The 57671-nt window shown below is 62.6% G+C and carries 47 protein-coding genes (1 of these 47 cut by a window edge); 16 read left to right on the top strand and 31 right to left on the bottom strand.

Features of this window, described 5'->3' with window-relative positions:
• The 3 genes from NKH95_RS06630 to NKH95_RS06620 all read right to left on the bottom strand — a co-directional run.
• Positions 1 to 176: the 5' portion of a hypothetical protein gene (locus NKH95_RS06630; protein ID WP_027036746.1), read on the bottom strand. The gene continues 91 nt to the left of window position 1, outside the view; only the first 176 of its 267 coding nucleotides appear in the window; it begins with the start codon at positions 174 to 176; the stop codon falls past the left edge of the window.
• Positions 177 to 358: 182 nt separating this feature from the next.
• A complete protein-coding gene (locus tag NKH95_RS06625; RefSeq protein ID WP_352891220.1) occupies positions 359 to 1567 on the bottom strand; it encodes an MFS transporter in 1209 nt (402 codons plus the stop codon).
• A 60-nt stretch (positions 1568 to 1627) separates the two neighbouring features.
• Positions 1628 to 2617 (bottom strand): AraC family transcriptional regulator, encoded by a 990-nt coding sequence (locus NKH95_RS06620; protein ID WP_023813030.1) that lies wholly within the window; start codon positions 2615 to 2617, stop codon positions 1628 to 1630.
• Between the two features lie 160 nt (positions 2618 to 2777).
• On the opposite strand from NKH95_RS06620, the gene NKH95_RS06615 reads away from it, so the two are divergent.
• On the top strand, positions 2778 to 4613 hold the full coding sequence (locus tag NKH95_RS06615; RefSeq protein WP_023813031.1) for a monovalent cation:proton antiporter-2 (CPA2) family protein: 1836 nt from the start codon (positions 2778 to 2780) through the stop codon (positions 4611 to 4613).
• 14 nt (positions 4614 to 4627) lie between these two features.
• The gene (locus NKH95_RS06610) at positions 4628 to 5173 is read left to right on the top strand and encodes a DUF924 family protein (RefSeq protein ID WP_023813032.1); all 546 of its coding nucleotides are present in this window, start codon (positions 4628 to 4630) and stop codon (positions 5171 to 5173) included.
• Positions 5174 to 5200: 27 nt separating this feature from the next.
• On the opposite strand, the gene folK is transcribed toward NKH95_RS06610, so the two are convergent.
• Genes folK through folP form a run of 3 tightly spaced genes read right to left on the bottom strand, consistent with a single transcriptional unit; the run spans position 5201 to position 6911 of the window.
• On the bottom strand, positions 5201 to 5713 hold the full coding sequence (folK, locus tag NKH95_RS06605) for a 2-amino-4-hydroxy-6-hydroxymethyldihydropteridine diphosphokinase (protein ID WP_023813033.1): 513 nt from the start codon (positions 5711 to 5713) through the stop codon (positions 5201 to 5203).
• Complete coding sequence (folB, locus tag NKH95_RS06600; RefSeq protein WP_023813034.1) at positions 5697 to 6056, bottom strand: dihydroneopterin aldolase; 360 nt, start codon at positions 6054 to 6056, stop codon at positions 5697 to 5699. The genes folK and folB overlap by 17 nt, the downstream gene beginning before the upstream one ends.
• A 3-nt stretch (positions 6057 to 6059) precedes the next feature.
• Positions 6060 to 6911, bottom strand: a complete 852-nt coding sequence (folP, locus tag NKH95_RS06595; protein ID WP_352552995.1) for a dihydropteroate synthase — start codon at positions 6909 to 6911, stop codon at positions 6060 to 6062.
• A gap of 103 nt (positions 6912 to 7014) precedes the next feature.
• On the opposite strand from folP, the gene NKH95_RS06590 reads away from it, so the two are divergent.
• Together NKH95_RS06590 and NKH95_RS06585 are read left to right on the top strand one after the other, a co-directional pair.
• A complete protein-coding gene (locus NKH95_RS06590; protein ID WP_352440309.1) occupies positions 7015 to 7674 on the top strand; it encodes a DUF922 domain-containing Zn-dependent protease in 660 nt (219 codons plus the stop codon).
• Between the two features lie 204 nt (positions 7675 to 7878).
• Positions 7879 to 9360 carry an MDR family MFS transporter gene (locus tag NKH95_RS06585; RefSeq protein WP_352612808.1) on the top strand — a complete coding sequence of 494 codons (1482 nt, stop codon included), beginning with the start codon at positions 7879 to 7881 and terminating at the stop codon, positions 9358 to 9360.
• A gap of 3 nt (positions 9361 to 9363) precedes the next feature.
• Here NKH95_RS06585 and NKH95_RS06580 read toward each other — a convergent pair whose 3' ends face one another.
• From NKH95_RS06580 to NKH95_RS06570, 3 genes are all read right to left on the bottom strand, one after another.
• Positions 9364 to 10392: an NAD(P)/FAD-dependent oxidoreductase gene (locus NKH95_RS06580; RefSeq protein ID WP_352440292.1), complete on the bottom strand. Its 1029-nt coding sequence runs from the start codon at positions 10390 to 10392 to the stop codon at positions 9364 to 9366.
• A 96-nt stretch (positions 10393 to 10488) separates the two neighbouring features.
• Positions 10489 to 10809 carry a 2Fe-2S iron-sulfur cluster-binding protein gene (locus tag NKH95_RS06575; protein ID WP_013531878.1) on the bottom strand — a complete coding sequence of 107 codons (321 nt, stop codon included), beginning with the start codon at positions 10807 to 10809 and terminating at the stop codon, positions 10489 to 10491.
• 111 nt (positions 10810 to 10920) lie between these two features.
• Positions 10921 to 11289, bottom strand: a complete 369-nt coding sequence (locus NKH95_RS06570; RefSeq protein WP_352440291.1) for an Hpt domain-containing protein — start codon at positions 11287 to 11289, stop codon at positions 10921 to 10923.
• 272 nt (positions 11290 to 11561) lie between these two features.
• Here NKH95_RS06570 and NKH95_RS06565 point away from each other — a divergent pair, with 272 nt between their 5' ends.
• Positions 11562 to 17873, top strand: a complete 6312-nt coding sequence (locus NKH95_RS06565) for a kinesin (protein WP_352891214.1) — start codon at positions 11562 to 11564, stop codon at positions 17871 to 17873.
• A gap of 186 nt (positions 17874 to 18059) precedes the next feature.
• Positions 18060 to 18674 carry a 3'-5' exonuclease gene (locus NKH95_RS06560; protein ID WP_352612805.1) on the top strand — a complete coding sequence of 205 codons (615 nt, stop codon included), beginning with the start codon at positions 18060 to 18062 and terminating at the stop codon, positions 18672 to 18674.
• A 51-nt stretch (positions 18675 to 18725) separates the two neighbouring features.
• Here the strand turns inward: NKH95_RS06560 and NKH95_RS06555 are convergent, their stop codons facing one another.
• From NKH95_RS06555 to NKH95_RS06540, 4 genes are all read right to left on the bottom strand, one after another.
• Positions 18726 to 19334 (bottom strand): ABC-type transport auxiliary lipoprotein family protein, encoded by a 609-nt coding sequence (locus tag NKH95_RS06555; protein WP_502895168.1) that lies wholly within the window; start codon positions 19332 to 19334, stop codon positions 18726 to 18728.
• Between the two features lie 79 nt (positions 19335 to 19413).
• Complete coding sequence (locus NKH95_RS06550) at positions 19414 to 20787, bottom strand: MlaD family protein (RefSeq protein WP_352612804.1); 1374 nt, start codon at positions 20785 to 20787, stop codon at positions 19414 to 19416.
• Positions 20788 to 20801: 14 nt separating this feature from the next.
• The gene (locus tag NKH95_RS06545; protein WP_128303560.1) at positions 20802 to 21623 is read right to left on the bottom strand and encodes an ABC transporter ATP-binding protein; all 822 of its coding nucleotides are present in this window, start codon (positions 21621 to 21623) and stop codon (positions 20802 to 20804) included.
• Between the two features lies 1 nt (position 21624).
• Complete coding sequence (locus NKH95_RS06540; protein WP_023810578.1) at positions 21625 to 22812, bottom strand: MlaE family ABC transporter permease; 1188 nt, start codon at positions 22810 to 22812, stop codon at positions 21625 to 21627.
• Between the two features lie 76 nt (positions 22813 to 22888).
• Here NKH95_RS06540 and dgcA point away from each other — a divergent pair, with 76 nt between their 5' ends.
• Positions 22889 to 23872: an N-acetyl-D-Glu racemase DgcA gene (gene dgcA / locus NKH95_RS06535; RefSeq protein WP_023810577.1), complete on the top strand. Its 984-nt coding sequence runs from the start codon at positions 22889 to 22891 to the stop codon at positions 23870 to 23872.
• Here dgcA and NKH95_RS06530 read toward each other — a convergent pair.
• Together NKH95_RS06530 and NKH95_RS06525 are read right to left on the bottom strand one after the other, a co-directional pair.
• Positions 23843 to 25057 (bottom strand): MFS transporter, encoded by a 1215-nt coding sequence (locus tag NKH95_RS06530; protein ID WP_023810576.1) that lies wholly within the window; start codon positions 25055 to 25057, stop codon positions 23843 to 23845. The two genes, dgcA and NKH95_RS06530, sit on opposite strands and share 30 nt — an antisense overlap.
• 124 nt (positions 25058 to 25181) lie before the next feature.
• Positions 25182 to 25997, bottom strand: coding sequence for a UDP-2,3-diacylglucosamine diphosphatase (locus NKH95_RS06525; RefSeq protein WP_023810575.1), 816 nt, complete (start codon positions 25995 to 25997; stop codon positions 25182 to 25184).
• A 118-nt stretch (positions 25998 to 26115) separates the two neighbouring features.
• On the opposite strand from NKH95_RS06525, the gene NKH95_RS06520 reads away from it, so the two are divergent.
• The 3 genes from NKH95_RS06520 to NKH95_RS06510 all read left to right on the top strand — a co-directional run bounded on the left by NKH95_RS06520 (position 26116) and on the right by NKH95_RS06510 (position 30696).
• Positions 26116 to 26895, top strand: coding sequence for an SDR family oxidoreductase (locus NKH95_RS06520; RefSeq protein WP_352891213.1), 780 nt, complete (start codon positions 26116 to 26118; stop codon positions 26893 to 26895).
• Positions 26896 to 27072: 177 nt separating this feature from the next.
• Positions 27073 to 29397, top strand: coding sequence for an NADP-dependent malic enzyme (locus NKH95_RS06515; protein ID WP_352552978.1), 2325 nt, complete (start codon positions 27073 to 27075; stop codon positions 29395 to 29397).
• 90 nt (positions 29398 to 29487) lie between these two features.
• Positions 29488 to 30696 carry a DUF2865 domain-containing protein gene (locus NKH95_RS06510; protein WP_352891211.1) on the top strand — a complete coding sequence of 403 codons (1209 nt, stop codon included), beginning with the start codon at positions 29488 to 29490 and terminating at the stop codon, positions 30694 to 30696.
• Here the strand turns inward: NKH95_RS06510 and gltX are convergent.
• From gltX to NKH95_RS06480, 6 genes are all read right to left on the bottom strand, one after another.
• The gene (gene gltX / locus NKH95_RS06505) at positions 30614 to 31987 is read right to left on the bottom strand and encodes a glutamate--tRNA ligase (protein ID WP_352775667.1); all 1374 of its coding nucleotides are present in this window, start codon (positions 31985 to 31987) and stop codon (positions 30614 to 30616) included. The genes NKH95_RS06510 and gltX overlap by 83 nt on opposite strands.
• Before the next feature lie 331 nt (positions 31988 to 32318).
• On the bottom strand, positions 32319 to 33524 hold the full coding sequence (locus tag NKH95_RS06500; RefSeq protein ID WP_352440280.1) for a hypothetical protein: 1206 nt from the start codon (positions 33522 to 33524) through the stop codon (positions 32319 to 32321).
• A 231-nt stretch (positions 33525 to 33755) separates the two neighbouring features.
• A complete protein-coding gene (locus NKH95_RS06495) occupies positions 33756 to 35561 on the bottom strand; it encodes an ABC transporter ATP-binding protein (protein ID WP_023810568.1) in 1806 nt (601 codons plus the stop codon).
• 380 nt (positions 35562 to 35941) lie between these two features.
• Complete coding sequence (locus tag NKH95_RS06490; protein ID WP_352891210.1) at positions 35942 to 36352, bottom strand: GNAT family N-acetyltransferase; 411 nt, start codon at positions 36350 to 36352, stop codon at positions 35942 to 35944.
• 37 nt (positions 36353 to 36389) lie between these two features.
• Positions 36390 to 38066, bottom strand: coding sequence for an NAD+ synthase (locus NKH95_RS06485; RefSeq protein ID WP_023810566.1), 1677 nt, complete (start codon positions 38064 to 38066; stop codon positions 36390 to 36392).
• A 129-nt stretch (positions 38067 to 38195) separates the two neighbouring features.
• A complete protein-coding gene (locus NKH95_RS06480; protein WP_352891209.1) occupies positions 38196 to 38912 on the bottom strand; it encodes a DNA-3-methyladenine glycosylase I in 717 nt (238 codons plus the stop codon).
• A gap of 92 nt (positions 38913 to 39004) precedes the next feature.
• On the opposite strand from NKH95_RS06480, the gene NKH95_RS06475 reads away from it, so the two are divergent.
• Positions 39005 to 39568: a DUF1003 domain-containing protein gene (locus NKH95_RS06475; protein ID WP_023810564.1), complete on the top strand. Its 564-nt coding sequence runs from the start codon at positions 39005 to 39007 to the stop codon at positions 39566 to 39568.
• Positions 39565 to 40152, top strand: a complete 588-nt coding sequence (locus NKH95_RS06470) for a DedA family protein (protein ID WP_352552967.1) — start codon at positions 39565 to 39567, stop codon at positions 40150 to 40152. Before NKH95_RS06475 ends, NKH95_RS06470 begins: the two co-directional genes overlap by 4 nt.
• Positions 40153 to 40155: 3 nt before the next feature.
• Here the strand turns inward: NKH95_RS06470 and NKH95_RS06465 are convergent, their stop codons facing one another.
• The 3 genes from NKH95_RS06465 to NKH95_RS06455 form a co-directional block, all read right to left on the bottom strand.
• Positions 40156 to 40743, bottom strand: a complete 588-nt coding sequence (locus tag NKH95_RS06465) for a hemerythrin domain-containing protein (protein ID WP_352552965.1) — start codon at positions 40741 to 40743, stop codon at positions 40156 to 40158.
• Between the two features lie 40 nt (positions 40744 to 40783).
• Positions 40784 to 41143, bottom strand: coding sequence for a diacylglycerol kinase (locus tag NKH95_RS06460; RefSeq protein WP_023810560.1), 360 nt, complete (start codon positions 41141 to 41143; stop codon positions 40784 to 40786).
• Positions 41144 to 41224: 81 nt separating this feature from the next.
• Positions 41225 to 41641, bottom strand: coding sequence for a GFA family protein (locus tag NKH95_RS06455; protein ID WP_023810559.1), 417 nt, complete (start codon positions 41639 to 41641; stop codon positions 41225 to 41227).
• A 408-nt stretch (positions 41642 to 42049) separates the two neighbouring features.
• On the opposite strand from NKH95_RS06455, the gene NKH95_RS06450 reads away from it, so the two are divergent.
• Positions 42050 to 43123, top strand: coding sequence for a diguanylate cyclase domain-containing protein (locus NKH95_RS06450; RefSeq protein WP_023810558.1), 1074 nt, complete (start codon positions 42050 to 42052; stop codon positions 43121 to 43123).
• A gap of 104 nt (positions 43124 to 43227) precedes the next feature.
• Here the strand turns inward: NKH95_RS06450 and NKH95_RS06445 are convergent, their stop codons facing one another.
• The 3 genes from NKH95_RS06445 to NKH95_RS06435 form a co-directional block, all read right to left on the bottom strand.
• The gene (locus tag NKH95_RS06445; RefSeq protein ID WP_013531905.1) at positions 43228 to 44601 is read right to left on the bottom strand and encodes a class II 3-deoxy-7-phosphoheptulonate synthase; all 1374 of its coding nucleotides are present in this window, start codon (positions 44599 to 44601) and stop codon (positions 43228 to 43230) included.
• A gap of 135 nt (positions 44602 to 44736) precedes the next feature.
• Positions 44737 to 48234 carry a transcription-repair coupling factor gene (gene mfd, locus NKH95_RS06440; protein WP_352891208.1) on the bottom strand — a complete coding sequence of 1166 codons (3498 nt, stop codon included), beginning with the start codon at positions 48232 to 48234 and terminating at the stop codon, positions 44737 to 44739.
• Positions 48235 to 48262: 28 nt separating this feature from the next.
• Complete coding sequence (locus NKH95_RS06435; RefSeq protein ID WP_352891207.1) at positions 48263 to 48550, bottom strand: succinate dehydrogenase assembly factor 2; 288 nt, start codon at positions 48548 to 48550, stop codon at positions 48263 to 48265.
• A gap of 311 nt (positions 48551 to 48861) precedes the next feature.
• Here NKH95_RS06435 and recG point away from each other — a divergent pair, with 311 nt between their 5' ends.
• Complete coding sequence (gene recG / locus NKH95_RS06430; protein WP_352794163.1) at positions 48862 to 50970, top strand: ATP-dependent DNA helicase RecG; 2109 nt, start codon at positions 48862 to 48864, stop codon at positions 50968 to 50970.
• On the opposite strand, the gene NKH95_RS06425 is transcribed toward recG, so the two are convergent.
• The 3 genes from NKH95_RS06425 to glmU all read right to left on the bottom strand — a co-directional run bounded on the left by NKH95_RS06425 (position 50922) and on the right by glmU (position 55603).
• Positions 50922 to 51677 (bottom strand): DUF502 domain-containing protein, encoded by a 756-nt coding sequence (locus tag NKH95_RS06425; protein WP_027036784.1) that lies wholly within the window; start codon positions 51675 to 51677, stop codon positions 50922 to 50924. The two genes, recG and NKH95_RS06425, sit on opposite strands and share 49 nt — an antisense overlap.
• Before the next feature lie 568 nt (positions 51678 to 52245).
• Positions 52246 to 54069: a glutamine--fructose-6-phosphate transaminase (isomerizing) gene (gene glmS, locus NKH95_RS06415; RefSeq protein ID WP_352673672.1), complete on the bottom strand. Its 1824-nt coding sequence runs from the start codon at positions 54067 to 54069 to the stop codon at positions 52246 to 52248.
• A 175-nt stretch (positions 54070 to 54244) separates the two neighbouring features.
• Positions 54245 to 55603, bottom strand: a complete 1359-nt coding sequence (gene glmU / locus NKH95_RS06410) for a bifunctional UDP-N-acetylglucosamine diphosphorylase/glucosamine-1-phosphate N-acetyltransferase GlmU (RefSeq protein WP_352891206.1) — start codon at positions 55601 to 55603, stop codon at positions 54245 to 54247.
• A 217-nt stretch (positions 55604 to 55820) separates the two neighbouring features.
• On the opposite strand from glmU, the gene NKH95_RS06405 reads away from it, so the two are divergent.
• Positions 55821 to 56285: a hypothetical protein gene (locus NKH95_RS06405; protein WP_023810550.1), complete on the top strand. Its 465-nt coding sequence runs from the start codon at positions 55821 to 55823 to the stop codon at positions 56283 to 56285.
• A 7-nt stretch (positions 56286 to 56292) separates the two neighbouring features.
• On the opposite strand, the gene NKH95_RS06400 is transcribed toward NKH95_RS06405, so the two are convergent.
• The gene (locus NKH95_RS06400) at positions 56293 to 57039 is read right to left on the bottom strand and encodes a cytochrome c biogenesis CcdA family protein (protein ID WP_023810549.1); all 747 of its coding nucleotides are present in this window, start codon (positions 57037 to 57039) and stop codon (positions 56293 to 56295) included.
• A gap of 186 nt (positions 57040 to 57225) precedes the next feature.
• Here NKH95_RS06400 and NKH95_RS06395 point away from each other — a divergent pair, with 186 nt between their 5' ends.
• The gene (locus tag NKH95_RS06395) at positions 57226 to 57603 is read left to right on the top strand and encodes a COG4315 family predicted lipoprotein (protein ID WP_128303545.1); all 378 of its coding nucleotides are present in this window, start codon (positions 57226 to 57228) and stop codon (positions 57601 to 57603) included.
• Positions 57604 to 57671: the final 68 nt, after the last annotated feature.

Below are 57671 nucleotides of genomic sequence, written 5' to 3'. Positions count from 1 at the left end.
ACCTTGGCCGTCAGATCAGCCGCTTTGGACGGGTCCTTGGTAATCGCTTCCTGAAGTGCTGCAGCCATGTCCTGCGCCTTCTTGGTCGCGATTTCCGCCGTGCACTCGGGCGCCTTCGAGCAAGCCGAACCGGCAAGCACCGCCAGGCCGACGGCAACAAACAAAAACTTCTTCATGTCAGTCATCTCCTCAAAAAGGGCGCGACTTGATCGTCGATCACCCTCCAATGGCCGAAGCCGAGCGTCCTTAGCCTTCGATTGCGGCAAGGTGCAACGTGTTCCCGGCCTCAACTTGTGTATCGCGCCTGCAACATCGGCGGCGGCCCGGATTCAGGCTATTTTATCAGCGGCAGCAAAGTTCAGCAGCGCGGCTGCAGCAGCGCCAAGACGGCGGTCGATGCGGCAAGGATAGCAGTCAGAGTCAAAGGCCCAGTCGCGCCATAGGTGTCCACGACATAGCCGCCGACAACCGCGCCGATGGTGATGGCAATTTGGAAAGAGGTGACCATCAGGCTGCCCGCTGCCTCCAGCGCATCAGGCGCCGCGCGCGACATATTGGTCGGCAGCACCACCGGCGCCATGCCAAAGGCGAAACCCCACAGCGTAACGAAGCCGAAGGCAACGCCGATATGCGAGCCCCAAAGCACCAAAGTAAGTGCCGCAACCGCCATCAACGCTGCGGTGACTGCGAGGGCCATGTGGATGTTGGTGTCGGCCATGCGGCCGCCGGCAACATTACCGATCACGGCAGCGATGCCAAACCCGAGCAGAGCCAGGGCAATCGGTCCGGTTGTAAGGAGTGTCACCTGTTCGAGGAAGGGACGCACATAGACCGAGCCGGCAAAATGCCCCGTCATCAGCAAAACAATAGCCAGCATGCCGAGTTGGATGCCGCGCCGCCGGGTCAGCCGAAATACATCTGCAAGGCTGTTGCTTGCCGTTGCAGGCAAGGTCGGCAGGCTGAGAAACTGCAGCAACATGGCAAGCGCGGCCAGCCCGGCCGTCATGGCCATGGCACTGCGCCACCCTATCCAGTCACTGATCAGCGCGCCCATCGACGGTGCGGCAATGGTGGCAAGCGAGACGCCGAGGGTGACGATCGCCATGCCCCGACCTGTCGCATTGGCGCCAACCAGCCTCGCCACGACGGCGACCGAAAGTGCCCAGAAAGCGCTGAGAGCGATGCCCAGCCCGGCCCGGCCCAACAGCAACAGCCAGAAATCGGTCGCCAGCGCCGCCAGGATATTGGAACCGACCGCAAGGGCGCTGAGACCAACCAGCACCGCCTTGCGGTTCAAGCGGCCGATGAGAACATTGCTCAACATGGCCGTCACGGCGCCGACGGAAGCGGTGGCGGTGACGACCTGTCCGGCCGTCCCCTCGCTGATGCCGAGATCGCGTGCCATTGGCGTCAGCAGACCTGCGGGCAGGAATTCGGCAGACACCAGGGCAAAGCTGGTGGCCGCCAATGAAATGACCGCGAACCAAGTGGCTGCGCTCCACGCGGCTGGTGCATCGGCATCACGGCCAATCGCGGCGTCTTCAAGCTGTAATGTTGTGTCAGTCACGGAAAGATCTCCAAAGTTTGGAGGTCTTAAATAGGCGAGTCCGCTCGGATGATATGTATCTTAGAATCCGAAATTCATATCCATTCGTCCGGGAATTGTGCGACGCACAACGCCAGGCGAGACATTGGTGATGCGCTTGAACGCGCGCGCGAAGGATGCCTCGGAATCATAGCCCAAACGGGTAGCGACTTCGGCAACCGACAAGCCGTTTTGGCCCAGCAATTCGCGGGCAAGCTGCATACGCAGGCGGGCGAGATAGTGTGCGGCACCCTCTCCCAATACCGCACTGAAACGCTCGGCGAAAATCGAACGCGATTGGCCTGCCACGCCGGCCAGGCTTCCCAGCGTCCAGTTGTGGCCGGGGTCGCGGTGCATGGCCGCCAAAGCCCGGCCTATATGGGGGTCGCGGATGGCTGCGAGCCAACCGGTGGTCGAGGCTCCGTTGCAATTGACCCAGCAGCGTATGAGCCGGGCCGTTAGCAAGTCGGCCATACGCGACAGAATCGTGGCGCTGCCCATCTGCGGTTGCGAGGCCTCCACCGTCATGGCCGCCAGCAAAGGACCGACGACCGGGTCATTGCCGGCCACGTCGCAACCCTTGATGACAGGCGGCATCAACGTGATCAATGGGTTGAGCGCATAGGAGTCCAAGGCCATGGAGCCGCAGAAAAGGGTGCTCGTCGCTCCCGTTCCTTGCCGTACCACTTCGCAGACGTTGCCCCCCAACTTGATCACCTGGCAACCTTCGAGCGAGTCCCCTGCAACGTCCGGCGCGCTGGCCAGCCGATGGGCGATGCCTTGCGGCAGCAGCACCAGATCGCCATCGCGCAACTCCTGCCAGCCTTGCGATTCAGTATGAATCCAGCACGGGCCCTGGCCGACAAAGTGAAACCGAAGCAGCTGTTGTTGCGGAAAGTCTATGCTCCATGGGTGCCGGAGCTCGCAGCGACCATAGTTGACACCACTCAAGCGAAAGTCTTGTAAAACTTCGCTGAGCGCATCCATCGGGATATGTGGCGTCGAAGACGGCCGGGACGAATAGTCAGGCATATACGAGATATAGATGCCGAACGTCCGACAGGCAAGCGGGGACCGTTGTTCCACCAGGGGAATCGCTGCAACGGCACCCTACCTTTCCCGGCAGATTTCTCGCCTTGCCTCCCGCTCCAACTGCATGCAAGGAGTGCTGTGAGACACAGGGACAAGAGGCATGGCGGCGGAAGCATCGGGCAGTGATCTGGTTCAGGTGGTGGCGCTGCTTGCTGCCGGTGTCGTCGCCGTTCCCATTTTCAAGCGCATGGGCCTCGGCTCGATTCTCGGCTATCTGGCCGCCGGCGTGGTGATTGGCCCGTTCGGCCTCGGCGTCTTTTCCGAATCGGAAGCCATTCTTCATGTCGCCGAACTCGGCGTTGTGATGTTCCTGTTCATCATCGGGCTGGAAATGCAGCCATCGCGGCTCTGGGGCCTGCGCCGTGAGATATTCGGCCTCGGCGCCCTGCAGGTCGGCGTCTGCGCGCTGCTGCTGACCGGTGTCGGCATGGCTGGAGGGTTTCCGATCGCACAATCCTTCGTCGCCGGCGCCGGCTTCGTGCTGACTTCGACAGCGATCGTCATGCAACTTCTCGAGGAACGCGGTGAAATCGCCGCCCCGAAAGGCCAGCGCATCGTATCGGTCCTGCTGTTTGAAGACCTAGCCATCGTACCGCTGCTGGCCCTGATCGCGTTCCTGGCGCCCGGTGGGGCCGACACCAGCCTGTCGGAGCGGCTGACCGAGGTCGGCATCGGGCTCGCCGCGATCGTCGGCCTGGTGGTGGCAGGCCGCTATCTGCTCAATCCGTTCTTCCGCATCCTGGCGGATGCCCGTGCCCGCGAGGTGATGACGGCGGCAGCGCTCCTGGTCGTTCTCGGATCCGCCCTCGCCATGCAGCTCAGCGGCCTGTCGATGGCGATGGGTGCCTTCCTGGCCGGCGTGCTTTTGTCCGAATCGACCTTCCGCCATCAGCTCGAAGCTGACATCGAACCCTTCCGCGGCATCCTGCTCGGTCTGTTCTTTCTCGCGGTGGGCATGTCGCTCGACCTGCATGTGGTCGCGGCGAACTGGCGGCTGATCGCCCTTTATGTCGTCGCCTACATGGTGATGAAGGCGTTCGGTATCTACATCGTCGCCCGCATCCTGAAATCAGGCCACCGCGAAGCCCTGGAGCGCGCGGTCTTCATGGCACAAGGCGGCGAATTCGCCTTTGTCCTCTACTCGGCGGCCGCGGCGGTCGGCATCATCGACGGCAACGCCAACGCGACGCTGACGGCGATCGTCATCATCTCCATGGTGCTGACGCCGCTGGCGATCATCGCCTTGCGCTATCTGACGCCGCGCGACGAGCAGTCGCTCGACGGCGTCGATGTCGCCGATGGCCTGACCGGCAGCGTGCTGGTCATCGGCTTCGGCCGCTTCGGCCAGATCGCGAGCCAGCCGCTGCTGCTGCGCGGCATCGACGTCTCGATCATCGACAATGATGTCGAAATGATCCAGGCGGCGGCCGATTTCGGCTTCAAGGTCTACTATGGCGACGGCACGCGACTGGACATCCTGCATGCCGCCGGTGCCGGCCGGGCGCGCGCCGTGCTGATCTGCGTCGACAAGGCCGATGTGGGTGTTCGCATCGCCCAGCTGATCAAGGCCGAATTCCCACTGCTCACAGTGCTGGCCCGCGCATTCGACCGTGGAACGGCGCTGCAGCTCATTCGTGCCGGCGTCGACTACCAACTGCGCGAAACCTTCGAATCCGCACTTGTTTTCGGTGGCTCGGCACTGGAATCGCTGGGCGTCGACCCCGAAGACGTGGCTGAAACGATCGAAGACGTCAGGCGCCGCGACACCGATCGCTTCGAAACCCAGCTTGCCGAAGGCATTCGCGCCGGACAGCGCTTCCTGAGAGGCAATATCGGCACGCCGATTCCGACACCGCTCTCCACGCCGCGCCGGCCTGGTCAGGCACTCAATGAAGAAACCGCGGGTGTGCTGCACAAGTCCGAACCCGCCGATTGAGCAAGGAACTATGCATGGAATTGGACAGCCGGGCCCTATCGGTCACCAAATTCTGGCGCGATGCCGGCGAGGATGCCTGGTTCGAGAAGAACGAAGCATTCGATGCCGAGTTCCGCGACCGCTTTCTCGGCCTGCACTATGCCGCCGCTCGGCGTGAATGCGACGACTGGCTGGAACATGCCGAAGGCGCGCTGGCGCTGATGATCCTGCTCGATCAGTTTCCGCGGAACTGTTTTCGCGGCACCGGCCATATGTACGCGACCGATCCGCTCGCTAGATATTTCGCAGAGAGGGCGGTCGCGGCCGGCCATGACCTGGCACTCGAGGAAGAACTCCGCGTTTTCCTCTACCTGCCGTACGAGCATTCGGAACTGCTGGCCGACCAGGACATTTCGGTCGAGCTGACGCAGGCCAGGGCCGAGCCCTACCTGAAATACGCTGTCGAACACCGCGATATCATTCAGCATTTCGGCCGTTTTCCGCATCGAAACAAGATGCTTGGCCGCGAAACCACGGTGCAGGAGCAGGCGTTCCTGGATGGTGGCGGCTTCTCTGGCTGAAGATCCGGCTACTGCCTCGTCCGGACCTCAGGCCAGCCACCAATCCCGGCCGGACGACAATCGCTCGATGCCTGAGGTATCGACGGCGACCAGGCGGTCGGTGATGCTGCGGCCGCTGACAACCAGGCTGGGCGCGATCTCGGCCAGCGGCGCCAGCACGAAGGCGCGCTCCAGCATGCGCGGATGCGGCACCTCCAGCCCGGTCTCGTGGATGACGCGGTCGCCGAACACCAGAATGTCGATGTCGATCAGCCGCGGCCCCCAGCGCTCCTCGCGCACCCGCTTCAGCTTGCGCTCCGCATCGAGGCAGAGGTCGAGCAAGGCACGCGGTGCAAGCACGGTGGAAATCTCGGCGGCCGCATTGAGAAAATCCGGCTGATCGAGCTTGCCCCAGGGCGGCGTGCGATAAAGCGACGAGACGCCGGTGACGCGCGTATCCGCGTCGGCATCCAGCATTCGCAGCGCCGCGCCCATGGATTTCGCCGGATCGCCAAGATTGCCGCCAAGGCTGAGATAAACGGTACTATTCGGGCCAGACAACGGTCACCTCGACATAATCGAGCACGCCGGGCACCGGTGCGTTCGGCTTGCGCACCGTGATCTCGGCTTTCTTTATCTGCGGAAAACGCGCCGTCAGCGCACGGGCCACTTCGAGCGCCAGCGACTCGATCAGAAAACGGCGCTGCCCGGTGATGATCTTTTCAATGACGGTGAATGCAATGCCGTAATGGACCGTATCCTCGATGGAATCCTCGGCAAGCGCCCGGCCCGGATCGACGGTGAGAACGGCATCGACATAGAAGCGCTGGCCGAGCCTTTCCTCCTCGTCCAGCACGCCGTGCCGGGCAAAGAAAGCGCAGTTCTTCATGCGGATGACATACATCGCTCAGTTTCTCGCCCGGTCCGTCTGACGCGCCAGCATAGCATCCGCAAGCGCCAAAGCGTCCACGTTGAATGCGACATCGTGGACGCGAAACAGATCGGCGCCCTGGAGCCTCAATATAACGCTGGTCGCCGCTGTTCCGACCCCTCTGTCGGCGGCATCACGGCCGGTGACCGTGCCGATGAAGCGTTTTCGCGACGTACCGACCATCAGCGGCAAGCCGAGTGCATGCAATTCCGAAAAGCGTGCCATTAGGTCGAGATTTTCCTTCGCCGTCTCCTTGGCGAATCCGAAACCGGGATCGAGCACGATATGATCGTCGGCGATGCCGTTCTGGCGGACGATTTCCAGCGACTTTCGCAGGAACGTCAATTGATCGGCAATCACATCCGGCAGTTTCTGGCGATCCCGCCCGGTATGCATGATGACAAGCCCGGCGCCGGTGTCGGCGGCGACACGCGCAATATCGGGCTCGCGCTGCAAACCCCATACATCGTTGACGATATGAGCGCCGGCGGCAACCGCCAGCCGCGCCGTGTCGGCGCGATAGGTGTCGACCGAAATCAGCACCTCACTCACGCCCGCCAGCGCTTCGATCACAGGCAGGATGCGGTCCTGTTCCTGACTGGCCGATACCGCGGCAGCACCTGGGCGCGTCGATTCTCCGCCGACATCGACGACCAGTGCCCCTTCCCCGATCATGCGGCGCGCCTGGGCCAGCGCCTTTTCAGGGGCGTCGAACTGGCCGCCATCGGAAAAGCTGTCGGGCGTGACATTGAGGATGCCGACGACCACGGCCTTGCCGCCAAGGTCGAGATGGCGTCCATGCGCCAACTGCCATCGCCTGGCCGTCATTGCTCATCGACCATGGAGTTCATCAATCATGTGTGATCCCTGGCGGATCAATTTCATTGCGCCGGCAACGGCCGTAAAGCAAGGTGGTCGAAGAGGCAACATGATGAAACGATCCATGCTTGGCATGAAAAAACCGTCCCTGTGCGTGAAACAATCCTTGGCTTGCGCGCTGCTGCTCGCCATGACCCCGCTTCCGGCGGCTGCCGCCAATCTCGTCAAGACGTACAGCTATTTCGCCATCGGCGGCAGCACGCTCGACGACATCGAGGCACAACTCTCCAAACGCGGGCCGGAGGTGAAAAGCACCGGCACCCGGCACCCGGGCGCCACGCAAATGGCCTTCACCACCCGTATCAGCTATGCGCAGACACCGAGTTCCTGCCGAATCGCCGACGCGGTGGTGACCGTCAAGGTGAAGGTGATCCTTCCCGAGTGGCGCCGCCCGCGCAAGGCCGATGCCGATGTCAGGCTGTTCTGGGATACGCTGTCCGCCGACATCAAGCGCCATGAGGAGCGCCATGTCGAAATCGCCAAGAACCATGGCGGCGAACTCGAAGAGGCCTTGAAGGCCACCTACCCGCAAAAGAACTGCGACGCCGCCAAGGCCAAGGCGGCCGCGATCACCGCGGCTGTCCTGGCCAGGCACGACCGCGCCCAGCTTCAGTTCGACCGCGTCGAAAGCGTCAATTTCGAAAGCCGCATCCTGCGGCTGCTGCGCTACCGCATGGAGCGCATCGGCAACGGCCGACTGCCGCCGGCCTGAACGCACCCGAACTGAAGCCAAATTCGCCGAAGCGTAGTGCCAGATTCGAAAAACTTTCGAGCCGCTGTCGAAACCGGCCTATATGGGACGACATATATCAGGCTCGCCAGACGCGAGCATAAAACACCAATGCGATCCGAACGGTCGAGAAACCGGAACGGCTGAACAGCGCCGGTCAAATCGCAAGCTTATGGATGAACGATCATGGACCAGGCTGTCGATAACAAAACGATGGCGGAAACCGGCACGCCGATAACAGAGAGCGAAAAGAACGCCATTATCGGCGGCGTGCTGTTGTCGATGCTGTTGGCGGCACTCGATCAGACCATTGTCGCGCCGGCCATGCCGACCATCGGGCATGCGCTCGGAAACGCACACTATCTGCCATGGATCGTCACCGGTTATCTCCTGACCGCTACCGCCGTGGCCCCGCTCTACGGCAAGATTTCCGATGTCTACGGACGCCGGCCAACCGTCTATGCCGCGATCCTGATCTTTTTGGCGGGATCGCTGGTCAGTGCGATGGCTCCCAACATGTTTGTGCTGGTTGTCGGGCGGGCGATCCAGGGCGCCGGCGGCGGCGGCTTGTTCGCTTTGACGCAGACCGTCGTCGGCGATCTCGTTCCGCCGCGCGAGCGGGCACGCTATGCCGCCTGGTTCTCCGGCACATGGGCCGTCGCCAGCGTTGCCGGTCCGTTGCTCGGCGGCACTTTCGCCGAGCACCTGCACTGGTCACTGATCTTCTGGATCAACATTCCGCTTGGTGTTCTTGCGATGGCGATCATCAACAAGCCGCTCAAGAAACTGCCCGTTGCCGCAAAGCGCCATCGTATCGACGCCCTGGGCGCGTTGCTTCTGATCATTGCCACGGCGCTGCTGCTGCTCGCATTGAACTGGGGCGGCAGCGCCTATCCCTGGATTTCGCTTGAAGTCATCGGCGTTCTCTGCGGTTCGGCGATTTTCTGGGGCGCTTTTGCCTTGCGGCTTATGCGAGCCGCCGAGCCGCTCATCTCGCTTGAAGTGCTTGGCAATCCAATCGTTCTGGCAGGCACGCTTTCGATGTTCCTGCTTCAGGCCGCAAGCGTCGGCATGGCTGTGTACCTGCCCGTCTATCTTCAGGCGGTGCTCGGCCTGTCGGCAGCAGAGTCGGGCATCGCGATGCTTGGGCTTCTGCTGGGGACCGTCGGCGGCGCGGCATTCAGCGGGCGCATGATACCGCATTTCACCCACTACAAGCGCATTGCAATGGTGGGCGTCGTCTTCAGCATGCTGTGCCTCTGCCTGCTGGCCGTCGTCGCAGGATATGCAACGCTGCTGGAGGTAGAGGTCTTGACGATCTGCATCGGGTTTGGAACCGGAACGACGTTTCCGGTCACCACCGTGTCGGTCCAGAACGCCGTCGATCGCGTGCATCTCGGCGTCGCGACGGGCGTGCTGACATTCCTGCGTTCGCTTGGCAGTGCGCTTGGTGTCGCGATGCTCGGCGCGGTCGCTCTGGGCTACGGCCTGCCGCTTGCCGGTGAAGGCGTGCGGATCGTGGGCCATAGCGCGACGGTCGAGCCGTTCGTGATGATCTTTGCCGTCGCCGCCGCTACATTGCTGCTGGGGCTGATCACGCTGACGCTGATGCCCGAAAAGGAGCTTCGCGGTTACGCCGACAATGCGACGCCCATCCTCGCCGAGTAAGCTTCAGCCGGAGACGCCGAGCTTCTTCTGCAGGCTGGTCGAGGAGGTCGTGTACTGGAAAACGATGCGCTCGCCGGGGCTGATGATGCGCTTGGCGGCCTGCGCCATCAGCGCCACTTCGTGGAAGCCCGACAGGATCAGCTTCAGCTTGCCCGGATACCAGTTGATGTCGCCGACCGCGAAGATACCAGGCACCGATGTCTGGAACTTCTCGGTATCGACCGGAATAAGGTTCTCGTGAAGGTTGAGACCCCATTCCGCGATCGGTCCGAGCTTCATGGTCAGGCCGAAGAACGGCAGCATGCGCGTGCAAGGCACCTCGACATCGCCGTCCGGTCCCTTGATGGTGGCCGATGACAGTTGGCCGTCGGCACCGGTCAATCCGGTCACCTGCCCGACCTGGAATTCCAGCTGCCTCATTTCCTGCATGGCATACATCTTGTTGACGCTGTCGGGGGCGGCACGGAACTCGGGCCGCCGGTGCACCAGCGTCACGCTCTTTGCCACCGGCTGCAGGTTCAGCGTCCAGTCGAGTGCCGAGTCACCGCCGCCGACAATGACGAGGTCATGGCCGCGAAAATCCTCCATCCGGCGCACCGAATAGAAGACACTCTTGCCTTCATAGGGCTCTATGCCGGGGATCGGCGGACGCTTGGGCTGGAAGGAGCCGCCGCCGGCGGCAATCACCACCACCTTGGCCTCGAACACCTCATTTTCGTCGGTGGTGACGCGAAAACTGCCGTCCTCCAGTTTTTCCAGGCTGGAAACCATTCGGTTGTAGCTGAAATCAGGCTTGAACGGCGCGATCTGCTCGAGCAATTTGTCGACCAGCCCCTGCGCCGAGATCGAAGGCCAGCCTGGAATGTCGTAGATCGGCTTTTCCGGATAGAGCTCCGCGCACTGGCCGCCCGGCCGATCCAGAATGTCGATCAGGTGGCACTTCATGTCGAACAGGCCGAGCTCGAACACGGCAAACAGGCCGACCGGCCCTGCCCCGACAATAAGCACGTCTGTCTTGGTGGTCTCGGTCATGCGATGTGCCTCGCTGCGAAGAGAGCAGGACACTGCATGACCAATGCTCCGCTGCCAAGCCGCAGCGGGAAAAATCAGTTGGCAAAGATCCTGCGCTTATCCCTGGCGGGCGGGCACGCGGACAACCAGGCCGTCAAGCGCATCGCGGACCTTGATCTGGCATGACAGGCGCGAGTTGGGCTGGACGTCGTAGGCGAAGTCCAGCATGTCCTCTTCCATCGCTTCCGGCTCGCCGACTTCAGCCGTCCAGGCTTCGTCGACATAGACGTGACAGGTGGCACAGGCGCAGGCACCGCCGCATTCGGCTTCGATCCCGGGCACGGCGTTGCGGATCGCGTTCTCCATGACCGTAGAGCCGTTCTCGGCGTCCATGTCGAAATGCGTGCCGTCATGGGCAATGAAAGTCAGCTTGGTCATTTGTCACCTGAAGGGAGTTCCAGCCGAGATAATCACTCCGGCTGACAAGTCAACTGCCGCATGAAAGCGCCGCCCGATGACGTTTTTCCGCAAATCGGGTTCGGCGCGGATTCAGCGGTTGATGGCGGCGATGAAATCGCGCACTTCGTCGATCAGCGTGCCAAGCCGCTTGAGCGTCTGGCCGTCTTCCGGCCGGTGCTCGATCTCGGTGGCGCAATCGGCAATGGCAAAGGCGCCGACGCCCCGTGCCGAACCCTTTAATCCATGGGCGAGCAGAAGCCGGTCCTTGATGTCGGCGTCGACTATTCTGTCGCGCACGGACACCGCCTGCTGTACAAACAGCGCCAGCACCTCTTGCTCAAGGCTGCGGTCGCCCATCGTCTGGCGGGCAAGGTGTGCCAAATCGACCGGCCGTGACCGCCTTGGTCCGGATACGTCGCCCCCGGGCATTGAGAAGGCAATGCCGCTTTCGCCACGCATGAACTCGAACTCCGTTTCTTCGATTCGCCCAAAAACCTAGGCGAATCCAATGGACAACGGGTTAATGAATGGCCGGGAAAAATGTTGCCAAAGCGGCGCCCAAATCACAGTTCCGTTAACCTTATATTTAAAGTTTTACGTATCCCGCGGAATGCATGTTTTCTTTACCCCCCTGTGTCATTACGATACGAGGGGTCCATTTTCAGCCTCCTGCGCGGGGCAAGACAAACAGAATTATAAGCCCGCGGCAGCTAGTACAGGGTAGCGAAGGCATGGCAAAGAAACCAACGACGACGAGAACTCTCGACAGCGACGTGGCCAGGGAACTGGAAAAGGCGCTCGATCTCGACCTCAGCAACGAGATCGGCAGCGGCGACCTCGACATCGCGGCTTCGATGGAGGATCTGGAAGCTCAGATATCCCAGGCGGCCGACGAGCTGGCGCGCGAGGGACGCAATCATAAGCCGGAACAAAACCCGGAGCCTGTGGTCAATCAGAACCACGCCGCGAAACCCGCGCCCAAGGCCAAGCCTGCCGAATTGCGCCCCGTGGAACCGCGCAATGGCGCCCAGCCCGCGGGTTTCGCGCCGGCCAATGACGATCGCCAGAAGGACTACAAGACGCTTCTGCACAGCCTCAACAGGCGTGCCTCGAACACCATTTACTGGGTCGTCGCCTTCGTTTCGCTCGCCTGGTTCGCCGGCGCCGGCGGTTTGGCCAATCTGCTTTTCGGACCGAGCATCTGGAGAATCCGTACGCTCGACCAGTTCCTTGCCCGTCCGGAACTGATCGGCCTCGCTGTCGCGGCCATCGTGCCCGTCATCCTGTTCTGGGCCTTCGCCGCCATGATTCGCCGCGCCCAGGAAATGCGCATCGCCGCACAGTCCATGACCGAAGTGGCCTTCCGCCTGACCGAGCCGGAAAACCTTGCCCAGGATCGCGTCATGATGATCGGCCAGGCCGTTCGTCGCGAAGTCGCGGCCATGGGCGAAGGCATCGAACGCACACTTGCCCGCGCCGTCGAACTGGAAACGCTTGTCCACAGCGAAGTCAACCAGATCGAACGCTCCTATTCCGAGAATGAATCCCGCATCCGTTCGCTGGTCGACGGGCTCGGCAGCGAGCGCGAAGCCGTCGTCACCCATGCCGAGCGCGTCCGCGCCTCGATCACCGGCGCGCATGAGACGCTGAAGGACGAGATCGGCGCCGCCTCCGATATCATCCGCGACTCGATCCTGAATGCATCGACCAAATTGTCGATGACGATCACCAATTCCGGCGACACGCTGATCGATCGCATCAACGAAAGCTCGATGTCGATCTTCGATTCGGTCGAAGGCCGGCTCGATTCGATCACCGATCGGCTGTCGACCTCGGGCGAGGCCTTCGCCAGCCTTCTCGACACCCGCATTGCCAAGCTGACGGACACCACGGACGGCCTGACGCGGTCGTTGACCGATCTGCTCGACGATCGCACCACCGGCATGGTGTCGCTGCTCGGCGGCGCCGCGCGCACCCTCAATTCCGAATTCGAGGCCAGCCTCAACGGCATCGAGCGGACGCTCGCCGAACGCGGCCAGGCACTGATCAGCGAGTTCCACACCCGCGCCGAGGCGCTCGACACCGGAACGCAGAAGCTCAATGCGGCACTCGAGGCCCGCGCCCGCCAGATCAACGAAACGCTGGTCGAGCGCGCCCGCGAAATCGCCCACACCTTTGCCGAGAGCAAGGATACGTTGTCGGCGATGATCGATCAGGGCAAGACCCAGATCGGCGCCGACATGGCCGACATCGTCACTTCGACCTCCTCTATGCTCGAAGCCCGCGCCAGCGACTTCGCCGGGCGCATGGAAGCCGCCCGCCACGTCGTGTCGCGTTCGTTCGACAGTGACATCCAGCGGCTCGCCGACGCCCGCGTCGGCATCGAGGAAGCCGTCGAGAACCACAGCAGGAAACTGTCAGAAAGCCGCGAACGCATGGCCACGGCCATGGAGGCCGACCTGGCGAAGTTCGCCGAGGGCCGCGCCGGCATCGATGCGGCGGTGACCAACCAGGTACAGAAGCTGGCCGAAGGCCGCAGCCTGATCTCGCGCGCTCTTGAAGAGGATCTGCGCAAGGTCAATGAATCGCGGGCGGCCATCGATGCATCGCTCGGCAGCCATCTCGAAAGGCTGGAAGAAGGCCGCAACAGGCTCTCCACTGCCTTGAACGAAGACTCCGGAAAACTGGTGCAAGCTCGTACGATCATTGATGAAATGGTCGCAGGTCATGTCGGAAAACTCGCCGAGGGCCGCAACATCCTGTCGCGCGCTTTGGAAGCCGATCTCGGCAAACTGTCCGACAGCCGCGCCGACATCGACGGTCTGGTCGCCGGTCAGGTGGAAAAGATCGCCGAAGGCCGCGCCGTGCTCGCCAAGGCGTTGGAAAACGACATCGTCGGCATCAAGAGCCTCATCGAAACCCATTCCGCCAAACTGGCAGAGGACCGCACACAGCTTTCCCATTCGCTCGACAATGATCTGTCCGGCATACGCGGCCTGATCGAAGGGCATTCAGGACGCCTCGCCGAAGACCGCAGCCTGCTGTCGCAGACCCTTGAAGCCGACCTTGCCAAGCTGGCCGAAAGCCGTTCGAGCATCGACGGTCTGGTCGCCGGTCAGGTCGAGAAGCTGGCCGAAGGCCGCGACATTCTCAAGCGCGCGCTGGAATCCGACCTGAACACGATCAAGGGCGTCATCTCAAGCCAGTCGGAAAAGCTGGCCGAGGATCGCGGGCAGCTTTCGCGGGTGCTGGAAACCGACCTGCAGAATGTGAACAGCGTCATCGCCGATCACATGAACAAGCTTGTCCAAGACCGCTCCGCCCTGTCCAGGGCACTTGAGGACGACCTCACCAAGCTGGCCGACAGCCGCTCCAGCATCGACGGGCTCGTCGCCGGTCAGGTCGAGAAGCTTTCCGAGGGTCGCGACATCCTGCGGCGCGCTCTGGAATCCGACCTCAATGCGATCAAGGGAACCATTGCCGATCAGTCGCAGAAGCTGGTCGATGACCGGGCACAGTTCGCCCGGGCGCTCGAGGCTGATCTCGAAAGCGTCAACGGCTTGGTCAACAGCCATTCCGAAAGGCTCGTCCAGGATCGTTCAACGCTGTCGAAAGCGCTTGAAGCCGACCTCGAAAATGTCGGCGGCCTCGTCAACAGCCACGCGGAAAGGCTCGTCCAGGAACGCTCGACCCTGTCGAAGGCGCTCGAGGACGATCTCGCCAAGCTGGCCGAGAGCCGCTCCAGCATCGATGGCCTGGTCGCCGGCCAGGTCGAGAAGCTCGCCGAAGGCCGCGATGTTCTCAAGCGCGCGCTGGAAGCCGATCTCGCCAAGCTGGCCGAAAGCCGCTCCAGCATCGACGGTCTGGTCGCCGGCCAGGTCGAGAAACTGGCCGAGGGCCGCGACATTCTCAAACGCGCCCTCGAAGCTGACCTGCAGAAGCTTACCGAAAGCCGTGGCGATATCGACGACGTCATCGCCGGACATGTCGGCAAGCTGTCCGAGGGCCGTAATATGCTGGCCCGCGCACTGGAAGACGATCTGGGCAAGTTGGCCGAGGCCCGCAAGGACGTCGACCGGTCGCTGTCGGGTCACATCGACCAGATCGCCGCCAGAAGCACCGGCATTTCCGACGCGATCGCGGCGGATGTCGAAAAGATCGAGCAGGCGTTCAGCCGCCAGACGGGCATCATCGAGGAGCGCGCCGGCACCATGGAGCGTGCGCTCTCGACAGGCGTCGACAACGTCCGCGCCGTGCTCGAGAAGAGCGCCGTATTTGTCGCCGGCGCCCTGCGCGAGAAGGTGCTGGAAGTCACCAGCACCCTGCACGAGCAGGCCGGCGCCGCGTTCAGCGACGCCGACCGCAAGATCGCCGAGCGCGCCGAGCAGACCTCCGCCGCCCTGCTGGCGCGGGCCGAAGACATCGCCCGCACCTTCGAGGATGCAGACCGTCGCCTGCACGCCCGTGCGGAAGATACGTCGAGCGCCTTGCTTGCCCGTGCGGACGACACGTCCAGCTCGCTGCTGGCCCGCGCCCATGAAACCGCCGATCAACTGGCTGCTCGCGCAAGCGAGATCGCCGGCACCTTCGAAGCGGCGGACCAGAAGCTCGCCGCCCGCGCCCAGGAAACCGCCGATCAGCTGACCGCCCGGGCTCAGGACACCGCCGATCATCTGGCAGCTCGTGCAAGCGAGATTGCAGGCACGTTCGATGCCGCCGACCAGAAGCTGGTCGCCCGCGCCATCGAAACGGCCCAGTCGCTGGCCGCGCGCGCCGGCGACATCCTGCGCAACTTCGAAGGCGCCGACCAGCGGCTCGGCATGCGCATCGGCGAATCGGCCGAAGCGCTTGCCGCACGCGCATCGGACCTTGGCCGCATCTTCGATGCCGCCGACCAGCAGCTCGTCTCGCGCATCGCCGAAGGTTCGGAAGCGCTGTCGAGCCGTGCTTCGGAAATCGGCCGTATCTTCGACGACGCGGATCAGCGCCTGGTGTCGCGCATCGCCAGCAGCACCACCACGATCGGCGAGCATGCCGAGACCATCGTCGGTGCCTTTGCCGATACCGAGCAAAGGGTCGCCGAACGCGCCAGGCGGACCGGCCAGGACATGGCCGTGCACGCCCGCGAAATCGAGCAGGCGCTTGCCGGCGCCGACGAGCGGCTCGCCTCGAGCGCCGCGGCCGCGGCCGCCCGTGTCGAAGAGCAGGTCTCAGGCGTCGAGAACCGCCTCGCCTTCACAGCCGAGACGATGGGCCAGAAGCTCAACGAGCAGGTGTCGAATGCCGAGGCGCAACTCGTCTCGCGCGCCAATGTGATCGCCGAGACCTTCACCGCGGTCGGCCAGCATATCGGCCAGAGCACCAACGATGCCGCCAAGACGATCGGCGCCAACACCCGCGAACTCAACACCATGCTCGCCGCACGTTCGGCCGAAATGTCGAAGATCCTCGACGAAACCGCACGGCCCTTGGTCGAGCGTTTCGCCCAGGGCGGCTCGGACCTGCAAAAGAGCATGGAAGAGGTCACCGAACGCGCCACCGAGAAGCTGCGCAGCGAGAATGCCGCGCTTGTCGACGCACTCGCGAACCGCACCGCCGAAACCTTGTCGGCGGTCGAGGGCGCCCGCTCGTCGCTGTCCGACAGCGTCGCCGATCTCATCGGCCGGATGACCAAGTCTAGTTCGCAGCTCGGCCAGCTGATCGAGCAGGCCGCGGTCAATCTCGGCCAGGTCGATGAACGCCTGAGCGGCAGCACGCAAAGCTTCGCCGCCACCACCGAGAAAGCCGCGCAGACCTTCGCCAGCTCGGCGCGACTGGTCGATTCGAACACGACAAGGCTGACGGAACTGTCGTCGTCCACCTTGCGCGAGGTGGCGTCGATCGCCACCAAGTTCGACGAACACAGCCGCCTGCTGTCCAGCGCTTCGGACCTGCTGAGCTCGGCCCAGAGCAATCTCGAACACACGCTCGAGAGGCAATCGTCGCTCGAAGACCTCGCCGTCGGCCTAGTCAAGAAGTCGGAAGATCTCGAAAGGGTCATGCGCTCGTTCGAAAATCTCGTCGGCCAGACGCTGCAGAATGCCGAAGGCAAGACGATGGAATCGGCCGACAAGATCCGCAATGCCATCACCGACGTCGTCGATTCGGCAACCAAGCGCTTTGCCGATGCGACCGAGGAGATGCGGCGCACCGCGGGCTCGATCAAGAGCGAACTCGACCTGACCCGGGCCGAGCTCAAGAAGGGCGTCATCGAAATGCCGGAAGAGGCAAAGGAATCGACCTCGGCCATCCGCCGCGCCGTTTCCGAGCAGATCAACGCCCTCAAGGAGCTTTCGGACATCGTGGCCAAGTCCGGCCGCGGCGGCGGTGACGGATCAGAACCACGCAACCTGCGCCCAGCGCCGCAAGCGCCGGCCGCACACGCCGCCGAGCCGCCGCGCCGTGCACCGGCACCGCAGCCGGACCTGCGCACGCCTCAGGCGCCCTTGGGCGGCCCTGCATTGCGAGGCACGCTCGACCTTGAGCGTCCTGCCGAGGCGGCACCGCGTCCGCGCGGCGATGCCAGCGCCCGCACGCCTCAGGGCGGATGGGTGCGCGATCTGCTTACCGCGGCATCGAACGATGAGGACCTCAGGTCGGCAGCCCCTACGGCCCCCGTGGAAGCGCAGCGCGCTACCCCTGCCCAGCGCTCGCCCCTGCATGTCGTGGAATCGCTGAACTCGCTCTCCGTCGACATCGCGCGTGCCATCGACCACGATGCTTCGATCGAGCTGTGGAACCGCTACCGGCGTGGCGAGCGTGACGTCTTCACGCGGCGGCTCTACACGCTGAAGGGACAGCAGACGTTCGACGAGATTCGTCGCAAGTATCAGGCCGAGGCCGAGTTCCGCGCCGCCGTCGACCGCTACTGCGACGATTTCGAGAAGCTGCTCAAGGATGTCTCGCGCAACGACCGCGACAACATCATGGCGCAGACCTATCTGACGTCGGACACAGGCAAGGTCTACACCATGCTGGCCCATGCGAGCGGCCGCCTGCACTAAGACAGGAATTGAACAGGCGGGGCCATGGTCCCGCCTGTGACTGTGCTGAACCTCCGGCACGCGCCGAACCTGCCCGCAGCACGTTTGCAAGCCGATCGACGCGTTCGGGACTTGCCCAAGTCGGATTTCCGACGCACTGAAGTCCACCGACAATACCCGCTGCCCTGACGCTCGAAGGGTGTGATCGTGAAGACGGCAATCATATTCGACTGCGAGTTTCTTTGCCTGGAGGGCTCGCAACGCCGATTCTGGTGCGCGGCACACGACCCCGACCCGGTGATCGCGCAGATCGGCGCGGTCAGGCTTGGACTTGAAGGCGACTTCCCCCTGCTCGGCACACACAAGGCCTATATCAGACCGGTCGACCGGTTTGGTCAGAGATACGCCCTCGACCCGTTCGTCACCAAACTGACCGGCATCACCGAGGAAGATCTGGAGACCGAAGGCGTGGCGCTAGGAGATGCGCTCGCCGACGTCGATCGTTTTTCCGACGGGTCGCGATTCTGGTCCTGGGGCAAGGACGAATTGAACATGATCGCCATCAGTTGCTATGTCGCGGGCATTCAGCCTCCGGTCCCGGCCACCCGGTTTGACAATGCCGTCAAGCTGCTGATCGCGGCCGGAATGCCGATCGAGGATCTGGCGAGAACGCCGAGCAACAAGCTCGCCGATTACTACGGCGTCGAACACCCGCCATTGCAGGGGCACGACGCGCTCGGTGACGCGCTGTCCGTCACCTATACCCTGCAGTACCTGATGAAGACCGGAAAGCTCCGCCCGGAAATCTTCGACCGCTTGTAGGTAGAGAAGCCTGGGGGGATGAAGCTTTGTGGGATTCCGGCGCCCCCGCGCTCAGATCACCGAATCCGTCCAGCTCACGATCTGCCCGGCGGCGTCGCCGAACGCCTTGTCGAGCGCGCTGACATAGGCAGGATTGCCGCTGCCCGAGACGGGTGCGGCTGCGGTGAAGCTCTTGGAGGCACGGACCTCGCCGTTGCGATCGTTCAGGATGCGCACGAACAGGTCGACCTCGGCATGCTCGCCGCCTTCGACGCGCACCTCGAAGGACCGGATTTCGACGATCACCTGATAGTCGATCGCCAGGCCCTCGCCCGGCTTGCCGACGCCGGCAAAGCTGCCCGAGCGCTGGAACGTCTCGGCCAGCCGCGCCTGCACGATCAGCGGCAGCCGGTCGGCCCATTGCGCGCCCTTGAGATACTGGATCGAGCGATCCGACGGCTTGATGACGATGTTCTGGCTGTCCAGCGCCTTGAGCGCCGACGGCTGCGCGATCAGGATCTGCCGGCGGCTGTGGCCATGCGCGTCGACCGAAGGCGCCGACAACTCGAACGTATCGAGCGGCGCGGGCTTGCCGCCCAACGCCGCGCAGCCGGCCAACGTCAAGGCAAGCAGTGCCGCAGCCGAAGTCAACCCGCCCGTTTTCACCCACACAGACTTCACGCGCGATCCCCGTTGTCCCCGGATCGTAAGATCGACCCGCTTTCGCGGCTCATGTTTCTGGGGCGCGCCGTCGCCGAAGTCAACGCCGCGCCCTGCCATCGAATTGCCGAACCTCGCCGTCGCCACCCGAAAGGATGCGCTGCGGATTGCGGCTGAGATCGGTCACCGCCTCTTCGATGCGGCTGATCGAACGGCGGCTGTCCTGCACCAAAGCCTCGACATTCGAAAGCCCCTGTCCCGAGAAGCGCGCCAGATTGTCGGTGATGACGCCAAGGCGGGCATTCAGCGTGTCGGCAACCTGCTTGAACGACTTCAGCGTCGCCCTGGCATCCGCCATCACGCCGTCGGCCTGGCCCGACCCGAGCAAGGTATCGACCTTGGCAAGAATGCCATCGACGCGCACCGAGGCATCGTTGAGCCGTTGCGCGAGCTGCTTTGCATCCTTGATCGTCTGGTCGATGTCGTCGGCCCGGTTGGCGAACTTGTGGGTAACCTCAGCGATGTCGGCGGCGGCCTTGTCGGCGCTCTCGCTGGCCTTTTGGATGTTGGCGAGCGCCGAGCGCACTTGTGCGGGATCGATACCGTCGAGCACGTTGTCGACCTTGGCCAGCGTGCCTTGCGTCCGTTTGGTAAAATCGTTGACCGACCCCAGGGCCGTATCGACGTTCTTGATCACGCCGTCGAGCTGTTTCGACGTCTCCTTGAGGTTACCGGTTACCGCGTCGACATTGGCGACGATGCTCTTGATCTTGTCCTTGTCGACGGCGTTGAGAAGGCCTTCGGCTGCTTTCAGCGTGCCGTCGAGTTTGCCGGAAACGCCTTTCAGCTCATCCGCCAGCGTGCTGGCGGCGGACAGGAACTTGTCGATGCCGTCCGAATTCTTGGCCAGCGCATCGGAGAAGGTCTGGACATTCTGGACGGTCTGCGTCAGCGGCCCGCGAACGTCCCTGGTGAAGCCTTCGAGCTCGGTCAGCACCTTGTCGGCGCGGGTGAAGATATTCTGCGCCGTCTGCAAGAGGTTGGTCACCGCCGACGGGTTGGCGACGATCTCGGCGACCTTGCCTTCCTTTTCCGCCTGGTCGAGGAGTTTCACTTCCTTGGGGTCGGCGCCCTTGAGCTCGATGTTGGCCTGCCCGGTCAGGCCGGCAAGCCCGATATCGGCTTGCGTCGATTTGGTGATCGGCGTCATGCGGTCGATCTCGGTATCGGCGATGGCAACCGTCGGATTGTCGACGTCGATATAGACGCGCTTGACGTCGCCGACCTTGACCCCGTTGAACAGCACGAAACTGCCGCGGCCAAGCCCGGACGCAGAGCCCGGAATGCGCACGCGCAGCAACGTCGTCTCGCCCTTGTCGCCGATGGCCGCCGTCCAGTAGACGAAGGCAAACGCCGCCAGGATCGCGGCCAGCGTGAAGATGCCGACAATGACGTAGTTGGCTCTGGTTTCCATTGTCCCACTTATGGCTATGCGCGCGCCGCAAGATCAAGTTGCCGGGCGCGTTTTCCGCGGAAATAGGACTTTACCCACGGTTCCTCGCTCTTCAGCATGTCGCCGATGGTGCCTTCGACCAGCACTTTTTTCTTGCCGAGCACGGCCACCCGGTCGCAAGCGGTGAACAGCGTGTCGAGATCGTGCGTCACCATGTAGACGGTCAGATCCATCGTATCGCGCAGCTTGACCACCAGCTCGTCGAACTCCGCCGCGCTGATCGGATCGAGGCCCGATGTCGGCTCGTCGAGGAAGACGATGTCGGGATCGAGCGCGAGCGCCCGGGCCAGCGCGGCGCGCTTGATCATGCCGCCGGACAGTTCGGACGGGAATTTCTGCGCTGCATCGGGCGGCAGCCCGACCAGCTCGATCTTGAGCATCGCCAGTTCGTCCATCAGCTTTCGCGGCAGGTCGAGATATTCGCGCATCGGCACCTGGACGTTTTCCAGCACTGTCAGCGCCGAGAACAGCGCGCCGTGCTGGAACAGCACGCCAAGCCGCATGTCGATGCGCAGACGCTCCGCATCATCAGCTTTCTCGATATCGACGCCGAACAGCTTGATCGTACCCGACTGCTTGCGCGTCAGGCCGAGAATGGTGCGCAGCAGAACGGATTTACCAGCACCCGAGGCGCCGACAAATCCAAGGATTTCGCCGCGCCTTATGTCGAGCGACAGTCTGTCGAGGATAAGCTTGTCGGCGAAGGACACGCTGATGTCATGCGCGGATAGCACGATGTCGCCCTCACCCGCGTCCTCAGCCAATGCGCCTGCCCTTTTCCTGTTTCGCAGCTTCATCTCAGAACTCGATCGCTGCGTAGAACATGGCGAAAAGTCCGTCGAGGATGATGACGACGAAGATCGACTTCACAACCGAAGCGGTAACATGCTGGCCGAGCGATTCGGCGCTGCCGCCGACCTTCATGCCTTCGACCGAGGCAATCGTGCCGATGATCATGGCCATGAACGGCGCCTTGATCAGGCCGGCAAAGATGGTGCTGAGATCGATGGCGACGCGCAGCCGGTCGATGAAGGCGGCGGGCGGGATGTCGGAATAGAGCCAGGCAGCCAGTATGCCGCCGCCGAGTGCGGCGAAATTGGCGATGATGGTCAGGCACGGCAAGGCGATGACCAGCGCCACGAGCCGCGGAAAGACCAGGACGCCGATCGGGTTGAGCCCGATGACCTTCAGCGCGTCGACCTCCTCGCGCATCTTCATCGAGCCGATCTCGGCGGTGATCGCACTGCCGGAGCGGCCGGCGATCATGATCGCCGTCATCAGCACGCCAAGCTCGCGCAGGATCAGCACGCCGACCAGATCGACGACGAAGATATCGGCGCCGAAATAGCTGAGCTGATAGGCGCCTTGCTGGGCAACGATGGCGCCGACGATCGCCGACATCAGCACCACCACCGGAATGGCGCCGACGCCCATGCGGTCGATCTGGTTGAAAATCGCCGCCGGGTTGACGGCATGGCCACGGCCGAGCTTCATCTGCGCGCCACGGATGGTGGCGCCGAGGATGTTCATCGAGGCGAGAAAATCGTCGCGCATCTCGTAGACCCGGCGGCCAACCGCCTCCAGCGCGCGAATGACGATGTTGGGCGGTCGCGCCGGGCCGGATTCGGGTTCGCGCCGCACGGCCTCGCCGACAGCTTCGAGCAGGATCGAAGCGATCTCGCTCTGGCCTTGCATCTGGATCTCGACGCCCTTCTTCTCGAAGGCGCTGACCAGCCGGTCGATCAGCCAGGCGCCGGCGGTGTCCATCTTCTCGATCTTGGAAACATCGAGCGCCAAGGTTTTGAAGCCGCTTCGCTTTTCGATCTTGCGCATGTCGGCGTCGATGAGCGCGACGGTCCTTGTGGTCCAGATTCCGGAGAAAGCGCAGCCAAGAACGCCATCCTCCTCGCCGATCGCCACGCGCGGTTCGTGGTCAGCCTCCCCTGCGGTCGTGCCGCTTGCGTCGCGCTTGCCGATGGTCAACATGGCGTCCTGTTTAGCCTGACGGGTCTGACCTGTCGATTTGCCGACAACGGTTGTCGCATAGCAGGAGCAGAAAAATATGGCGCGTGTCATTTCGGTCGAGGCCGAGCGTTTTCCCATCGCCGGAACCTTCACCATTTCGCGCGGTTCCAAGACCGAAGCCGAGGTGATCTCCTGCACGATCGGCGACGGCGGCCACTTCGGCCGCGGCGAATGTGTCCCCTACAAGCGCTATGGCGAGACCATGGAGGGCGTGCGCGACGCGATCGAGGCCATGCGCGGCCGAATCGCCGCTGGCATCAGCCGGACAGCCTTGCTCGATGCTATGCCGGCCGGAGCCGCCCGCAACGCCATAGACTGCGCCCTGTGGGATCTGGAGGCAAAGCTCAGCGGAACCTCGGTAGCAGTCGCGATAGGTGCTCTTCCCTTGCAGGCGCTCGAAACCGCCTACACGCTGTCGCTGGGCGAGCCGGAGGCGATGGCGGCGCAGGCCCGCGCCAATGCCGCGCGGCCGCTGCTCAAGGTCAAGATCGGTGGCGACAACGACATTGCCCGCATCCGCGCGGTCAGGCAGGCAGCGCCAGACAGCCGCATCATCCTCGACGCCAATGAGGGCTGGAGCGACGACAACATCGTTGCGAACCTCGCCTTTGCCGCCGAACAAGGCATCGCGCTGATCGAACAGCCGCTGCCGGCCGGTCGTGACGAGATCCTGCGCCATATCGCCCATCCCGTGCCGATCTGCGCCGATGAAAGCGTGCATGAGGCTGAGAATCTCGAAGCGCTTGTCGGTCTCTACGATGCCGTCAACATCAAGCTCGACAAGTCGGGAGGCCTGACTGCGGCACTGGTGCTGCGCGATCGCGCCCGCGAACTCGGTTTCGGCGTGATGGTCGGCTGCATGGTCGGCACGTCACTGGCGATGGCGCCAGCGGTGCTGCTTGCCCAGCATGCCGATTTCGTCGACCTCGACGGTCCGCTGCTGCTTGCCCGCGACCGGGTACCGGGCCTTATCTACCAGGGATCGCTGGTGTCACCGCCCGATGTGGCGCTGTGGGGCTGAGCGCGCAGCAAGCCCGATGAGCACCAGCCCGATCAAGGCGATCGGGATCATGGCAAAGAAGCCGTCCACGCCGAGACGGTCGTAGAGCGGGCCGGACGCCAGCGTCACCACCGCCATGAAGAAGCCGTTGGAGAAATAGGCAATGCCTTGCGCGGCACCTGTCCGCTCCTCGGAGACGGTTTCGCCGATCATCTTCTGCAGGCCGATCAGCCCAAGCGCCACCGAGACCGAGTGCAGCGACTGGACACCGAAGAAACCGGGAATGCCGAGGCCGAGCGGCCAGACCAGCGGAAAGGCGATCCAGCGCACGATGGAGCCGATCCCCGCCATCACCATGATCGACACGACGGAGAACCGGTCAAAAAAGCGGGTGAACATCATGAACATGCAGACTTCCGACACCACACCCCAAGCCCATAAGAGACCGACAACCGAATCACTGATGCCGATCGATTTCCAATAGATGGAGACGAAACCGTAGAGGAATGCGTGGCTGGCGGTGATGACGCCGACGCCGACGGAAAAATACAGGAAATACGGGTTGAGAAGCTTCGGCGCCGAATGCTGGATGTCGGCGGCCGACAGCGGTGAGGCGCGCCGCGGACGGCCTAGACGCGGCGCCAGCAGGCCGGCGGCAAGGGCCGCGGCAAACGCCGCCAGAATGACAACCGGAACGGCCTGCGAACCGGTTGCCGACAGAATGAAGCCGCCGGCGACATTGGCGCAGAGATAGGAGATCGAGCCCCATTTGCGCATGCTTGTGTAGTTCGAACCGAAGCGGCGGACACCCGAAAGCGCCAGCGAATCGGCGATCGGCGAATGCGGCGTCCAGACAATGGTCAGCGCCAATGAGACCGCCAGCACCATCGCATAGGTCGGCGGCAGGAAATAGCCTGCCGACAAGAGCAGTGATGCAGCCATCAGCGCGACATAGACATCGGCGCGGTCCCTGGCACGGTCGGCCAGCGCGGTCAGTAACGGCGTCGTCACCACGCGCAGGAACATCGGCGCCGCCAGAATGACGGCGATCTGCTCGGCGTGAAAACCCTTGGCCTGCAGCCACAGTGGAAAATAAGGCAAATGCGTTCCGAGCGGCACGTACAGCGTCGCGAAGATCAGGCTCATGCGCAGTTCGAAATGGCGCGGCTTGACGAGTTGTTCGGACGAGAGCTGCGGCAGGGCCATGAATCGATCCAATCGCGCTGTATTCGACCGGACGGCAACGCGTGTCGATCCCTTAACATGGACGAAAACCGGACGAAACCGGTTGGACTAATTGATTGATTCCGAAGCCCGAAAAGACTTCGGACTATGCCGCCTGCCCTACCCGATCTTCGATGAGCAACGGGATAAAGGGCTCGTCCGGCGCTTCGGGCAGCACCTGCGCCCAGGTCAGAATTTCCATGCGGCCGTCAAAATGCTCGACCACGGCCGTACAACTTTCCACCCAGTCGCCGGTGTTGATGTACTGGACATCGCCAAAATTCTCGATGACGGCATGATGGATGTGGCCGCAGATGACGCCGTCGACATGCGAGCGGCGCGCCTCGTCCGCAAGCATGGTCTGGAACGAGCCGATGAAGTTCACCGCCTTCTTGACGTTGTGCTTGGCCCAGGACGAAAACGACCAATACGGCAGGCCGAGCAGTTGCCGCAGCCGCGTCACCACGCGATTGACCAGCATGGCCGCGTCATAGGCATGGTCGCCGAGATAGGCGAGCCAGCGCGCATTGTGGACGACGGTGTCGAACTGGTCGCCATGGATGACGAGCAGGCGCTTGCCGTCGGCGGTCTCGTGGATGGCGCTGTCGGCGACGACGATGCCGCCGAAATGCACGCCCTGGAACTGGCGGGCGAACTCGTCATGGTTGCCAGCGATGTAGGTGATGTTGGCGCCCTTGCGCGCCTTGCGCAGCAGTTTCTGCACGACGTCATTGTGGCTTTGCGGCCAATGCCAGCTCCGTCGCAGCCGCCAGCCGTCGACGATGTCGCCCACCAGATAGATGATATCGGCATCGTGATATCGAAGGAAATCGATCAGGAACTCGGCCTTGGCCGCCTTCGAGCCCAGATGGACGTCGGAAATGAACATGCTGCGGAAAGTGCGGGGCTCTTGGCCGGACATCGCGATTTCACCGTTGCTTTCGCGAGCCTATGCCCCGATTCATGCAACAACCGTATGACGGTTGCGATTGGTCCAGCCGAAGGACTAGCCTGCCGGCCAAATCACAGGAGAAATCGTCATGGATCTTGGTATCCGCGGAAAGAAGGCCATCGTCTGCGCTTCGAGCAAGGGGCTCGGAAAAGGCTGCGCCATGGCGCTGGCCGAGGCCGGTTGCGACATCGTCGTCAATGGCCGCAACGCCGAACTGGTGGCCAAGACCGCCGCGGAGCTGCGCGAGCGTTACGGCGTGTCGGTGACGGAAGTCGTCGGCGACGTCTCCAAGCCCGAGGTGCAGAAGGCGCTGCTCGCGGCCTGTCCCGAGCCAGATATCCTCGTAAACAACAATGGCGGGCCGCCGCTTCGCGACTTCCGCACGCTTGATCGCGAAAAGATCCTCGAAGGCGTCACCCAGAATATGGTGACGCCGATCGAGCTGGTGCAGGCTGTCCTCGACGGCATGGCCAAGCGCGACTTCGGCCGCATCGTCAACATCACCTCGTTGTCGGTCTATGTGCCCATTCCCGGCCTTGATCTCTCGTCCGGCGCGCGCGCCGGCCTGACCTCGTTTCTTGCCGGCGTGGCCAGAACGGTGATCGACCGCAACGTGACCATCAACAGTCTTTTGCCGGGTAAGCTCGACACCGACCGGCTGCGCGGGCCGCACGAGGCCGGCAGTGTCGAAAGCCCTGAGGCCGCAGCCGCGCGCAAGACCCGCATCAGCGCCGACGTTCCGGCCAAGCGGCTCGGCACGCCGGAGGAATTCGGCCAGATCTGCGCCTTCCTGTGCTCGGTCCATGCCGGCTATCTGACCGGGCAGAACATACCGGTCGATGGTGGTCTCTACGTCAGCGCCTTCTGATCAACTTGTCCGTGAAACTGCAGGAATGGTCTGTCAGAAAATCAAGATAAGCATCTGATTAATTGTGGCTTTCGACGCGCCACCGGGTAAAGCTCTCGGCGCGTCAATTAGCGTCGCGAAAAACCACGGCTGCATGCTAAAAGGGAATCTCCAGCCAGATTTCGAGGGAGCGGCCGCATGGAAGGCGAGAGCAAAAAGACGGCACGTTCGGACCTCGACGAAGCCGCCCTCTACTTCCACAAGCACCCAAGGCCGGGAAAACTCGAGATCCAGGCGACCAAGCCGCTCGGCAATCAGCGCGACCTGGCGCTCGCCTATTCGCCTGGCGTCGCCGCCCCGTGCCTGGAAATCCGCGACGATCCGGCGACCGCCGCCGACTATACCGCGCGCGCCAATCTTGTCGGCGTCGTCACCAACGGATCGGCCGTTCTCGGCCTCGGCAATATCGGCCCGCTGGCCTCCAAACCGGTCATGGAAGGCAAGGCCGTCCTGTTCAAGAAATTCGCCGGCATCGACGTCTTCGACATCGAGATCGACGCGCCCGGCATCGAGCGCATGGTCGAGACGATCTCGGCCCTGGAGCCGACCTTCGGCGGCATCAACCTCGAGGACATCAAGGCGCCGGAATGTTTCGAGGTCGAGGAGCAGTTGAAGGCCCGCATGGCCATACCGGTCTTTCACGACGACCAGCACGGCACCGCCATCATTGTCGCCGCCGCCGTGCTCAACGGGCTGGAATTCGCCGGAAAAACCATATCGGACATCAAGATCGTCACCTCCGGCGCCGGGGCTGCCGCCCTTGCCTGTCTCAACCTGCTGGTCTCGCTCGGCGCCAAAGTCGAAAACATCTGGGTCACCGACCGTTTCGGCGTTGCCTACAAGGGCCGCACTGATGAGATGGATCGCTGGAAAGACCCTTATGTAAAGGACACCGAGGCGCGCACGCTGGCCGACGTCATATCGGGCGCCGATGTCTTCCTCGGCTTGTCGGCGGCAGGCGTGCTGAAGCCGGAACTGCTTGAGCACATGGCGCCAAAACCGCTGATCCTGGCGCTGGCCAACCCCAATCCCGAGATCATGCCGGAAACGGCGCGTGCGGCGCGTCCCGATGCGATGATCTGCACAGGCAGGTCTGATTTTCCTAATCAGGTCAACAACGTACTTTGTTTTCCTTACATATTTCGCGGCGCGCTCGACTGTGGTGCCAGCGCTATCAACGAGGAGATGAAGATGGCGGCGGTGCGGGCGATCGCAGCGCTAGCACGCGAAGAGCCATCCGATGTCGCGGCACGCGCCTATTCCGGCGAGACGCCGATCTTCGGCCCTGAATTCCTGATCCCTTCGCCCTTCGATCCGCGCCTGATCCTGCGCATAGCGCCCGCGGTCGCCAAGGCAGCCTGCGACACCGGTGTCGCGACGCGGCCGATCACCGACTTCGCCGCCTATATCGACAAGCTGAACCGCTTCGTCTTCCGCTCCGGCCTGGTGATGAAGCCGGTGTTCTCCTCCGCCAAGGCATCGAGCGCCAAGCGCGTCATCTATGCCGACGGCGAGGATGAGCGCGTGTTGCGCGCCGCCCAGGTGGTGCTCGAGGAAGGCATCGCCGAGCCGATCCTGATCGGCCGCCCGCACGTCATCGAGGTGCGCCTGAAGCGCTACGGCTTGCGCATCAAGCCCGGTGTCGATTTCGGCCTGATCAACCCGGAAGACGATCCGCGCTACCGCCATTATGTCGACCTTTTGATCGAACTCGCCGGCCGGCGTGGCGTGACGACGGAGGCCGCGCGCACCATGGTGCGCACCGACAACACGGTAATCGCAGCGCTTGCGCTGAAGCGCGGCGATGCCGATGCCATGGTCTGCGGCCTCGAAGGCCGCTTCGAGCGGCATCTGCGCAACGTCACCTTGATCATCGGCCCCCGCGCCGGCATCAAGGACCACGACCTGTCGACGCTTTCCATGCTGATCTCGCAGCGCGGCATCATCTTCCTGACCGACACCCACGTCTCCGTCGACCCGACGGCGGAAGAAATCGCCGAAATGACCGTGCTGGCGGCGGAAGAAATCCAGCGCTTCGGCATCGAGCCTAAGGCAGCGCTCTTGTCGCATTCCGATTTCGGCTCGCGCGATTCGCCCAGTGCCCTGAAGATGCGGCAAGCAGCGGCGATCCTGGCGCGCATCGCGCCTGACCTTGAATGCGATGGCGAGATGCATGCGGACACTGCTCTGTCGGAGCACCTGCGCCAGCGCGTGTATCCCCATTCGAGGCTGAAGGGCGAAGCCAATTTGCTGGTGTTCCCCAACCTCGATTCGGCCAACATCACGCTGACGGCGCTCAGAACCATGACGGATGCGCTACACGTCGGGCCGATCCTGCTCGGCACCGACATGCCGGCGCATATATTGACGCCGTCCGTCACCTCGCGCGGCGTCGTCAACATGACGGCGCTTGCCGTGGTCGAAGCCGCCCACAAGGCACAGGCGGTCGTCAATCTGGGCTGAACACGGATTTCGCGGTAAACTGCAGTTAACCGCGAACACGCTAGCCTTGCGGGGCTAACAGTCGGGATTTGGCAGGCGGAGTTTGGGCGGATGGCAAGCGGAGGGTGGAAGCAGGCGCATGCTGCCGTGCTGCTTGGCCTCCTGTTGTCCGCAACCTGGGGGGTGGCCGAGCCACAGGCTGCTTCGCGGGTCTGCCGCCAGCTGGAAGCCGATCTAGCCGCGTCCTCGCGCGGCGGCGGTCCGGCGCTAGTCCGGAAATACGATTCCGCAATTGCCAGGCAACATGAGCAGATTTCGAAGGCTCGCAGCCAGGCGAGCCGGGCCGGGTGCGGTTTTTCGCTGTTTGGCCGCAACCTCAATCAATGCGCCGGGCTAAACGCCACGATCGGCCGCATGAATGCCAATCTCGACGCCTTGCAGAACAAGCGCGAGCGGCTGGCTGGCGGCGGCTCTCGCCGCGACCGCGGACGCATCCTGGCGGCGCTTGACGCCAAGGGCTGCCGCGACGACATCGTAGCGCCTCGGCGGACGCCTTTGCAGGAAGCCAACCGCGACGGCGGCAGCGCAAACCTGTTCAATCAGCTTTTTGGCGGCAACAGCCAGCAACTCGATATGCTTGATGAGCCTAGCCCGCCCGGCGATCCAGGCGAGGAGCGCAATGTCCGCCGGGTGCTCAACCAGCCCGGCATACCCGATTTTCCGAGCGTCGGCGGTGAGTTCCACACCTCCTGTGTGCGCACCTGCGACGGCTACTTCTTCCCGATGTCGAACTCAGCCTCGGCTGGCGATTTCGAACGTGACCAGAAGAATTGCGAATCGAGCTGCCCCGGCACCGAAATGCAGGTTTTCTACTCGCGCGGCATGGGCGACGATTCGGCCTCAATGACGTCATCTGTCACCGGCCGGCCCTACAGCGAATTGCCGACCGCCTATCTCTACAAGCAGCCCGATATATCGCGGCCGCCGGCTTGCGGCTGCAACGCCGCCGCGCAGGGTTTTCAGATCATCGCCGGCAATCCGCCGAATCCGGAACAGTTGCAACCCGAGACGGACTCCGCACCGTTCATTCCGGTGCCGATCTCCAAACCGGATCCAGGTGCCGATCCCGAAACGCTGGCCAATCAGGAAGGCGGGCTCGACCGCGAGACGATCAAGCGGGTTTCAGCCAAGCCGGTGACGTCGCCGATATCAGCCTTGCCGCCGGAACAGCGGAAGGTCAGGGTCGTCGGGCCAACGTTCCTTCCCGACCCATCAGCGGCAATAGATCTGCAAGCTCCGGCCCCGAAGGCAGTCCGGTAAGGGCTGTTCTGAGCGGCATGAACAACGCCTTGCCCTTGCGGCCGGTCGCTTCCCTGATGTTGCCCGTCCAGTCCTTCCAGATCGTCGCGGTCCAAGGTTCCTCCGGCAGCAGATCGAAGGCCTGTCGAAGGAAATCGCGGTCGTCATCGGAAAATTCCGGCTTCTCCTGCGGTCCTTCACGCAGGATACGCCACCAGTTGACCGCATCGGCCAGCCTGTCGAGATTGCCGCGCACCGCCAGCCAGAACGGTTCGGCCTGATCGCCGGAGACGCCGAGCACGATCAGACGGTCTTGTGCCTCGGCGAACGGCATGTGGTGCAGCAGCGACCGGTTGAGCACGAACAGCTCGTCCGGATCGAACTTGGCGGCGGATTTCGATGTCGCCGCCGGATCGAAGCGTTCGGCGAGTTCGCCCATCGTCGGCACCGCCGCGACATTCTCCGAAGTGCCTACCAGGACGGCCAATGATGTGACGGCCATCGGCTCGATGCCGTCCTCGCGCAGGCTCTCGATGGAGAGTGCGCCGGTGCGCTTCGACAAGCCCTCGCCCGATGCGGTGGTCAGGAGATTATGGTGGCCGAACAGTGGCGGCTCGGCAGCCAGCGCCTGGAACAGGGCGATCTGCACGCCGGTGTTGGTGACGTGGTCGTCGCCCCGGATGATATGGCTGACGCCCATCTCGATGTCGTCGACGACAGAAGGCAGCGTGTAGAGATAGGTGCCGTCCTCGCGTATCAGGACCGGATCGGAAAGCGAGGCCAGATCGACGGTTTCCTCGCCGCGCACCAGGTCGTTCCAGTGGATTTCGGTGCGTTCCGGCTGTTGTGGATCGCCTGAGAAATTGGGGAGGAGAAACCGCCAGTGCGGCTGGCGGCCATCGGCCTGGTATTCGGCGATCTGCTCGTGCGTCAGGGTCAACGCCTCGCGGCCATAGACCGGCGGCAGGCCGCGCGTGCGGCGCACCTTGCGCCTGAGATCGAGTTCCTCCGGCGTTTCATAGCAGGCATAGAGAACGCCTGCCGCCTTCAACCTCTCGACCGCGGCGTCATAGATTTCGAAGCGCCGCGACTGGTACTCGGTGGCGTCGGGAAAAATGCCCAACCAATGCAGGTCGTAGAGGATGGCGTCGGAAAACTCCTGCTTCGAGCGCGCAATGTCGGTGTCGTCGAAGCGCTGGATGAATCGGCCCTTGTTGTTCATGGCGAACAGCCAGTTGAACAGAGCCGTGCGCGCATTGCCGATGTGAATGCGGCCGGTCGGCGACGGGGCGAAACGAACGGTAACTGTCATGAACGGGGCGTACCGGATGCTTTTGTGGTTGACAAGACGCGCCCCCGCGCTGGCCGGCAGACATAGAACATGGCGGCTGGAATGAAAAGACCGGACGGTGGACGCCTCCGACGGCGCCCAGGCCGGCGGTGCCCATTTTGTGCCGGCAGCTTTTCACGATAGGAATTTTTTCTTGACTCGGTGCCCTCAGCTATGGTACATATTTGGGTATGGTTCTGATTTGCGCCAGTGACCCGCCGCACAGGCGGTTTTTTCGTTTAATGCTCCGTCAGCCTACGCGCCGGCGAAGGAACCCGTTACCCGAGTTCGCAATCCTGCCGGTTGAAGGCGATCAGCGGCCGAAATCATCGGAACTGAGGCGGGTCCAGCGGTCGCCCACCAATCCACCGATAAAGATGTCGCCGGAGCGGACCGCTTCCGTGACCTCGGCGATCCGCGAGCGGACCATCGTTCCCCCGGCATAGCGGAAGAAGACATTCTTGTAGCCAAAGAGTTGAGGTATGAATCTGGTCTGCGTCTGTCCGGTGATACCCACGCAGCCCATCTCCCATGCGGCGGCGACAAGCGCATCCAGCGTCGCGCCCCAGTGCGATCCGGATGCCTGGATCTGCAACAGGTTCGCCATGTCGCCGGCTTGACCATAAAAGGCATAACAACCGAGCATTTTGCCCGTTTCGTCGTAGGTCCCACCGAAATGAAGGGGGCCGTCGGCCCGCTTCTCGGCCGCCAGCGCAAGCAGTCGTGGCAGCTCCCCATCCTTCCAACTCGGCCGAAGAGCGTAACCAGACAGGAGGGTCGGCAGCTTCTCGGCAAATTGAACGGCATCGATCGGCTCACGATGGGTGCGATGCGACGATGAATGGAGGACCGGTGGCTCGAACCTTTTCTTTGCGAGAGCATCGAATGCTCTCGCGCATGGATCGAGTACAAGGCGAGGCAGGCCAGGCCATTTACGGTGCAGTGCGGCGGCGGCCATCGCCGCCGGCCGGAAAACATATGTCCATCCCAGACAATGCACCGGAAGGAGTTGATACTTCATCGGGCGCGCGAAGGCCAAGGATGTCCGGTTGGCCGAATCGGTCAGCTGCAGATCGAATTCGCCTTGATGCAAGGCACGCAGCAATTGGGGACCGGCCGAGCCGTCATCGGTGCCGGGGTCGGCCATGAGCGGCCCGATGATCGCCGCATTCAATGCCGCTCCATTGAGCTCGTAGCGGGCTTTCAGAACGCCGAGGAACCCACCCAGACGACCGTGCCGGTTGATCTGGACAAGAGCGTTGCTTTCACCGGAGTGGCCGACAGGGTCGAGATAAATCTCTCTCATATACGCGGCCGTCTCGGCGATTGCGCGATCTAGGAGGTGACGCCGCCGCCGGCGAAACTTCGTCAGGAAGAGTGCGGCGACGCGCTCGAGATCTTCGGCAGCGAGCGGACGAACCGAGCCATGCTGAGATTCCAGCACTGACGGCGCAGCCAACTTTTCCTCGGCATTCGCAGAAAGATGCATCGTGAAGAACGTCCGTAGGTTGCTCTCCATCGGATATATATCAACCAATGGTAGAAACAACGTATCTCGGTCGGTATGATGAACAGAGGTCTCAAGACTTACTATCCGGACAGGACTTCACAGGCAAATCAAGTCGGCCAGCATCACGGCGCTGATCGGCGGGTTGGCCGCGGCCCTGCGATCGCATGCCCTGGTCCAGCCCGCTGGGCTGACCGTGCCGGACAGAGGCGGCCTCCGGCCGAAGCTGCAGGCCGCCTCAATTCAGCTCACAAGTCCCTTGGTCAGTTCCAACGCCTGGCGTTCGAACAGGCGACGGTAGATGCCGCCTTTCAGCCGGATCAGTTCGTCATGCGAGCCTTCCTCGACGATGTTGCCGCGATCGAAGACCAGCAGCCGGTCCAGCGCCCGCACCGTCGAAAGCCGGTGCGCGATGACCAGCGTCGTGCGGCCGACCATCAGCCGCTCCATCGCCTGCTGAATCAGAACCTCCGATTCCGAATCGAGGCTCGATGTCGCCTCGTCGAGGATCAGGATGCGAGCATCGGCAAGAAAGGCGCGCGCGATCGCCACGCGCTGACGCTCGCCGCCCGACAGTTTCACGCCGCGCTCGCCGACCAGCGTGCCGTAGCCCTTCGGCAGGTTGGTGATGAAGTCATGCGCACTCGCCAGCTTCGCGGCATGCTCGATCTCCTCCTGCGTCGCACTCGGCCTGGCATAGGCGATGTTTTCGGCCAGCGACCGGTGGAACAGGATCGGCTCCTGCTGAACGATGGCGATCTGCCCGCGCAACGAGGCTTGCGCCACCTGCGAGATGTCCTGGCCGTCGACCAGGATTTGCCCCGCATTCACGTCATAGAGCCGCTGGATAAGCTTGACGAAGGTGGTCTTGCCCGACCCCGAATGGCCGACCAGCCCGACGCGCTCACCCGGCGCGATATCGACCGAAAAGTCGCGGTAAAGCGCCGATCGGTGATGGCCATAGTGAAAGGTGACGTTGTCAAAGCTGATCCGTCCTTCGGTGATCCGGATCGGCTCGGCACCTGGCCGGTCCTCGATGCCGAGCGGTTCGGACTGGAAATCGACCAGCTCTTCCATATCGTTGATGGAGCGCTGCAGATTGCGGATATGCGTGCCGATATCCCTGAGATAGCCCTGCAGCACGAAAAGCGAGGTCAGCACGAAGGCAACGTCGCCGGCGCTCGCCTGCCCCCACGACCACAGCATCAGCGCCAGGCCGATCACCGCGGCGCGCATGACCAGCAGCAGCACCCCTTGCGTGGTGCCGTTGATGGTACCGCGCACCCAGGTGCGCCGTGTGCGCGCACGCCATTTGGCGACGACCTTGGCCAGTCGGCGTTCTTCGCGCTCCTCGGCGCCAAAGCCCTTGACGACGGCGTTGCAGCTGACCGCGTCGGCCAGCGAGCCGCCGAGGCGGGTATCCCAGGTGTTGGCGAGCCTTGCCGCCGGCGCGACATAGCCAAGCGACAGCAGCGCCGTCACCGTGATGAACAGCACCGAACCGGCAGCAACGACCGCACCCATCAACGGCCAGAACCAGCCGAGCAGCAACGTCGAGCCGACCAGCATGACGACCGACGGCAGCAGCGCGATGAGGATGGTGTCGTTGAGCAGGTCGAGCGCCCACATGCCGCGCGTCACCTTGCGAACGGTCGAACCGGCAAAGCTGTTGGCATGCCAGTCGGTGGAAAAGCGCTGGACGCGATGGAAAGCATCGGCGGCGATGTCGGCCATCATCTTCAACGTCAACTCGACGATCCCCATGAACGCAAGATTGCGCAAGACGACGCCGGCCAGCGCCAACGCCATCAGCATCGAGAACGCCGTCATCGCGGCATTCCAGGCAATCGCGTCGGCGCCGGCGCTGCTGGCGACGGCGTCGACCAGCCGGCCGGAGTAGAGCGGCGTCAGCACATCGGCCAGCGTCGACAGCAGGAAGCTGCCCATGATGAGCGAGAGCCGCCAGGGCTGGCGCCGCCAATGGGTGAGCGTGAAGCCAAGAACGCTGCGAAAGGCGCTCGCGCGCAAATCGATCTTGAAACGAGCCATGATGTCATTCGGGCACAAACGAGCCCGATCCCAGTAGGTCGAAAATTGAAGAAGCCGCGCAAGGGGCCAAGTGATTGCCCGGAAGCGGAGCGGCATATTTGGCGTATCGCCCATAATCGGGCGGCGATCGGCATCGGCATAAGCCTGTGCTCGATCCGGCATCAGCACGAAGGGGAAACCTTCGCGGAGCGCCGGATGAGACCTAGGCTTCGCGGCCTCGCACTTCCATGTGAAATACTGCCATTCGGACCTCCCGCAAGACAATTGCGGAGGGGTCCTTATAGAGACGCTTCGATGCATCGCCAAGACGGGCTGACGCCAAAAGCGTATCTGGTCCAACCACTGCGATTATTTTGCAACAATGGCGGGCAAGCCGCGCCTCATTCAGGAACGCGATCGAAGCGCATGTAGCGGCCATCGGTTGATGGCTTGAACCCGAGCTTTTCATACATGCCATGGGCATCGCTGGTCGACAGGCTCCAATGGAAAACGGTCCTGACCTCCGGATGGCCGATCAGGGCCTGAACAAGCCGGCTGCCTATGCCTTGCCCGCGATTCTCCGGCCAGACGATGATATCGGCGAGATAGGCGAATACCGTGCGGTCGGTGATCGCGCGGCCGAAGCCGACTTGCTTGCCATCGACATAGGCACCGACGCACAGTGAATTGGCAAAGGCGCGGCGATGGACTTCATCAGTGCGTCCGGCGCCCCAATAGCTTGCCATCAACAGGTCCGATGTCGCACGGAAATCGATCCGTGACATGTCGAAGCTGATTTCACAATCGGGCATGGCTGTCTCCGGCCGCACCGCCGCGCGCTTTCGGTACTTAGCTGCGATCCCTGAAACGATTGGTGATGGGATAGCGGCGGTCGCGGCCAAAATTCTTTTTGGTGATCTTCACGCCCGGCGCCGCCTGCCGTCGCTTGTATTCTGCGATGTAGAGCAGGTGCTCGATGCGCGTCGCTGTCGCCCGGTCATGGCCGCGCGCGACGATATCGTCGACACCCATCTCGTTCTCAACCAGGCATTCGAGAATATCGTCCAGCACCGGATAGGGCGGCAGCGAATCCTGGTCGGTCTGGTTCTCGCGCAATTCCGCCGATGGCGCCTTGTCGATGATGTTTTTCGGGATCACCTCGCCCGAGGGGCCAAGCGCGCCCGGCGGCACGTGGCTGTTGCGCCAGCGCGACAGCGCGTAGACCTGCATCTTGTAGAGATCCTTGATCGGATTGAAGCCGCCATTCATGTCGCCATAGAGCGTAGCGTAGCCGACCGACATCTCGCTCTTGTTGCCGGTGGTGACGACCATCGAGCCGAACTTGTTGGAGATCGCCATCAGGATGGTGCCGCGCGCGCGGCTCTGCAGATTCTCTTCGGTGATGCCTTCCTTGGTGCCTTCGAACATCTGCGTCAGCGCGTGCAGAAACCCTTCGACCGGCTCGAAGATCGGCACGATGTCGTAGCGGCAGCCGAGCGCCCGGGCGCAATCCTCGGCATCTTTCAGCGAGTCCTTCGAGGTGTAGCGGTAGGGCATCATCACCGCGCGCAGGCGTTCCTCGCCGAGCGCATCGACGGCGAGCGCCGCGCAGATCGCCGAATCGATGCCGCCGGACAGACCAAGCACCACATTCTTGAAGCCGTTCTTGTTGACGTAGTCCCGCAGGCCTAGCATGCAGGCGCGATAGTCGGCCTCCTCCCGGTCCGGAATTTTCGACATCGGCCCTTCGGAACAGACCCAGTGATCGCCCTGGCGTTTCCATGTAGTGACGTCGACCGCTTCCTCGAACTGGCTCATCTGGAAGGCAAGCGTCTTGTCGGCGCCAATGGCAAACGAGGCGCCGTCGAAGATCAGCTCGTCCTGGCCGCCAAGCTGGTTGGCATAGATCATCGGCAGCCCGCATTCGATGACCTGGCGGATGACGACCTGGTGGCGGACATCGATCTTGGCGCGGTAGTAGGGCGAGCCGTTCGGCACCAGCAGGATTTCCGCCCCGCTTTCGGCCAGCGACTCGCAGATATCGACATCGCCCCAGATGTCCTCGCAGATCGGAACTCCGATGCGCACGCCGCGGAAATTGACCGGCCCCTGGATCTCGGGTCCGGCCTGGAAGACGCGCTTCTCGTCGAACTCGCCGTAGTTAGGCAGATCGAGCTTGTAACGTTCCGCGATGATCTTGCCGCCATCGGCGAAGACGATCGAATTGTGCGTGCCGCTCTTGCGCTTCAACGGCGTGCCGATGATGACGCCGGGACCTCCATCCGCGGTGTCGGCGGCAAAATCCTGTGCCGCCTTTTCGCAGGCTTTCAAAAAGGCCGGCTTCAGCACCAGATCCTCCGGCGGATAGCCGGCGAGGAAAAGCTCGGTATAGAGCACGAGATCGGCGCCTTGACGTGCGGCATCCGCCCTCGCCTCGCGGGCCTTGGCGAGATTGCCTGATATGTCGCCGACAGTCGGATTGAGCTGGGCGACGGCGATGCGCAGGATGTCGAGCTTCTTGGTCATGCCTGCTGACTTAGCGCGGCAAAATTGCCCGGGCAATGGCGTTCGTTTGGACCAATTCGGACCGATTGACATACGTCAACCGTGTACGGACCGATCAACGTACTTCAATCGTGGCGATACGACCAGGTATCAGTCGTCGCCCATATATTCGCGCAGCGCTTGCGGCGAATGGTTCTCGCCGATCGACATCGCCAGGATGCGTGAAATATGCCGGCGCGGCAGATGCGTCTCCGCTGCCCATTGGTTGATTTGCCTCTGGATCTTGTCCAGGTCCTTCTTCGAAGTCGGGCTTTCGGCGATGTCTAGGCCGGCGTCGCGCAACGCCGCGGCCATATCGCCCGAGATGACGAACGCATCCCAACCCAGCCAGCGCAGGAAATACTGGCCCGTATTGCCGCCCAGCCGGCTGCCATGCTTGCCGAGCCAGGCCATCAGCCCGACCTGGTCGTCAGCCGGCCAGTTGGCGAGGAATTGGCCGAAACCGCCATATTCCTTCGACACGCGCTCGACGAAGGCAGCGTTGTCGCGCACGGATCTGATCTTCTGCGGGTTGCGCACGATGCGCTGGTCCGCCGTCACATCGTGCCAGAAATCATCGGGCTGGAACAACAGCCGCTTCGGCTCGAAGCGCAGAAACGCCTCCTCGAAGCCCGGCCATTTCTGCTCGATGACGCGCCAGACGAAACCAGCGGCGAAGACGCGTTCGGCCATAACAGAGAGAATGCGGTCATCGGCGATGTCAGCCACGGCGGCATTGTCAGGCGCCGGACCCAGCAGCGACGTAAGTTCCTCTTCGCCGCCCTTGCGTTTTGCGGCGCGTGCGCGAATTTTCTTGAAATCGGCCATTGGTCCCTCGGCAACTGGAATCAATCTAACACTTCCCGTGTGAGCCGGCAGCCTCTACCTCTTACGGCAAGCCAAAGACCCTGGAGATGGCCATGAACAAGACGATCGACGACCTGGCGAACCGCTGGCTCAAGCGGCGGCCGGACGGCCTCAGCCAGCTCGAAAGCCGGGTGCTGCAATCGACGCTCGAACGGACCACCATCTCGCGCGACACCAACAAGGCCGTCGCCTTCCACCAGACCTTCGGCGACCGGCTCGCCGACACGATCGCCCGCATCGGTGGGTCATGGTCCTTCATCCTGACCTTCATCGCCTTTCTGATCCTGTGGACATCAGGCAATGTCTGGCTGCTGTCGCGTGACGCCTTCGATCCCTACCCGTTCATCTTCCTCAATCTCGTTCTGTCGATGGTCGCCGCCTTGCAGGCGCCGGTGATCATGATGGCGCAGAACCGCCAGACCGAACGCGACCGCATCGACGCCGCCCACGATTACGAGGTCAACCTGAAAGCCGAGATCGAGATCATGGCGCTGCATGAAAAGCTGGATGAACTGCGCCACGGCCAGATTCTCGGTATGCGCGACGAGATCGTGCAGCTGACCGAAATGGTCAAGCGGATCGACGAAAGGCTGTCTTCGCAGCAGTCGGCTTCATGACCGACGCAATCCATCATTTCATCGAACAATACGGGCTGCTCGCGGTCTTTATCGGTTGCGTCGCGGAGGGCGAAAGTGCCGCCATCCTTGGCGGCTTCTTCGCCCACCAGCAGGTCTTCGTCCTGTGGCACGCGGTTCTTGCGGCCGCGCTCGGCGCCTTCGTCGGCGATACTTTCTTCTTCATCCTCGGACGAAGCTTCGCCGACCATCCCTATGTCGTCAGATTGCGCAAACGGCCCGGCTTCCGCCGCGCCTTTCGGCTGCTCAACACCCATCCCGACATTTTCGTGCTGTCCAACCGCTATATCTACGGCATGCGCCTCGTCGGCGGCATTGCAGCCGGGCTTTCCAACATTGCCGCGCCGCGCTTCGTCATCCTCAACGCGCTTTCATCGGCGGTCTGGGCGGTACTGTTCGGCACGATCGGTTATGTCTTTGGACTGGGAGCCGAGCACGTCATCGGCCAGGCGTTGATGCATCACGAACGGTTGCTGATCGGGCTTGGCATCGGCCTGACCGTGGCCGTTCTGGCATGGCTCGTCGCCCGTCACATCGCCAGGAAGGAACGCGCCAGGGAGGACTGATCGTCAATCCACGCCGAGCGCCTGATCCCCCCGATCGAGGATCAGCGGGATGATCAGGTCTTCCTCGTCGGCAAGATGCCTTGTCAGCATGGCGATCAGCCGGCTGTTTTCGTCGGCATAGGCGTCGGCGGCAAAGCGCTGTCTGTCTTCGTTTTCCTGAAGCGTCTTGATGAACGCATTGGCCGCCTCGGCATTGCGCTCCAGCCCTTCATGAATGGTGTGATGGTCGGCATCGAGAATCTCGAAGCCGCGCTTCAAACGGGGCTCGGCCTTGGCGAAGACCGGAAAATATTGATAATCCTCGACATTGTGGTGACCGTCGAGATGCCCAAGAAAATGATCGAGGCGCGGCGCGAACCAGCGCGCGAAATCAGGCGCCGTCAGCCGTCCCTCACGGTAGTCCCCAATACCGTTGGCCAGCATGCCGCCAAGTTCGCGGAACATGTCGTGCCGCTGCAGCCACATATTGGCGATGCCATGGATGTTGGCATGGTCCTGCCAGTTTTCACGCGGGTATTTTTCGACGAGCCAGCGCAGATCGTCTGGCAGGCCAGCACGCTCAAGAAGCAGAAAGCTCGTGGCTTCGGACATGACAGTCTCCTTTGGTGACTGGCATGTAGGCATCGAAAGGCTAGATCGGTAGTCCCGTAATCCGCTCGATAATCGCGATACCCCAGACGCCGGCGACGATGAGCACCGAAATCAGCACCGCCAGCGAACCGCAATCCTTGGCCAACTGGATATCGACATTGAACTCGCGGCTGAAAGCGTCGCATGCCGCCTCGATGCCGGTGTTCAGCACTTCGACCATGATCAAGAGCAGCACGGCGCCGATCAGCAAAGCATAACCGCGCCACGAGATCGAAACGAACCAGCCGAGCGGCAAGGCAAGCGCCAGCAGCATCAGCTCCTGCTGGAAAGCCTTCTCGCTGGTGGCCAGCTTGCGAAACGCCCGCACCGAATTGAAATAAGCATCGATCAGCCGCTGCATGCCAAACCCCTTTGCGAATCACCGGCACGGGATAATGCAATGGCTGGCCAGATCAATGGAATAAGGTGACTTGTCCAAGATTCATTCAGCAACCGGTATGGACGGTGTCGACTTTTCAAACTGCGGCAGCCCGTCGTCGATCGAATAGTAGTCACCCTTGTCACCGACGAAGATATGGCATTCCCCCTCAAGACCTGTCGGCTTGTCGAACGATCCCGCCATGACTGAAACGTAGTCCTGGTCTCGCGGCTTCCAGAACAGCACCGATCCGCATGCCTTGCAGAACCCACGCCTGGCGAAGGTAGAGGCTTCGTACCAGGTGATACTTTCCGTGCCCTCGATCACAATGTCGGCGTTGGCAACATTGGTCGCGGCATAGAAATGTCCGCTCTGCTTGCGGCATTGCGAACAATGACAATAGACGACGCCACGCAGCGCTCCGTGCGTTTTGAAGCGAACCGCTCCGCACAGACACGATCCCGTGTGATTGTCGCTCATTTCGACCTCCTCGAGGAAAACTCTGCCTCAGCATCGTCGTCAGGATTCCAGCTTTGCGACGACCACACGCAAGCAAATGCGACATGTACTGGCGTGGTGAATCCGAAATTCGGTTTCATTTTCAAGAGCGCGATGCGCGAATTTCGGATTCAAAGCCACCAAACTGGCGTCGTTTTCGATTATTGGGTGCGCAAATTTAAGCTTTTACAGCCGCAGGTAGAGAAAAACTGTGGAATCTCGGCAAATTAAGGAAACTTTAGCGCTGGCGCATTTATGGTCATGGCAAGCGAAGGTCGTGGGTGGGGACGCATCCCTTTGCAAGTTGTTCTGGAGTCGGTCGCATTCCCCAGGTCGGCGACAAAGGGAACCCGCGAATTCTACAGCGGAATCCGAGGGGAAGAATCAAAAATGCAGCCGGCAGCTCTTCCGACCGAACGAAGCACCGACATCGCGGCCAGTGTCGTTGCCACAATGCGCCAGCTGGGCGTGCTCAGCCTGCCGCGCAACTACGAGATTTTCTACGAGGCGCTGAGCGGCACCAATCGCGAACTCAGCCTCGCCGTCGTTTCGCTGAGCAGCCGGCCGACACAAGATGAACTGGACCAGATCGGGCGCACTTTCTTTGCCCACAACCATGGTCCGGGCATCGTCGAGCATGCCAGAGACGTCATCGCCAGGGAGCTCGAGGAGGTTGCTTCGTTGCTGCGGAGCGAGCGCAGCCACATCGAGAAATACGGCAGGATCCTCGATGAGACATCGAGCGGCCTCAGCGGCCGCAGCCTTCTCTCTCAGGATCTCCTGCAGAAGATCGCCAACGCCATGGCGGTTGCCACCAATTCGACGATCGATCACGGCCGGCAGGTGGCCTCGACGCTCAGCGACAAGACGGCCGAACTCGAGAGCGTCAAGTCGAAGCTTGAGGAGTATAAGCGGCTGGCCGACACCGATCCGTTGACCCATATCTGGAATCGGCGCGCCTTCGACAAGGAGATCACCAGGATCTACAACAGCAACAGGGGTATCCTGTTCAACGCCCTGGTTCTTGTCGACATCGACCGCTTCAAGGATATCAACGACCGCTATGGCCACCCGGTCGGCGACAAGATCATCCAGAGCATCGCCGATATTTTCCAGACCAGCATTCGCGGCGACATGTTCGTCGCCCGCACCGGCGGCGAGGAGTTCGCGCTGATCATCGAGGGCGCCAGCGAGGACGCCACCTATGACGTCGCGGAGCGTATTCGTGCCCTGATCGCGCAGACGCCGTTCACCAGCAGCCAGACCGGTACGAATTACGGCACCGTTACCGTCTCGATGGGTATCTGCATGGCGTCCGAAGCCGAAGGACCCGAAGATCTCTACACCAAGGCCGACCGGGCGCTCTATCGCTCGAAGGTCAGCGGCCGCAACCGCGTCACCAGGCACTCGACGATGGCAGGCCCCCGGGCCGGCAAGAGCTGGCTGCTCTACAAGAAGGACTGACAGTCCCTGCCCGCTGGTGCCGGGAACACTGGACTAGCGCAGACATAAAAGGCGCCCGATTTCTCGGACGCCCTTTCGTGGATCTTATTCGGACTGCGCGAAAATCAGCCGTTGGCAACCTGCTTGTGCTGCACCGGGTGGCTCTTCTTCAACAGATCCGAGACCAGGAACGCCAGTTCGATCGCCTGGTCGGCGTTAAGACGCGGATCGCAATGGGTGTGGTAGCGGTCCTGCAACTCCTCGGCGGTGATGGCGCGCGCGCCACCGGTGCATTCGGTGACGTTCTTGCCGGTCATCTCGACATGGATGCCGCCCGGATGCGTGCCTTCGGCGCGGTGCACCTCGAAGAAGGTCTGCACCTCCTTCAGAATGCGGTCGAACGGCCGCGTCTTGTAGCCGGCGGCCTCGATCGTGTTGCCGTGCATCGGATCCGACGACCACACCACGGAGCGGCCTTCCTTCTGCACCGCGCGCACCAGCTTCGGCAGATGGTCGGCGACCTTGTCGGAACCGAAGCGGGCGATCAGCGTCAGCCGGCCGGGCTCGTTCTCGGGATTGAGCAGGTCGATCAGCTCCAGCAAGCCGTCCGGCGTCAGCGACGGACCGCATTTCAGGCCGAGCGGGTTCTTGATGCCACGGCAATATTCGACATGCGCATGGTCGGGCTGGCGGGTGCGGTCTCCGATCCAGATCATGTGACCCGAGGTGGCGTACCAGTCGCCGGAGGTCGAATCGACACGCGTCAGTGCCTCCTCATAGCCGAGCAGCAGCGCCTCGTGGCTGGTGTAGAAATCGGTCTCGCGCAGCGCGTAGTTGGTTTCCGAGGTGATGCCGACGGCCTTCATGAAGTCCATCGTCTCGGTGATGCGGTTGGCAAGAGACTCGTATTTCTCGCCCTGCGGACTGTCGGACACGAAGCCGAGCATCCAGCGGTGCACATTCTCCAGGCTGGCATAGCCGCCTTGCGCGAAGGCGCGCAAAAGGTTGAGCGTCGCCGCCGACTGGCGATACGCCATCTCCTGGCGAGCGGGGTCCGGAATGCGCGACTTGGGGTCGAATTCGATGCCGTTGATGATATCGCCGCGATAGCTGGGCAGCGTCACCTCACCCTTGGTCTCGTTGTCGGACGATCGCGGCTTGGCGAACTGGCCGGCAACGCGGCCGACCTTCACCACCGGCTGCGCGCCGGCGAAGGTGAGCACCACGGACATCTGCAGGAAGACGCGGAAGAAGTCGCGGATGTTGTCCGCGCCATGCTCGGCGAAGCTCTCGGCGCAATCGCCGCCCTGCAGGAGGAATGCGTCACCGGCGGCGACAGAAGCGAGCTGCTTCTTCAGCTTGCGCGCCTCACCGGCAAAAACCAGCGGCGGAAAGGTTGCGAGCTGGGCCTCCGTGTTCTTCAGCGCGGCAAGGTCCGGATAGGCAGGGACCTGCTTGATCGGCTTTGCTCTCCACGAATTCGGCGACCATTTCGTCATCGCTGCACCCAACGCTCTTTCCAGCGGCCTATACTCCGCCATTCCCCGCCCCCATTTGGGGATCGCGGCTCCATACACGAAGCCGATTTCCTATTCTAGACCGGAATTCAAGCGCTGGCGAATGGTCCGGGCGGGCTATGCCGCCTTCTCCACCAGCCGCGCCAACTGCGTCATGACCACCGCCGAGCCCGCCAATCGCTTCTCGGGGGTTGGCCAATCGCGTACGAAGACGACGCTGTGGTCCGGCCGGATCTTGGCCAGCGAGCCCTGCTCGCCGATGAACCGGACGAGCCCAACCGGGTTGGAGAATTCGCGCTTGCGGAAATGAATGACGACGCCCTTCGGCCCGGCGTCGAGCTTCTCGACATTGGCTTTGCGGCAGAGCGCCTTGATGAAGACGATCTTGAGCAGATGCTTGACCTCTTCCGGCAGCGGGCCGAAGCGGTCGATCAGCTCGGCGCCGAAAGCGTCGATTTCCTCGGTGTTCTCGAGATCGCCGAGACGGCGATAAAGCGCCAGCCGAAGCTGCAGGTCCGGAACATAGCTTTCCGGGATCATCACCGCCGTGCCGACGGCAATCTGCGGCGACCAGCCGCCATCCTGGACCTCGCCGGAATCCTTCACCTCGGCGACAGCCTCTTCCAGCATCTGCTGGTAGAGCTCGAAGCCGACCTCCTTGATGTGGCCGGACTGCTCTTCGCCGAGAAGATTGCCGGCGCCCCTGATATCGAGATCGTGGCTGGCGAGCTGGAAGCCGGCGCCCAGAGTATCGAGCGATTGCAGCACCTTCAGCCTCCGCTCCGCGGTGTCGGTCAGCTTGCGGTTGGCCGGCAGCGTGAACAGCGCATAGGCGCGCACCTTCGAGCGGCCGACGCGGCCGCGCAACTGGTAAAGCTGCGACAGGCCGAACATGTCGGCGCGATGGATGATCAGCGTGTTGGCGGTCGGGATGTCGAGGCCGGATTCGACGATGGTCGTGGACAACAGCACATCGTACTGGCCGTCGTAGAAGGCATTCATGATGTCGTCGAGTTCGCCCGGCGGCATCTGGCCATGGGCCACCGCCACCTTCAACTCCGGCACGGATTCCTTCAGGAAATCATGGATTTCCGAGAGATCGCTGATGCGCGGCACCACATAGAAGGAATGGCCGCCACGATAGCGCTCGCGCAGCAGCGTCTCGCGGATGACCAGCGGATCGAAGGGCGAGATGAAGGTGCGCACCGCCATGCGGTCGACCGGCGGCGTGGCGATCAGCGACAGTTCGCGCACCCCGGTCAACGCCAGTTGCAGCGTGCGCGGGATCGGCGTCGCCGACAGCGTCAGCACGTGCACGTCGGTCTTCAAATCCTTCAGCCGCTCCTTGTGCTTGACGCCAAAATGCTGCTCTTCGTCGATGATCAGCAGGCCAAGGTTCTTGAACGAGATTGCGGAACCGAGCAGCGCATGCGTACCGATGACGATGTCGACCTGGCCCTCGGCGATACCTTTCTTGGTCTCGGCCAGTTCCTTGGCGCCGACTAGCCGCGACGCCTGGCCGACACGGATCGGCAGGCCGGAGAAACGCTGCGAAAAGGTCTTGAAATGCTGGCGCGACAACAATGTCGTCGGCACCACAACCGCCACCTGAAAGCCTTCCATCGCCGCGATGAAGGCAGCGCGCAGCGCCACTTCGGTCTTGCCGAAGCCGACATCGCCGCAAATCAGCCGGTCCATCGGCTTGCCGGCGGCCAGATCGTCGCGCACCGAGTCGATCGCCGTCTGCTGGTCGTCGGTCTCCTCATAGGGAAAGCGGGCCGCGAACTCGCCATAGAGGCCTTCTGCCGGCACCAGTGGCGGTGCGGAGCGCATTTGCCGCTCGGCGGCGATGCGGATCAGCTGCCCGGCCATGTCAAGCAGGCGTTTCTTCAGCCGCGCCTTGCGCGACTGCCAGGCGCCGCCGCCAAGCTTGTCCAGCGTCGCCTCGGCTGTGTCAGAACCATAGCGCGACAGGAGTTCGATGTTCTCGACCGGCAGGAACAGCCGGTCGTCGCCGGCATAGTGGATTTCCAGGCAGTCATGCGGTGCACCGACCGCTTCGATGGTGCGCAGCCCGATAAACCGGCCAATGCCGTGGTCGGCGTGGACGACAATGTCGCCGGCCGACAATGCCGAGGCCTCGGCAATGAAATCCGAGGGACGCTTCTTGCGTTTCGAGCGCCGGATCAACCGGTCGCCGAGAATGTCCTGTTCGGCAACGACGACCAGTTTTTCGGTTTCGAAGCCGGATTCGAGCGGCAGCACGGCCAAGGCCGCCTGACCCGGTTCGAGCTTTTCGGCTTCAGCCAGCGTCGCCACCTGCTTGAGGTTGCCGAGATGGTGTTCGGCAAGGATCTGGCCAAGCCGGTCGAGCGAGCCTTCTGTCCAGCCGGCTATGACGACGCGGCGGCGCGCCGCGCGCTCATCGGCGATGTGTTTGACGACGACATCGAACACGTTGGCGTTCGGATCGGCGCGCTCCTCGACGAAGCTGCGGCCGTGGCGCGAGCCGGCGTGATAGACCTTCTTGGCGCCAACGTCGGGCGTGTCGAATGGCGTGAAGTCGATGGCTTCGCGCGGCCCTAGCGAGGCAATCAGGTTTTCCGGGGAGAGATAGAGCAGGTCCGGTGCGACCGGCTTGTAGGGCACGGCGTCCTTCAAGGCACCGTCCGCCTGCTTCTTGCGCGCCTCGTAATGGTCGAGGATCAGCGTGTGGCGCTCGGCCAGCGCCTCATGCGCCAGATGGTCGAAGATGACAGGCGTGTCAGGCAGATAGTCGAACACCGTCTCCAGCCGCTCATAGAAAAACGGCAGCCAGTGTTCCATGCCGGCAAACCGCCTGCCTTCGCTGACTGCTGCATAGAGCCCGTCATCGCGCTGTGGAGCGCCAAAGGCTTCGATATAGGAGCGGCGGAAACGGCTGATGGTTTCCGGCGTCAGCGCCACCTCGCTCATCGCCTGCAGCGCCATCGACTTGCGTTGACCGGTGGTGCGCTGCGTGGCGGCATCGAAGACACGGATCGATTCCAGCGTGTCGCCGAAGAAATCGAGCCTGAGCGCTTCGGTCCAGCCGGGGGCGAACAGGTCGAGAATGCCGCCCCGCACCGCGAATTCACCGATACCGCGCACCGTCGGCACGCGCTCGAAGCCGGACGTTTCCAGCCGCGACACCAGCGCGTTCATGTCGACCTGGTTGCCGGGCCTGGCATGAAAAGTCTGTGCCTCGACCAGCTCGGCCGGTGGAATGCGTTGCAGCAGCGCATTGGCGGTGGTGAGGATGACTGCGCGGTGCGGCTTCTTCGCCAGAGCGATCATGGCGGTCAGCGCATCGAGGCGCTTGGCGGCGGCGTCCGAGCCGGGCGACACGCGGTCGTAAGGCAAGCAATCCCAGGCCGGCAGTTCCAACACGGGAAGGCCCGGGGCCGCGAAGGACAGCGCCTCGATGATCGCCGGCAGCCTCTGGCCGTCGCGCGCCACGAACAGCACCGGCTTGTCGGGCGCGATCTCGAGTGCCGCCTGCACCAGCGCAAAGGCTTCGTAGCCGTCGGCGACGCCGTCGACGATGAACTGGCCGGCACGGCCTTTCGGCAGGCCGATAGTGGGAATGAGGCTCATGAAATCACGTCGTTCAGAATGTCGTTGTTCAAAATGTCATGGAATGGCGGAAAGCCAGGATCTTTTGCAGGACGGCACAATCGATATCCGCCGGGACCGGGCGTTCGCCGGTGACCATGGGCAGGAATTCGGTGTCGGGAATGTCGAGGAGCCTCTCATATTGGTCGATTTCCTCCCCGGTCAAGGCTCCAATCTCGGCGTCGGCGAAGGTGCCGAGGATCAGGTCCATCTCGCGAAGGCCGCGATGCCAGGAGCGAAACAGAAGCTTGCGGCGGCGGACGTCGAGCCCCTCGCTTGATCTCGTCGTTCCGGTCATCGTGCCGCATCCTTGCTTGCTGCGGGCGCATATAGCGTGGATAGAAGGGGCTGTCAGCCTTGCAACGGCCCGGTTGGCATCTAACATCTCGGTGTGACGAACATTCCTGACAGTATCGGCGCTAGCACCCCCCTCTGTCCTGCCGGACATCTCCCCCTCAAGAAGGGAGATCGTATGGCACGACTGCTTTCGCCAATTTCCAACTGCGCAAGGCGGGCGGCGAGGTCGGAACTGCTAATCTCCCCCCTTGAGGGGGAGATGGCCGGCAGGCCAGAGGGGGATGAGCGCAGACACCGCATGGTTTCTCTCAGATGAGGCCTTCCATCCTCGATCCCTTGTTTGTCCCGATCACCTCGCTTGCCGGCGTCGGGCCGAAAGTCGGCGCGCTTATAGAAAAAGTCGTCCCGGCCGACCTCGGTGACCGCCCCGCCCGCGCGGGCGACCTTCTGTTCGTGCTGCCGCACACCGTCATCGACCGCCGCAGCCGGCCGGGCATCGCAGGATCCGCGGAGGGCCAGATCGTGACGCTGGAGGTGCGCATCGACCGCCACCAGCCGCCGCCGCGCGGCAACAGGTCGGTGCCTTACCGGGTCTTCGCCCATGACGACACCGGCGAGATCGCGCTGACCTTCTTCCATGCTCACGCTTCCTACCTCGAAAAGGCGATGCCCGAGGGCGAGCATGTCGTGGTCTCGGGCCGCATGGAATGGTTCAATGGCCGCCCGAGCATGGTCCACCCCGACCATATCGCGCTGGCCAGCGAGGCGGAAAACCTGCCGCTGGTCGAACCGGTCTATCCCCTGACAGCCGGGCTCTCGGGCAAGGTGCTACGCCGGGCGATCGGCCAGGCGCTGGCGCGTGTGCCCGAATTTCCCGAATGGCAGGAGGGCGCTTTCATGCGCCGCCACACGTCTCCCTCCTTTGCCGGCGCGCTTGCCCGCATCCACAATCCGGCCGACCCGATCGATGTCTCCGTCGATGGCGCTGCCTGGCGGCGCCTCGCCTATGATGAGCTGCTGGCGGGCCAGGTCTCGCTGGCGCTGGTGCGGGCAAAAGTCCGCCGCCTGTCCGGCCGCCCCCTGGTCGGCGACGGCCGCATCGTCGAAAAACTGCGAGCCGCACTGCCCTATTCGCTGACATCGAGCCAGGAGTTCGCGCTAGCCGAAATCAATGCCGACCTCGCCGATCCCGAGCGCATGCTGCGGCTTCTGCAGGGCGATGTCGGCTCCGGCAAGACGGTCGTCGCGCTGCTGGCCATGGCGCGGGCTGTCGAGGCCGGCGGCCAGGCAGCCTTGATGGCACCGACCGAAATCCTGGCGCGCCAGCATCTGGCGACCATCACGCCGCTTGCCGCCAAGGTCGGGTTGCGCATCGCCATCCTCACGGGCCGCGAGAAGGGCCGCGAACGCGCTGATACGCTGGCCGGCTTGGCAAGCGGCGAGATCGACATCGTCGTCGGCACCCATGCGCTGTTCCAGGAGACGGTCATGTTCCACGATCTGGTCTTTGCCGTGATCGACGAGCAGCACCGTTTCGGCGTCCATCAGCGGCTTGCCATCACCGCCAAGGGCGACGCGCCAGACATGCTGGTGATGACGGCCACTCCCATCCCGCGCACGCTGGTGCTGACCGCCTTCGGCGACATGGACGTATCGAAGCTGACGGAAAAACCGGCCGGCCGCCAGCCGATCCGTACCGTTACGCTGCCACTCGAGCGGCTCGACGAACTGGTCGACCGCATGGTGGACGCCGTCGCCGGCGGCCAGAAGATCTACTGGATCTGTCCGCTGGTCGAGGAATCCGAAGAAATCAAGCTGATGTCGGCCGAAGACCGCTTCGCCTCGCTGAAACCATTGTTCGGCGATCGCATCGGTCTCGTTCACGGCCGCATGAAGGGTGCCGAGAAGGACGAGGCGATGCGCGCCTTCAAGCAGGGCGAGACACGCATCCTGATCGCCACCACGGTCATCGAGGTCGGCGTCGACGTACCGGACGCCACCGTCATGGTCATCGAGCATGCCGAGCGCTTCGGCCTCGCCCAATTGCATCAGTTGCGCGGCCGGGTCGGGCGTGGTGACAAGCCCTCCTCCTGCGTGCTGCTCTACAAGGACCCGCTCGGCGAGACCGCAAAACGCCGACTGTCGGTGATGCGCGAGACCGAGGACGGGTTCCTGATCGCCGAGGAGGACCTGAGGCTGCGCGGCGAAGGCGAATTGCTGGGCACCCGCCAGTCCGGCACGCCGGGTTTCCAGGTGGCGCGCATCGAGGCGCATGCCGACCTTCTGGAGGCCGCCCGCGACGATGCCAGGCTGATCCTGTCGCGTGATCCGGAGCTGCAATCAGACCGAGGCGAGGCGTTGCGCCTGCTGCTTTATTTGTTCGGCCGCGACGAGGCCGTGCGGCTCCTGCGCGCCGGCTGAGCCAGGGCGGCAACCGACGGGTTGGCGAGCATTCCCTCGATCGGCTCGCCATTCACGACAACCATTTGCTTGACCTCGGGCGCCACCAGCCCGGCCGAGACGATCAGCTTGGCGCCGTCCTCGATCGTCATGTCGAGCAGCACGATGTCCGACTTCGGCACATACATCAGGAATCCGGTGGTCGGGTTCGGCGTGCACGGCATGAACACGGCAATCAGCGGATCGCCTTCCTGGTCAAGCTTCTGGTTGATCTCGGTTTCCTTCTCGCTGGCGACGAACACCAGCGACCACACACCCTTGCGCGGATATTCGACCAGCCCGACCTGGCGGAACATGTCACCCTTGTTCGACAGCACGGTCTCGAAAATCTGCTTCAGCGAGCCATAGATGCCCCGCACCAGCGGCATGCGGCCAAGCAGGCGCTCGCCGAAATTGACGATGGCGCGGCCGACGATGTTTGCCGTCAGGAAGCCGATCAGCGTGATCAGGATGAGCGCCACGATCAGCCCGAACCCCGGCACCGGAAACGACAAATAGGTGTCAGGGCTGTAGCGGGCCGGAATATAGGGTTTCACCCAGGAATCGACCCAGCCGATGAAAGACCATGCAATGTAGGCGGTGATCGCCAGCGGCGCGCAGACAATGAAGCCCGTGAGGAAATAGTTCCTCAGCCGGGTCACGCCGGAAGTCTTGGGAGCGTCGGACATGATTCACCGGAGGCGCGGGTTGCAGCGCAACATTAGTGAACCGGACGAAGCTTTGGAACTGCGAAGTTTTTAAAGAGCCGATTATGCCGCCGCTTCCAGCGAAGCAATCCAAACGGAAGCAGCATACGTTCGCGATTAGCCGAAACATCCCTCCCCTTCGTCATCCACGGGCGGAGCAAGGAGCGAAGCGACGCGGCGCAGACCCGAGGATCCATTCCGTGACGTCGGCCGAAGAATGCAACCCCTCAAGATGATCGGCGGATCCTTCGGTCGCTATACTTCGTTCATGACGGGCTATGTCTATTTAACTGCGAGCCGGAAACGCGGCACCATCTATATTGGCGTCACAAACGATCCGATGCGATCCAGCGCGAGAAGTCGCTGAAACGTTGGCCCCGTCAATGTAAGATCGAACTGATCGGAAAGGCCAATCCGAACTTTTCCGCGGGACTGGGTGGTAGCGCCAAGTTCTGCACCGCTTGATCCGCCACCACCGTCACGGAATGGATCCTCGGGTCTGCGCAGGAGCTTCGCTCCCGCTCCGCCCGTGGATGACGAAGGATGAGGCCTACTCCACCGTCACCGATTTCGCCAGATTGCGCGGCTGGTCGACGTCGGTGCCCATGAAGACAGCGGTGAAATAGGCGAGCATCTGGATCGGCAGCGCGTAGATGATCGGCGAGATGATTTCCGGCACGTCCGGCAGCACGATCGTCTCCATCGTCTTGACGCTCGTCAGCGCCGCGCCCTTGCTGTCGGTGATGAGAATGATCTTGCCGCCGCGCGCCGCCACTTCCTGCATGTTCGACACGGTTTTCTCGAAAATGCGGTCGTGCGGCGCGATGACGATGACCGGCATGTTCTCGTCGATCAGCGCGATCGGCCCATGCTTCAGCTCGCCCGCGGCATAGCCTTCGGCGTGGATATAGGAGATTTCCTTGAGTTTTAGCGCGCCTTCCATGGCCAGCGGGAAATTGGTGTCGCGGCCGAGATAGAGCACGTTCTTATAGTGCGCGAGGTCGCGCGCGATCTTTTCGATCTGATGGTCGAGCTTCAGCACCTGATTGGCATAGCGCGGTGCTTCCGAAAGCTCGCGCACAAAGGTCTTTTCCTGCTCCTTCGAGATTGTCCCGCGCGCCACGCCGGCACGCACGGCAAGCGATGCCAGCACGGACAGCTGGCAGGTGAACGCCTTGGTCGAGGCAACGCCGATCTCCGGTCCCGCCAGCGTCGGCAGCACGACGTCGGATTCGCGCGCCATCGTCGATTCCCGCACATTGACGACGGCGCCGATCTTCATCCCCGCCTTGCGGCAGTAGCGCAGCGAGGCCAGCGTGTCCGCGGTCTCGCCCGATTGCGAGATGAAGAAGGCGGCATCGTTCTTCGACAGCGGCATTTCGCGGTAACGGAATTCCGAAGCGACATCGATATCGACCGGCAGCCGCGCGTAACGCTCGAACCAGTACTTGCCAATCAGGCCGGCGAGATAGGCGGTGCCGCAGGCCGAAATCGCCAGCCGGTCGATTTTGGCGAAATCGAAAGGCAGGTCGAGCGGCTTGGAGACGCCGCCGACAAAATCCAGATAATTCGCCAGCGTGTGCGAGATGACCTCGGGCTGCTCATGGATTTCCTTCTCCATGAAATGGCGCCGGTTGCCCTTGTCGACCATGAAGCTGGTCGAAAGCGACTGCTGGCGCTTGCGGTCGACCTTTGTGCCGTCGATGTCGAAGATGGTAACGCCGTCGCGGCGCACCACCGCCCAGTCGCCATCTTCGAGATAGGTGATCGAATTGGTGAACGGTGCGAGCGCGATGGCGTCGGAGCCCAAAAACATCTCGCCATCGCCATGGCCGACGGCCAAAGGCGGACCGTTGCGCGCGCCGACGATCAGGTCTTCATCGCCCTTGAACATGATGGCCAGCGCGAAGGCCCCTTCCAGCCGCTTCAGCGCCTGGTGCGCGGCTTCGACCGGCTTCAGCCCCCTGGCGAGTTCGCGCGCCACCAGATGCGCCACGACCTCGGTGTCGGTCTGCGACGAAAAAGAATAGCCGTCGCGGATAAGTTCTTCGCGCAATTCGGCGAAATTCTCGATGATGCCGTTGTGGACGATGGCGACGCCGTCGGAAAAATGCGGGTGCGCATTCGTCTCGTTGGGCACGCCATGCGTCGCCCAGCGTGTGTGACCAATGCCGATCGTGCCGTCGAGCGGCTCGTCCTTGAGCCGGCGCTCGAGGTTGATCAGCTTGCCTTCGGCGCGGCGGCGGGCAAGCTGGCCATGCTCGATGGTGGCAACGCCGGCCGAGTCATAGCCACGGTACTCCAACCGCTTCAACGCATCGACAATGAGCGGCGCAACCTGCGAGTGGCCGACGATTCCAACGATACCGCACATGCAGAAAGCCCCCGAATCCCCGGAAAACCAGCACTATTTAGGGATGGCCGGCCTGCCGTGAAAGTCACATTGCATTTCGTCCCGTGTAACGGAACGCTCATTCTTGTCGATGCACCATGACAGACCGCTCTTGCAATCCGGTTACTGCAATCGTTCGGTTTTTTGCGGGCCGGTTTTACTTTTTCTTCGCAGCCGCGGCCGAAGCAAAGCGCTCGCGCAATTCCTTGCCCTTGCCTGGAATCGTCTTCTGGCGGGCGCGGCCGAAGGCCAGCGCATCGTCGGGCACGCTTTCGGTGATCACGCTGCCCGAGGCGATGTAGCCGCCCTTGCCGATGGTGACAGGCGCCACCAGCGACGAATTCGAGCCGACAAAGGCGCCCTCGCCGATGTCGGTGAAGAATTTCGAATAGCCGTCATAGTTGCAGGTGATGGTGCCGGCGCCAATGTTGGCTCCCGCACCGACGCGGGCATCGCCGATATAGGTCAAATGGTTGACCTTGGCGCCCTCCTCGATAACGGCCTGCTTGACCTCGCAGAAATTGCCGACTTTGGCCTTGTTCCGGAGATCCGCACCCGGCCGCAGCCGCGCATACGGCCCGACATCGCAATTGGACGCAATGGTGGCGCCTTCGATATGGCTGAACGCATGGATCTTGGCGCCCGTGGCGATCTTCACGCCCGGGCCGAACCAGACATTGGGCTCGACGATGGTGTCAGCGCCAATCTCGGTGTCGTGCGAGAAATACACCGTCTCCGGCGCAATCAGCGTCACACCCGACAGCATCGCTTCGTGTCGGCGACGCGCCTGCCAGATACCCTCAGCTTGCGCCAGTTCGGCGCGATTGTTGATGCCGAGCGCGCTCTCGAAGCTGGCTTCGGTGGCGACGACGTCAAGGCCGCGCCCGCTGGCGATCTCGACAATGTCGGTGAGGTAGTACTCGCCCTTGGCATTCTTGTTGCCGACCTGATCGAGCAGCTTCAGCGCATGGGCGCCGGCTACCGCCATCATCCCGGCATTGCAGAAGCCGATTTTTTTCTCCTCCTCGGAGCAATCCTTTTCCTCGCGGATGGCGACCAGCTTGCCGTCCTTTTCGATCAGCCGGCCATAGCCCGTCGGGCTGGGCGGACGGAAGCCAACCACGACGACGGCCGCACCTTCCGCCAGTTTCAGCCGCGCCACGGTCAGCGCATCCGCGTCGATCAGCGGCGTGTCGCCGAACATCACCAGGATATCGTCATAACCCTTTGATACCGCATCGCGCGCGGCGAGCACGGCATGCGCGGTGCCGAGGCGCTTGTCCTGCACGAAGGTCTCGGCCTTCGGAGCGAATTTCGCCGCCGCCTTGCGCATCTCTTCGGCCCCATGGCCGATCACCAGCGCCTGGCTGCCGGCACCAGCGGCTTCGGCCGCCTTCACCACATGGGCGACCATCGGCAGGCCGGCGATCTGGTGCAGCACCTTCGGCAGCACGCTCTTCATGCGCGTGCCTTCGCCGGCGGCAAGGATGACGGACAGGCAGGATCTCTGGCTCATGGAACGACAACCATATGAAAAGGGTTGGGAATCAAAGCATGCTAGCAGTGGCGCCATGCTTCACCAATGCGGTTAAATTCCGGTGAGGTGGGAGCGGAGGCGTTCAGGATTCGATCCGCGTTGCCGTAGGCATCCGCGTCGCCCTAAGCAAAAGCAAAGCGATAGCCGGTGCTGTTAGATCATGTTAAATTTTCTAATCGTCTCGGGGATAATTCACATGTGGCCGTTTTCAAAAAAGCAGTCGAATATCTCGCGAGAAATTGTTTCGAGCGCCGACCAGAAAAATTCAAGGCTTGGTAGTGTAGAGAACTTTGCAAGGTATCTTGGCGTTGACATCACCCCCTACGGAGCAGGTGTCGCGCTACTGTCTCTCGAGAGCGGATACAGCGAAGCCGAAACAGCATCACATTTCGCGGTTGTAACTTTGGCTCGCGACATTCGGGAGGCAGGATTCGATATCGAAAAGATAGTGCGATTTGCGCCCATTGCCATGGCAACGCTTGAATGCCTGAAGGAGCTGAAAGATCGAGGATTAATGCGCGAAGAAATTTGGCAAAATGACACCACGGCGATTGGCAAGATCGCTTTTCCAAGTCCGGATACCCATTCTTGGATCGAGCGAGTTCTCAGCGATCCCACGGTAGCTCGTGACCGCGTTGCGGTGAGCCGCATCCAAATTTAGATCAAACCTACCCCAGCCGCCCCAGCACCGGAAAATTCTCCAGCAGCCAATACGACACCGTCTGCACGCCACCAGTGAGGAAAAACACCCCGGCGACGACCAGCAGCGCGCCGATCGCTTTTTCGACGCGGCCGAGATGGACGCGGAATTTGCCGAGGAAGCGCATGAAGGCGCCGGAAAACAGTGCGGCGATCAGGAATGGGATGCCCAGCCCGAGCGAATAGGCGGCGAGCAGCAGCGCGCCCTCGCCCACCGTTTCGCGGCCACCTGCCAGCGTCAGGATCGGCCCCAGCACCGGGCCGATGCAGGGCGTCCAGCCGAAGGCGAAGGCCAGTCCCATGACATAGGCCGCGACGGCACTTGCCGGCTTGCCCTGCGACTGGAAGCGCGCCTCGCGCGACAGCAGCGGAATGCGCAGGATGCCGAGGAAATTCAGGCCCATCAGGATGATCAGCACACCGGCGCCCATTGCCAGCGGCTCCTGCCAGACGCGCAGCAGCCGGCCGATGGTCGAGGCGCCGGCGCCCAGCGCGACAAAGACGGTCGAGAAGCCGAGCACGAAGGCGATCGAGGAAAAGAGCAGCGCGCCGCGTGCGCCTTCACGCGCTGTCGCACCGGCATTGCCGCGGAAATCGTCGACCGACACGCCGGCCATATAACAGAGATAAGGCGGCACCAGCGGCAGCACGCAAGGCGACAGGAACGAGATAGCTCCCGCCCCGATCGCGCTGACATAGCCGATGTCCAATGCCATTTCCAAGAACTCCAATGCCGTGACGCCGATATAGCGACGCGCAGCCTTGTCCACCAATCACCATTGTGTTGGCAAGATCATCCATTGCCCGACGCACTTGCCAGGAAGAAACCACAGCCCGCAGGCGTTGATGCTGTGAGGCCGCGATTTCCCGCGCGTCTCCAGATATCAGTCAGGGAGATTTCCATGAAAACCATAACCGCAGGACTGGCAGCGCTTCTACTCAGCACAGCCGCATCCTTCGCCGCCGACGCGTGGAAGGAAGCCGAGGTCAATGGCACCAAGATCTACACCGACGCCAACGGCATGACGCTTTACACCTATGACAAGGACGAGAAGGGCAAGACCAACTGCTATGACAAATGCGCCACCAACTGGCCGCCGCTGAAGGCCGAAGCCGGCGCCAAGGCGGATGACGAATGGACCGTTGTCGACCGCACCGACGGCACCAAGATGTGGGCCTATGACGGCAAGCCGGTCTACACCTTCATAAAGGACAAGAAGCCCGGCGACGTGACCGGCGACGGCGTCGGCGAAGTCTGGCACATCGTCAAGGCCGACTAAGCCACTCTATCCCAGTCCCGCCTGCTGACTGGTCGCCGGGCATCGCTTCATGCCGCCGGCGGCCAGCA

Source organism: Mesorhizobium sp. M0848 (assembly GCF_040319805.1).
Classification (GTDB): domain Bacteria; phylum Pseudomonadota; class Alphaproteobacteria; order Rhizobiales; family Rhizobiaceae; genus Mesorhizobium.
This window is presented reverse-complemented; position numbering and strand designations above follow the sequence as displayed.

Bases quoted from the DNA above. Each gene is read 5' to 3' on its own strand.
- NKH95_RS06620 (WP_023813030.1), bottom strand. From the start codon at position 2,617: ATGCCTGACTATTCGTCCCGGCCGTCTTCGACGCCACATATCCCGATG.
- NKH95_RS06615 (WP_023813031.1), top strand. From the start codon at position 2,778: ATGGCGGCGGAAGCATCGGGCAGTGATCTGGTTCAGGTGGTGGCGCTG.
- NKH95_RS06610 (WP_023813032.1), top strand. From the start codon at position 4,628: ATGGAATTGGACAGCCGGGCCCTATCGGTCACCAAATTCTGGCGCGAT.
- folB (WP_023813034.1), bottom strand. From the start codon at position 6,056: ATGTATGTCATCCGCATGAAGAACTGCGCTTTCTTTGCCCGGCACGGC.
- folP (WP_352552995.1), bottom strand. From the start codon at position 6,911: ATGACGGCCAGGCGATGGCAGTTGGCGCATGGACGCCATCTCGACCTT.
- NKH95_RS06590 (WP_352440309.1), top strand. From the start codon at position 7,015: ATGAAACGATCCATGCTTGGCATGAAAAAACCGTCCCTGTGCGTGAAA.
- NKH95_RS06585 (WP_352612808.1), top strand. From the start codon at position 7,879: ATGGACCAGGCTGTCGATAACAAAACGATGGCGGAAACCGGCACGCCG.
- NKH95_RS06580 (WP_352440292.1), bottom strand. From the start codon at position 10,392: ATGACCGAGACCACCAAGACAGACGTGCTTATTGTCGGGGCAGGGCCG.
- NKH95_RS06575 (WP_013531878.1), bottom strand. From the start codon at position 10,809: ATGACCAAGCTGACTTTCATTGCCCATGACGGCACGCATTTCGACATG.
- NKH95_RS06570 (WP_352440291.1), bottom strand. From the start codon at position 11,289: ATGCGTGGCGAAAGCGGCATTGCCTTCTCAATGCCCGGGGGCGACGTA.
- NKH95_RS06565 (WP_352891214.1), top strand. From the start codon at position 11,562: ATGGCAAAGAAACCAACGACGACGAGAACTCTCGACAGCGACGTGGCC.
- NKH95_RS06550 (WP_352612804.1), bottom strand. From the start codon at position 20,787: ATGGAAACCAGAGCCAACTACGTCATTGTCGGCATCTTCACGCTGGCC.
- NKH95_RS06545 (WP_128303560.1), bottom strand. From the start codon at position 21,623: ATGAAGCTGCGAAACAGGAAAAGGGCAGGCGCATTGGCTGAGGACGCG.
- NKH95_RS06540 (WP_023810578.1), bottom strand. From the start codon at position 22,812: ATGTTGACCATCGGCAAGCGCGACGCAAGCGGCACGACCGCAGGGGAG.
- dgcA (WP_023810577.1), top strand. From the start codon at position 22,889: ATGGCGCGTGTCATTTCGGTCGAGGCCGAGCGTTTTCCCATCGCCGGA.
- NKH95_RS06530 (WP_023810576.1), bottom strand. From the start codon at position 25,057: ATGGCCCTGCCGCAGCTCTCGTCCGAACAACTCGTCAAGCCGCGCCAT.
- NKH95_RS06525 (WP_023810575.1), bottom strand. From the start codon at position 25,997: ATGTCCGGCCAAGAGCCCCGCACTTTCCGCAGCATGTTCATTTCCGAC.
- NKH95_RS06520 (WP_352891213.1), top strand. From the start codon at position 26,116: ATGGATCTTGGTATCCGCGGAAAGAAGGCCATCGTCTGCGCTTCGAGC.
- NKH95_RS06515 (WP_352552978.1), top strand. From the start codon at position 27,073: ATGGAAGGCGAGAGCAAAAAGACGGCACGTTCGGACCTCGACGAAGCC.
- NKH95_RS06510 (WP_352891211.1), top strand. From the start codon at position 29,488: ATGGCAAGCGGAGGGTGGAAGCAGGCGCATGCTGCCGTGCTGCTTGGC.
- gltX (WP_352775667.1), bottom strand. From the start codon at position 31,987: ATGACAGTTACCGTTCGTTTCGCCCCGTCGCCGACCGGCCGCATTCAC.
- NKH95_RS06500 (WP_352440280.1), bottom strand. From the start codon at position 33,524: ATGGAGAGCAACCTACGGACGTTCTTCACGATGCATCTTTCTGCGAAT.
- NKH95_RS06495 (WP_023810568.1), bottom strand. From the start codon at position 35,561: ATGGCTCGTTTCAAGATCGATTTGCGCGCGAGCGCCTTTCGCAGCGTT.
- NKH95_RS06490 (WP_352891210.1), bottom strand. From the start codon at position 36,352: ATGCCCGATTGTGAAATCAGCTTCGACATGTCACGGATCGATTTCCGT.
- NKH95_RS06485 (WP_023810566.1), bottom strand. From the start codon at position 38,066: ATGACCAAGAAGCTCGACATCCTGCGCATCGCCGTCGCCCAGCTCAAT.
- NKH95_RS06480 (WP_352891209.1), bottom strand. From the start codon at position 38,912: ATGGCCGATTTCAAGAAAATTCGCGCACGCGCCGCAAAACGCAAGGGC.
- NKH95_RS06475 (WP_023810564.1), top strand. From the start codon at position 39,005: ATGAACAAGACGATCGACGACCTGGCGAACCGCTGGCTCAAGCGGCGG.
- NKH95_RS06470 (WP_352552967.1), top strand. From the start codon at position 39,565: ATGACCGACGCAATCCATCATTTCATCGAACAATACGGGCTGCTCGCG.
- NKH95_RS06465 (WP_352552965.1), bottom strand. From the start codon at position 40,743: ATGTCCGAAGCCACGAGCTTTCTGCTTCTTGAGCGTGCTGGCCTGCCA.
- NKH95_RS06460 (WP_023810560.1), bottom strand. From the start codon at position 41,143: ATGCAGCGGCTGATCGATGCTTATTTCAATTCGGTGCGGGCGTTTCGC.
- NKH95_RS06455 (WP_023810559.1), bottom strand. From the start codon at position 41,641: ATGAGCGACAATCACACGGGATCGTGTCTGTGCGGAGCGGTTCGCTTC.
- NKH95_RS06450 (WP_023810558.1), top strand. From the start codon at position 42,050: ATGCAGCCGGCAGCTCTTCCGACCGAACGAAGCACCGACATCGCGGCC.
- NKH95_RS06445 (WP_013531905.1), bottom strand. From the start codon at position 44,601: ATGACGAAATGGTCGCCGAATTCGTGGAGAGCAAAGCCGATCAAGCAG.
- mfd (WP_352891208.1), bottom strand. From the start codon at position 48,234: ATGAGCCTCATTCCCACTATCGGCCTGCCGAAAGGCCGTGCCGGCCAG.
- NKH95_RS06435 (WP_352891207.1), bottom strand. From the start codon at position 48,550: ATGACCGGAACGACGAGATCAAGCGAGGGGCTCGACGTCCGCCGCCGC.
- recG (WP_352794163.1), top strand. From the start codon at position 48,862: ATGAGGCCTTCCATCCTCGATCCCTTGTTTGTCCCGATCACCTCGCTT.
- NKH95_RS06425 (WP_027036784.1), bottom strand. From the start codon at position 51,677: ATGTCCGACGCTCCCAAGACTTCCGGCGTGACCCGGCTGAGGAACTAT.
- glmS (WP_352673672.1), bottom strand. From the start codon at position 54,069: ATGTGCGGTATCGTTGGAATCGTCGGCCACTCGCAGGTTGCGCCGCTC.
- glmU (WP_352891206.1), bottom strand. From the start codon at position 55,603: ATGAGCCAGAGATCCTGCCTGTCCGTCATCCTTGCCGCCGGCGAAGGC.
- NKH95_RS06405 (WP_023810550.1), top strand. From the start codon at position 55,821: ATGTGGCCGTTTTCAAAAAAGCAGTCGAATATCTCGCGAGAAATTGTT.
- NKH95_RS06400 (WP_023810549.1), bottom strand. From the start codon at position 57,039: ATGGCATTGGACATCGGCTATGTCAGCGCGATCGGGGCGGGAGCTATC.
- NKH95_RS06395 (WP_128303545.1), top strand. From the start codon at position 57,226: ATGAAAACCATAACCGCAGGACTGGCAGCGCTTCTACTCAGCACAGCC.